General features: G+C 43.3%; 63 protein-coding genes (1 of these 63 running past the window's edge). 38 read left to right on the plus strand and 25 right to left on the minus strand.

Annotated features, from left to right (window positions below; all coding sequences use genetic code 11):
- Window positions 1–58 precede the first annotated feature (58 nt).
- Entirely contained in the window at window positions 59–1,012 is a 954-nt protein-coding gene (locus tag POW22_RS03770) for a hypothetical protein (protein WP_272831285.1), read from the plus strand.
- A 52-nt stretch (window positions 1,013–1,064) separates the two neighbouring features.
- Here the strand turns inward: POW22_RS03770 and POW22_RS03775 are convergent, their stop codons facing one another.
- Genes POW22_RS03775 through POW22_RS03800 form a run of 6 tightly spaced genes read right to left on the minus strand, consistent with a single transcriptional unit; the run spans window position 1,065 to window position 6,183 of the window.
- A complete protein-coding gene (locus tag POW22_RS03775; protein WP_272831286.1) occupies window positions 1,065–1,268 on the minus strand; it encodes a helix-turn-helix domain-containing protein in 204 nt (67 codons plus the stop codon).
- A gap of 2 nt (window positions 1,269–1,270) precedes the next feature.
- Window positions 1,271–1,795: a DUF2975 domain-containing protein gene (locus POW22_RS03780; protein WP_272831287.1), complete on the minus strand. Its 525-nt coding sequence runs from the start codon at window positions 1,793–1,795 to the stop codon at window positions 1,271–1,273.
- Window positions 1,796–1,800: 5 nt separating this feature from the next.
- The gene (locus POW22_RS03785) at window positions 1,801–2,301 is read right to left on the minus strand and encodes a DUF2975 domain-containing protein (RefSeq protein WP_272831288.1); all 501 of its coding nucleotides are present in this window, start codon (window positions 2,299–2,301) and stop codon (window positions 1,801–1,803) included.
- Between the two features lie 54 nt (window positions 2,302–2,355).
- A complete protein-coding gene (locus tag POW22_RS03790) occupies window positions 2,356–3,090 on the minus strand; it encodes an MIP/aquaporin family protein (protein ID WP_272831289.1) in 735 nt (244 codons plus the stop codon).
- Window positions 3,091–3,110: 20 nt separating this feature from the next.
- Entirely contained in the window at window positions 3,111–4,604 is a 1,494-nt protein-coding gene (gene glpK, locus POW22_RS03795) for a glycerol kinase GlpK (RefSeq protein ID WP_272831290.1), read from the minus strand.
- A gap of 10 nt (window positions 4,605–4,614) precedes the next feature.
- A complete protein-coding gene (locus tag POW22_RS03800) occupies window positions 4,615–6,183 on the minus strand; it encodes a glycerol-3-phosphate dehydrogenase/oxidase (protein WP_272831291.1) in 1,569 nt (522 codons plus the stop codon).
- Between the two features lie 160 nt (window positions 6,184–6,343).
- Between POW22_RS03800 and POW22_RS03805 the strand changes: the two genes are divergently transcribed.
- The 5 genes from POW22_RS03805 (at window position 6,344) to bioA (ending at window position 11,318) form a co-directional block, all read left to right on the plus strand.
- Entirely contained in the window at window positions 6,344–7,489 is a 1,146-nt protein-coding gene (locus POW22_RS03805; RefSeq protein ID WP_272831292.1) for an aminotransferase class I/II-fold pyridoxal phosphate-dependent enzyme, read from the plus strand.
- The gene (locus POW22_RS03810) at window positions 7,479–8,294 is read left to right on the plus strand and encodes a LytR/AlgR family response regulator transcription factor (protein ID WP_272831293.1); all 816 of its coding nucleotides are present in this window, start codon (window positions 7,479–7,481) and stop codon (window positions 8,292–8,294) included. The genes POW22_RS03805 and POW22_RS03810 overlap by 11 nt, the downstream gene beginning before the upstream one ends.
- Before the next feature lie 113 nt (window positions 8,295–8,407).
- On the plus strand, window positions 8,408–9,379 hold the full coding sequence (locus POW22_RS03815; RefSeq protein ID WP_272831294.1) for a S41 family peptidase: 972 nt from the start codon (window positions 8,408–8,410) through the stop codon (window positions 9,377–9,379).
- A gap of 56 nt (window positions 9,380–9,435) precedes the next feature.
- Window positions 9,436–10,053 (plus strand): dethiobiotin synthase, encoded by a 618-nt coding sequence (bioD, locus tag POW22_RS03820; protein ID WP_272831295.1) that lies wholly within the window; start codon window positions 9,436–9,438, stop codon window positions 10,051–10,053.
- Window positions 10,050–11,318 carry an adenosylmethionine--8-amino-7-oxononanoate transaminase gene (gene bioA, locus POW22_RS03825; RefSeq protein WP_272831296.1) on the plus strand — a complete coding sequence of 423 codons (1,269 nt, stop codon included), beginning with the start codon at window positions 10,050–10,052 and terminating at the stop codon, window positions 11,316–11,318. Before bioD ends, bioA begins: the two co-directional genes overlap by 4 nt.
- On the opposite strand, the gene POW22_RS03830 is transcribed toward bioA, so the two are convergent.
- Window positions 11,301–11,744: a cytochrome c oxidase assembly factor Coa1 family protein gene (locus POW22_RS03830; RefSeq protein WP_272831297.1), complete on the minus strand. Its 444-nt coding sequence runs from the start codon at window positions 11,742–11,744 to the stop codon at window positions 11,301–11,303. The two genes, bioA and POW22_RS03830, sit on opposite strands and share 18 nt — an antisense overlap.
- Window positions 11,745–11,806: 62 nt before the next feature.
- Here POW22_RS03830 and POW22_RS03835 point away from each other — a divergent pair, with 62 nt between their 5' ends.
- The 5 genes from POW22_RS03835 (at window position 11,807) to POW22_RS03855 (ending at window position 16,582) form a co-directional block, all read left to right on the plus strand.
- Window positions 11,807–12,952, plus strand: a complete 1,146-nt coding sequence (locus tag POW22_RS03835) for a beta-ketoacyl synthase N-terminal-like domain-containing protein (protein ID WP_336407701.1) — start codon at window positions 11,807–11,809, stop codon at window positions 12,950–12,952.
- Window positions 12,953–13,063: 111 nt separating this feature from the next.
- Entirely contained in the window at window positions 13,064–14,143 is a 1,080-nt protein-coding gene (gene bioB, locus POW22_RS03840; protein WP_272831299.1) for a biotin synthase BioB, read from the plus strand.
- Between the two features lie 16 nt (window positions 14,144–14,159).
- Complete coding sequence (locus tag POW22_RS03845; protein WP_272831300.1) at window positions 14,160–14,837, plus strand: fibronectin type III domain-containing protein; 678 nt, start codon at window positions 14,160–14,162, stop codon at window positions 14,835–14,837.
- Window positions 14,838–14,949: 112 nt separating this feature from the next.
- A complete protein-coding gene (locus POW22_RS03850) occupies window positions 14,950–15,579 on the plus strand; it encodes a fibronectin type III domain-containing protein (protein WP_272831301.1) in 630 nt (209 codons plus the stop codon).
- A 139-nt stretch (window positions 15,580–15,718) separates the two neighbouring features.
- Window positions 15,719–16,582 carry a cupin-like domain-containing protein gene (locus POW22_RS03855; RefSeq protein ID WP_272831302.1) on the plus strand — a complete coding sequence of 288 codons (864 nt, stop codon included), beginning with the start codon at window positions 15,719–15,721 and terminating at the stop codon, window positions 16,580–16,582.
- Between the two features lie 2 nt (window positions 16,583–16,584).
- Here the strand turns inward: POW22_RS03855 and POW22_RS03860 are convergent, their stop codons facing one another.
- Complete coding sequence (locus POW22_RS03860) at window positions 16,585–17,097, minus strand: regulatory protein RecX (protein WP_272831303.1); 513 nt, start codon at window positions 17,095–17,097, stop codon at window positions 16,585–16,587.
- 111 nt (window positions 17,098–17,208) lie between these two features.
- Between POW22_RS03860 and POW22_RS03865 the strand changes: the two genes are divergently transcribed.
- Window positions 17,209–17,691: a hypothetical protein gene (locus tag POW22_RS03865; protein ID WP_272831304.1), complete on the plus strand. Its 483-nt coding sequence runs from the start codon at window positions 17,209–17,211 to the stop codon at window positions 17,689–17,691.
- Window positions 17,681–17,884, plus strand: coding sequence for a helix-turn-helix transcriptional regulator (locus tag POW22_RS03870; RefSeq protein WP_272831305.1), 204 nt, complete (start codon window positions 17,681–17,683; stop codon window positions 17,882–17,884). Before POW22_RS03865 ends, POW22_RS03870 begins: the two co-directional genes overlap by 11 nt.
- Before the next feature lies 1 nt (window position 17,885).
- Here POW22_RS03870 and POW22_RS03875 read toward each other — a convergent pair whose 3' ends face one another.
- The 9 genes from POW22_RS03875 to POW22_RS03915 form a co-directional block, all read right to left on the minus strand.
- Window positions 17,886–18,485 (minus strand): hypothetical protein, encoded by a 600-nt coding sequence (locus POW22_RS03875; protein ID WP_272831306.1) that lies wholly within the window; start codon window positions 18,483–18,485, stop codon window positions 17,886–17,888.
- Window positions 18,486–18,487: 2 nt separating this feature from the next.
- On the minus strand, window positions 18,488–18,976 hold the full coding sequence (locus POW22_RS03880; RefSeq protein ID WP_272831307.1) for an RNA polymerase sigma factor: 489 nt from the start codon (window positions 18,974–18,976) through the stop codon (window positions 18,488–18,490).
- Between the two features lie 93 nt (window positions 18,977–19,069).
- Window positions 19,070–19,645, minus strand: coding sequence for a DinB family protein (locus tag POW22_RS03885; protein WP_272831308.1), 576 nt, complete (start codon window positions 19,643–19,645; stop codon window positions 19,070–19,072).
- A 56-nt stretch (window positions 19,646–19,701) separates the two neighbouring features.
- Complete coding sequence (locus POW22_RS03890) at window positions 19,702–20,238, minus strand: Crp/Fnr family transcriptional regulator (RefSeq protein ID WP_272831309.1); 537 nt, start codon at window positions 20,236–20,238, stop codon at window positions 19,702–19,704.
- A gap of 1 nt (window position 20,239) precedes the next feature.
- Entirely contained in the window at window positions 20,240–21,052 is an 813-nt protein-coding gene (locus POW22_RS03895) for a hypothetical protein (protein WP_272831310.1), read from the minus strand.
- 292 nt (window positions 21,053–21,344) lie between these two features.
- Entirely contained in the window at window positions 21,345–23,189 is a 1,845-nt protein-coding gene (locus POW22_RS03900; protein WP_272831311.1) for a hypothetical protein, read from the minus strand.
- Between the two features lie 139 nt (window positions 23,190–23,328).
- Window positions 23,329–23,808: a hypothetical protein gene (locus POW22_RS03905; protein ID WP_272831312.1), complete on the minus strand. Its 480-nt coding sequence runs from the start codon at window positions 23,806–23,808 to the stop codon at window positions 23,329–23,331.
- 710 nt (window positions 23,809–24,518) lie between these two features.
- Window positions 24,519–26,060: a ribonuclease E/G gene (locus POW22_RS03910; RefSeq protein ID WP_272831313.1), complete on the minus strand. Its 1,542-nt coding sequence runs from the start codon at window positions 26,058–26,060 to the stop codon at window positions 24,519–24,521.
- Window positions 26,061–26,353: 293 nt separating this feature from the next.
- A complete protein-coding gene (locus POW22_RS03915; RefSeq protein WP_272831314.1) occupies window positions 26,354–26,644 on the minus strand; it encodes an HU family DNA-binding protein in 291 nt (96 codons plus the stop codon).
- Between the two features lie 121 nt (window positions 26,645–26,765).
- On the opposite strand from POW22_RS03915, the gene mutY reads away from it, so the two are divergent.
- From mutY to rpmA, 7 genes are all read left to right on the plus strand, one after another.
- A complete protein-coding gene (gene mutY / locus POW22_RS03920) occupies window positions 26,766–27,824 on the plus strand; it encodes an A/G-specific adenine glycosylase (protein WP_272831315.1) in 1,059 nt (352 codons plus the stop codon).
- 41 nt (window positions 27,825–27,865) lie between these two features.
- Window positions 27,866–28,321: a single-stranded DNA-binding protein gene (locus POW22_RS03925; protein WP_272831316.1), complete on the plus strand. Its 456-nt coding sequence runs from the start codon at window positions 27,866–27,868 to the stop codon at window positions 28,319–28,321.
- 18 nt (window positions 28,322–28,339) lie between these two features.
- Complete coding sequence (locus POW22_RS03930; RefSeq protein WP_272831317.1) at window positions 28,340–29,650, plus strand: gliding motility-associated protein GldE; 1,311 nt, start codon at window positions 28,340–28,342, stop codon at window positions 29,648–29,650.
- Complete coding sequence (gene gldD / locus POW22_RS03935; RefSeq protein WP_272831318.1) at window positions 29,647–30,201, plus strand: gliding motility lipoprotein GldD; 555 nt, start codon at window positions 29,647–29,649, stop codon at window positions 30,199–30,201. Before POW22_RS03930 ends, gldD begins: the two co-directional genes overlap by 4 nt.
- A gap of 51 nt (window positions 30,202–30,252) precedes the next feature.
- The gene (locus tag POW22_RS03940) at window positions 30,253–31,140 is read left to right on the plus strand and encodes a DMT family transporter (RefSeq protein ID WP_272831319.1); all 888 of its coding nucleotides are present in this window, start codon (window positions 30,253–30,255) and stop codon (window positions 31,138–31,140) included.
- Between the two features lie 155 nt (window positions 31,141–31,295).
- Window positions 31,296–31,835 carry a 50S ribosomal protein L21 gene (rplU, locus tag POW22_RS03945; protein WP_272831320.1) on the plus strand — a complete coding sequence of 180 codons (540 nt, stop codon included), beginning with the start codon at window positions 31,296–31,298 and terminating at the stop codon, window positions 31,833–31,835.
- A gap of 20 nt (window positions 31,836–31,855) precedes the next feature.
- Window positions 31,856–32,119 carry a 50S ribosomal protein L27 gene (gene rpmA / locus POW22_RS03950; RefSeq protein ID WP_272831321.1) on the plus strand — a complete coding sequence of 88 codons (264 nt, stop codon included), beginning with the start codon at window positions 31,856–31,858 and terminating at the stop codon, window positions 32,117–32,119.
- A gap of 63 nt (window positions 32,120–32,182) precedes the next feature.
- On the opposite strand, the gene POW22_RS03955 is transcribed toward rpmA, so the two are convergent.
- Both POW22_RS03955 and POW22_RS03960 read right to left on the minus strand, forming a co-directional pair.
- The gene (locus tag POW22_RS03955; protein WP_272831322.1) at window positions 32,183–32,986 is read right to left on the minus strand and encodes an SDR family NAD(P)-dependent oxidoreductase; all 804 of its coding nucleotides are present in this window, start codon (window positions 32,984–32,986) and stop codon (window positions 32,183–32,185) included.
- Window positions 32,987–32,996: 10 nt separating this feature from the next.
- Window positions 32,997–35,378, minus strand: coding sequence for a TonB-dependent receptor (locus tag POW22_RS03960; protein WP_272831323.1), 2,382 nt, complete (start codon window positions 35,376–35,378; stop codon window positions 32,997–32,999).
- A gap of 235 nt (window positions 35,379–35,613) precedes the next feature.
- Between POW22_RS03960 and POW22_RS03965 the strand changes: the two genes are divergently transcribed.
- Window positions 35,614–36,678 carry a sensor histidine kinase gene (locus POW22_RS03965; protein WP_272831324.1) on the plus strand — a complete coding sequence of 355 codons (1,065 nt, stop codon included), beginning with the start codon at window positions 35,614–35,616 and terminating at the stop codon, window positions 36,676–36,678.
- Window positions 36,678–37,433 carry a LytR/AlgR family response regulator transcription factor gene (locus POW22_RS03970; protein WP_272831325.1) on the plus strand — a complete coding sequence of 252 codons (756 nt, stop codon included), beginning with the start codon at window positions 36,678–36,680 and terminating at the stop codon, window positions 37,431–37,433. Before POW22_RS03965 ends, POW22_RS03970 begins: the two co-directional genes overlap by 1 nt.
- A 33-nt stretch (window positions 37,434–37,466) precedes the next feature.
- On the opposite strand, the gene POW22_RS03975 is transcribed toward POW22_RS03970, so the two are convergent.
- Both POW22_RS03975 and POW22_RS03980 read right to left on the minus strand, forming a co-directional pair.
- Window positions 37,467–37,814: a hypothetical protein gene (locus tag POW22_RS03975; protein ID WP_272831326.1), complete on the minus strand. Its 348-nt coding sequence runs from the start codon at window positions 37,812–37,814 to the stop codon at window positions 37,467–37,469.
- Window positions 37,815–37,966: 152 nt separating this feature from the next.
- Window positions 37,967–38,326: a TM2 domain-containing protein gene (locus tag POW22_RS03980; RefSeq protein WP_272831327.1), complete on the minus strand. Its 360-nt coding sequence runs from the start codon at window positions 38,324–38,326 to the stop codon at window positions 37,967–37,969.
- Window positions 38,327–38,407: 81 nt separating this feature from the next.
- On the opposite strand from POW22_RS03980, the gene POW22_RS03985 reads away from it, so the two are divergent.
- Entirely contained in the window at window positions 38,408–39,250 is an 843-nt protein-coding gene (locus POW22_RS03985) for a hypothetical protein (RefSeq protein ID WP_272831328.1), read from the plus strand.
- 56 nt (window positions 39,251–39,306) lie between these two features.
- Here POW22_RS03985 and ahcY read toward each other — a convergent pair whose 3' ends face one another.
- On the minus strand, window positions 39,307–40,623 hold the full coding sequence (gene ahcY, locus POW22_RS03990) for an adenosylhomocysteinase (RefSeq protein WP_272831329.1): 1,317 nt from the start codon (window positions 40,621–40,623) through the stop codon (window positions 39,307–39,309).
- A 72-nt stretch (window positions 40,624–40,695) separates the two neighbouring features.
- Here ahcY and POW22_RS03995 point away from each other — a divergent pair, with 72 nt between their 5' ends.
- The 8 genes from POW22_RS03995 to POW22_RS04030 all read left to right on the plus strand — a co-directional run bounded on the left by POW22_RS03995 (window position 40,696) and on the right by POW22_RS04030 (window position 48,019).
- Window positions 40,696–41,334: a 4'-phosphopantetheinyl transferase family protein gene (locus POW22_RS03995; protein ID WP_272831330.1), complete on the plus strand. Its 639-nt coding sequence runs from the start codon at window positions 40,696–40,698 to the stop codon at window positions 41,332–41,334.
- Entirely contained in the window at window positions 41,312–42,022 is a 711-nt protein-coding gene (locus POW22_RS04000; protein WP_272831331.1) for a phosphoglycerol geranylgeranyltransferase, read from the plus strand. Before POW22_RS03995 ends, POW22_RS04000 begins: the two co-directional genes overlap by 23 nt.
- Window positions 42,022–42,282, plus strand: a complete 261-nt coding sequence (locus tag POW22_RS04005) for a thiamine-binding protein (RefSeq protein WP_272831332.1) — start codon at window positions 42,022–42,024, stop codon at window positions 42,280–42,282. The genes POW22_RS04000 and POW22_RS04005 overlap by 1 nt, the downstream gene beginning before the upstream one ends.
- A complete protein-coding gene (gene pnuC, locus POW22_RS04010; RefSeq protein WP_272831333.1) occupies window positions 42,266–42,895 on the plus strand; it encodes a nicotinamide riboside transporter PnuC in 630 nt (209 codons plus the stop codon). The genes POW22_RS04005 and pnuC overlap by 17 nt, the downstream gene beginning before the upstream one ends.
- The gene (locus POW22_RS04015) at window positions 42,868–43,431 is read left to right on the plus strand and encodes an ATP-binding protein (RefSeq protein ID WP_272831334.1); all 564 of its coding nucleotides are present in this window, start codon (window positions 42,868–42,870) and stop codon (window positions 43,429–43,431) included. The genes pnuC and POW22_RS04015 overlap by 28 nt, the downstream gene beginning before the upstream one ends.
- A complete protein-coding gene (locus POW22_RS04020) occupies window positions 43,421–44,953 on the plus strand; it encodes a DUF4301 family protein (RefSeq protein WP_272831335.1) in 1,533 nt (510 codons plus the stop codon). The genes POW22_RS04015 and POW22_RS04020 overlap by 11 nt, the downstream gene beginning before the upstream one ends.
- On the plus strand, window positions 44,953–45,354 hold the full coding sequence (gene arfB, locus POW22_RS04025) for an alternative ribosome rescue aminoacyl-tRNA hydrolase ArfB (protein WP_272831336.1): 402 nt from the start codon (window positions 44,953–44,955) through the stop codon (window positions 45,352–45,354). The genes POW22_RS04020 and arfB overlap by 1 nt, the downstream gene beginning before the upstream one ends.
- Before the next feature lie 490 nt (window positions 45,355–45,844).
- Window positions 45,845–48,019, plus strand: coding sequence for a TonB-dependent receptor (locus POW22_RS04030; protein ID WP_272831337.1), 2,175 nt, complete (start codon window positions 45,845–45,847; stop codon window positions 48,017–48,019).
- Here the strand turns inward: POW22_RS04030 and POW22_RS04035 are convergent.
- Window positions 48,016–48,462, minus strand: coding sequence for a Rieske (2Fe-2S) protein (locus tag POW22_RS04035; protein ID WP_272831338.1), 447 nt, complete (start codon window positions 48,460–48,462; stop codon window positions 48,016–48,018). The two genes, POW22_RS04030 and POW22_RS04035, sit on opposite strands and share 4 nt — an antisense overlap.
- 168 nt (window positions 48,463–48,630) lie before the next feature.
- Here POW22_RS04035 and greA point away from each other — a divergent pair, with 168 nt between their 5' ends.
- Window positions 48,631–49,110 (plus strand): transcription elongation factor GreA, encoded by a 480-nt coding sequence (gene greA / locus POW22_RS04040; protein ID WP_272831339.1) that lies wholly within the window; start codon window positions 48,631–48,633, stop codon window positions 49,108–49,110.
- 83 nt (window positions 49,111–49,193) lie between these two features.
- The gene (locus POW22_RS04045; protein ID WP_272831340.1) at window positions 49,194–49,586 is read left to right on the plus strand and encodes an HIT family protein; all 393 of its coding nucleotides are present in this window, start codon (window positions 49,194–49,196) and stop codon (window positions 49,584–49,586) included.
- Here POW22_RS04045 and POW22_RS04050 read toward each other — a convergent pair.
- Window positions 49,574–49,924, minus strand: a complete 351-nt coding sequence (locus POW22_RS04050; RefSeq protein WP_272831341.1) for a hypothetical protein — start codon at window positions 49,922–49,924, stop codon at window positions 49,574–49,576. The two genes, POW22_RS04045 and POW22_RS04050, sit on opposite strands and share 13 nt — an antisense overlap.
- A gap of 11 nt (window positions 49,925–49,935) precedes the next feature.
- Complete coding sequence (locus POW22_RS04055) at window positions 49,936–51,090, minus strand: sensor histidine kinase (RefSeq protein WP_272831342.1); 1,155 nt, start codon at window positions 51,088–51,090, stop codon at window positions 49,936–49,938.
- A 108-nt stretch (window positions 51,091–51,198) separates the two neighbouring features.
- Here POW22_RS04055 and POW22_RS04060 point away from each other — a divergent pair, with 108 nt between their 5' ends.
- From POW22_RS04060 to POW22_RS04080, 5 genes are all read left to right on the plus strand, one after another.
- Window positions 51,199–52,065 (plus strand): flavin reductase family protein, encoded by an 867-nt coding sequence (locus POW22_RS04060; protein WP_272831343.1) that lies wholly within the window; start codon window positions 51,199–51,201, stop codon window positions 52,063–52,065.
- A 4-nt stretch (window positions 52,066–52,069) separates the two neighbouring features.
- Window positions 52,070–52,444, plus strand: a complete 375-nt coding sequence (locus POW22_RS04065) for a DUF3127 domain-containing protein (RefSeq protein WP_272831344.1) — start codon at window positions 52,070–52,072, stop codon at window positions 52,442–52,444.
- A 16-nt stretch (window positions 52,445–52,460) separates the two neighbouring features.
- Entirely contained in the window at window positions 52,461–53,837 is a 1,377-nt protein-coding gene (locus POW22_RS04070) for a short-chain fatty acid transporter (RefSeq protein WP_272831345.1), read from the plus strand.
- 154 nt (window positions 53,838–53,991) lie between these two features.
- Window positions 53,992–54,639 carry a leucyl/phenylalanyl-tRNA--protein transferase gene (gene aat / locus POW22_RS04075; protein ID WP_272831346.1) on the plus strand — a complete coding sequence of 216 codons (648 nt, stop codon included), beginning with the start codon at window positions 53,992–53,994 and terminating at the stop codon, window positions 54,637–54,639.
- Between the two features lie 55 nt (window positions 54,640–54,694).
- On the plus strand, window positions 54,695–55,915 hold the 5' portion of the coding sequence (locus tag POW22_RS04080; RefSeq protein ID WP_272831347.1) for an agmatine deiminase family protein. Its footprint extends 522 nt past the window's final position; only the first 1,221 of its 1,743 coding nucleotides appear in the window; its start codon is at window positions 54,695–54,697; its stop codon lies off the right edge, out of view.

The raw sequence follows: 55,915 nt of genomic DNA on the forward strand, positions 1-55,915 counted from the left end.
TGATAAGAATCTCACGAAAACTACTGCACAAGTCTTTGACTTGTGAAAAACTAAAGGAATGAAAAAACTACTTTACGCAGCTGCGCTGATCGTTTTGGCAGGCTGTACCTCGGACAACACCAATGAAAGTGAACAAGTATTGACAACGGCAGATAAAGTGGCTATTGTCATGGAAATGGAGCCCGACCCTGCTTTTGATACCTCAAATAGCGGATTGTTTAAAGGAATTATTGCCAGTTATGATCTTAAAACTAAAGGCACTTTAGCTATCAACACCACCGAGAAAGGTGGATATCTGGCGGCTGCCAAATTCCACAAGGTCACCGATGGGATGGAAAGCGTAGTGCTTTTTGAAGGAAACCAAGATATTAGTGATCCCGATCGAATCTATTTTACCTCAGAGCGCGGTTCTTTCGAGGTCCTCCTCAATGATGAAAAACGCTTAGTTGTTGAGCATTTTGAGTTTGATGAGACCGACACGTATTTAGTCGCTTACAAACGTAGCCGTGGTACGGATGTCTCTTTGGCCATGGGAACCTTTGATAACGATTACGCAACACCAGGTGGATTTGAAGGAAATTGGGATGCCATTCACCGCGGAAGTATCTACACTTCCCCAGCAGGAGAACATTCTACCTTTACAACCAACTTGCTCATGATTGATGAAATTGTGATCTCACAAGGTGGGAATATGTACATAAACCAAGACGGAGTGCAGAATGACGATCCTTTTGATGAGCCTTGCTTTTACGAAGCATCTCCAGGAGTTCCAGAGAACTTTCCACACGTTTGGTTCTACGACACCTCTGGTTACCGTGAATTCATTGGATACAACCAGACCACGACTTTCGCATCACGCGTAGCAACTTGGTCTTTAGCATATTATTTCTTTGGAGGCGAGTTTATCTATGACACGCCTACCTGTGGAACACCAGCAGCTTCTGGTTTCGGAACTTTTAGCTGGGATGGAAACAACGGACAACTCCGTGTAGACACCTTAGCTGATCTTTAGTAATTTCAAACTGTTCTAATTTTAAAAGCCCCTAGTAGCTTGGGGGCTTTTTTTATTTTTCATAGTGGAGCAGATCGCCCGGTTGGCATTCCAATTCTTCGCAAATGGCCATAAGCGTAGAGAAGCGAATGGCCTTGGCCTTCCCAGAACGAAGTATGGACAAGTTCGCCTGGGTGATTCCCACGCGTTCAGCGAGCTCTTTACTGGTCATGTTTCGCTCCGCTAATAATTTGTCTAAAGCAATAATTATCGGCACGCTTATATGGTTAAATCGTTCTCTTCCTTCAAAGCTTTGGCTTGTTTGAAAAGCTCTGCAAGTATAAAGAATCCTAGGGCTGCGGGAATCAAATAGGTCAGTTCTGTTTTAAACAATTGTATAAAGGTGAAGTCGTTCTTCAAAGTAAAAGCGCTTATGGTTTGTACCACTACTAAACCAATAGTGTAGCTTATAAAAGCATTTCCCACTTTTTTAAAACTCTCGGTAACCTTGGTACCGTAGTAGTTTCCTTTTTCAATCTCCTTGAGAATGGTTAGAAAGTGTGTAAAGGCATAGATCAATAAGCCGCGAATAACGAACATTGCTACAGTAAGGGAATAATAGGCCCACTCCATAAAGTTCTCCTTAAAGCTGATGGGCTTGTCGGGGTTAGCCGTCGCAGCCCAGTCTTGAAATTCTGTAAATCGGTTCAGCCGGAATTCATTGATGTCGTTCAATAATATACTCGCCGCACTTATTATGAGTACCCAGGTTATTACTTGCAGGGTTTGGACGTTAGATTTCATAGTGCTTAGACGGTTAATTCGTTTTCCTCTTTGAGCAATCTAGCCCGATCAAATACTTCACTTAAAACCAAGAAGAATGCGCCTATGCCGCCGTAGATCAAAAGATCGTTTGGACTTAGACTCAACGTGATCTGATTGAAGCTCCAATAATTGGTAAGAAATTTAGAGATGAACATTAAGATTCCCGAAGCAATTACCAACTTTCCGATACGCAGTAAAAGTGCTATCACAACTTGATTGAATAATTGCAGTTGTTTAAACTCTTGCAGTACTTTCCGAAACAGGAAAAGACTAAAGACCAGAAGTCCATAGGTGATAAAATTCAAACAGAGTACTACCACTAGTTTAAATCCGCTCAGTGTGATCATACTCCCGTAGAGTGTTTTTGTGAATGATTGACCGGTCCAACTCATGTAGAGCACAAATCCTACAAAGATGAAAAGGGTAGGAATGGAGAGATACCAAATGATATCTACTATGGTCTTAAGAAGGTTTAATCGCTTCATAATTATTGTTTTTCGATAACAAAGATATAAAAATTATCGAAAAACAATAATAATCTACAACATCGCCATATATAAAAAGGCAGCAAGTGCTCCTCCAACCAGCGGTCCAACTACAGGAATCCAAGCATAGTTCCAACCAGAATCGGTTTTTCCTTTTAGCGGTAAAATAGCATGCATAATTCGCGGTCCGAGATCTCTTGCCGGGTTGATGGCATAGCCCGTAGGACCTCCTAAGCTAATACCGACAGCCCATACAATGAAGGCGACAGGAATGGCCCCTAAGGATCCCAGTCCAATAATACCTTCTTGTTCTCCAACAGATAGCTCTGGTCCTACAATGTAAAAGACAGAGAACACTAAAACAAAGGTGCCTAAGATCTCCGTCATTAGGTTTCTGAAGGTGTTGGCTATGGCCGGAGTATTACAAAATGTTGCGCGAATTCCTAAGGCATCATCTGTAGCGTCGTAATGATCTTTATGAGTAACCCAAAGGGCAACCATCGCTGCCATAGCACCAATGAACTGCGCCCCGATATACATCGGAACCTGCGACCATTCAAAGAGTCCTGCAATGGCCAATGAAATGGTTACTGCCGGATTGATGTGGGCCCCGCTGTAAGGTCCTGCAATGAGTACGGCTACATAAACGGCCATGGCCCATCCTGTGGTGATCACGATCCAGCCGGAATCATGTCCTTTGGTGCCTTTGAGCACCACATTACAAACCACACCATTACCGAGGACCATTAAAATAAAGGTGCCAATGATTTCTGCAATAAACGGAGTCATATTTTATAGTTGTTAGTTGGTTATTCTATCCAGTTTGCAGCGCGTTTCACTGCTTTGTGCCAAGTTTCTAAATAGCCGGCAGCCCGCTCTGGATCCATGGCAGGTTCAAAGTTACGATCCACCTTCCATTGTGATTTAAGCGATTCCAGATCTGGCCAGAATTCTACCGCTAATCCGGCCAAGTAAGCTGCGCCTAGCGCGGTGATCTCTAAAAGTTTTGGTCGAACTACAGGGAATCCAAAAATATCGGCTTGGAACTGCATCATCAAATTATTGGCTGTGGCCCCTCCGTCTACACGAAGTTCGGCTCCAGCTACTCCAGAATCAGCTTCCATCGCCTTTACTATATCATAGACTTGATAAGCAATTCCCTCAAGAGTTGCGCGCGCAATATGCGCTTGGGTACTTCCTCTAGTAAGTCCTACAATAGCTCCACGAGCGTAAGGATCCCAATGCGGAGCTCCAAGCCCCGTTAAGGCCGGCACAAAATAAACACCGCCATTGTCATCTACGGTGCTGGCCAGGGATTCTACTTCTTTGGCGTCGTCTATTATTTTAAGGCCATCTCTTATCCATTGCACAGCGGCACCTCCCACAAAAATACTTCCTTCTAAGGCGTAGGAGACTTGATCGTCGATCTGCCAAGCAATGGTGGTTAAAAGATTGTTCTTGGAATAAACAGGCTTGTCCCCGGTATTCATCAGCAGGAAACAACCGGTACCGTAAGTGTTCTTTACCATTCCCTCTTCTGTACACAATTGACCAAAAAGCGCTGCTTGTTGGTCTCCCGCAATACCCGCAATCGGCACAGTGCCACCCAAGATATCGCTTGCGGTAACGCCATAGACCTCACTGCTTGATTTAACCTGAGGCAAAACAGTCCGCGGAATGTCTAATAACTTCAAGAGTTCTTTGTCCCAGTCCAAGGTATGAATGTTGAACAGCATGGTTCTGCTGGCATTACTCACATCGGTAACAAAACTTTTTCCGTTAGTGAGTTTCCAAATGAGCCAGGTGTCAATAGTGCCAAAGCAAAGGTTACCCTGCTTGGCCTTTTCACGAGCCCCTTCCACATGGTCCAATATCCACTTGAGTTTAGTCCCAGAAAAGTAGGCGTCAATGATCAAACCTGTCTTTTCCTTAATATTTTCCACATGACCTTCTGCTTTGAGCTGGTCACAGTATTTGGCGGTTCGGCGATCTTGCCAAACAATTGCATTGTAAATAGGTACACCGGTTTCTCGATCCCAGACTACCGTAGTTTCGCGCTGATTGGTAATGCCGATTCCCGCAACAGCTTCTGAGGTCACTTGCGCAGATTTGAATGCCTGACGTACGGCATAGAGCTGAGATTCCCAGATCTCCATTGGATCGTGCTCCACCCAACCTGGTTCTGGAAAGATCTGCTCAAAATCCTTTTGTCCCACACCGGCATTGTTTCCGGAATGGTCAAAAAGAATAGCTCTTGAAGAGGTGGTTCCTTGGTCAAGGGATAGGATGTATTTCTTACTCATGCTCTGCGATTTAGTTTAGCAAATACTGATTTGCCAATTTATTGAAAGATTCTAGCTGTGATTTTTCCCATTCCGAGTCTTTTTGCAGCTCTTTTGCCAATATTTCCGCCACTTTTGGAGCCGCTTCAATAGCTGCTCGGGCATCTAAAAATAATAAACGGACGCGTCTGGCCAAAACGTCCTCCACACTGCGCGCCATTTCCTCACGAACAGCCCAGGCAACTTGTCCTTGGGTATACGGATAATTGGCATGCAGTACTTCATTATATGCACTGTCACCGGTTTGAAAGCTCAGAAAGGCCTCCAGGTCACCGCCGTACATGCGCAAATGGGCGGGGGTGTTGTTTTGGTTAGAGTCAATATTCCCTCGAATAGGAAGCGTTTTTGTTTGGGATGGAGTCTGCTCAAAGCCGTAGTCTGCAATGATGGTGTCAATGACATCCTGCGCCATTTTTCTATAGGTGGTCCATTTACCACCTACAATAGTGACCACGCCTTGTTCACTGAGAATTTTATGAGAACGCGACACCTCTTTAGTGTTGGTCTCATCTTTTTTGGGTTTGGCCAAAGGTCTCAATCCAACAAACACAGATCTTACTTCATCCCGATTGGGGACTCTGGTGAGGTATTGCCCAATAGTATTTAAGATGAATTCAATCTCTGATTCAAGCGCCACAGGCTCTATTTTAGGCTTTTTGATCAAGGTATCTGTAGTTCCTGCAAGCACTTTTCCATTCCAAGGAATGATAAAGAGTACACGCCCGTCTGAGGTTTTAGGGATCATAAGCGCGGTCTCACTTTGGAGGAATTCCTCGTCGAGAACCAAATGCACCCCTTGGCTGGGAACGACAGTTTTTTTGTGGCTGGCATCCTTCAGCTTTAAAACTTTGTCTGTAAAGATTCCTGCAGCGTTGACCACCACCTTGGCGTGGACGGTGTATTCCGCCTCGGTTTCCATGTCTTTTACAACTACTCCGGTCGCATTTCCTTCCGCATCGCTTAATAAATTCACAACCCGCATATGGTTCATGACCAAAGCACCTTGATCTCTGGCTGTTTGCGCCAGATTCACCGCGAGGCGAGCGTCATCAAATTGGCCATCGTAATAGGAGACCCCTTTTTGCAGGCCTTCGGTTTTTAATGTGGGCAGGGCCGCAATGGTCTTCTTTTTAGAGATCAAAGTAGATCTTCCCAGACTGAATTTTTGCGCTAACAGATCGTAAAGTTTAAGACCGATTGTATAATAGTAGCCTCCCCACCAGGTGTAATTGGGGATGATGAATTCTTGGCGTTTAAAGAGATGGCCAGCGTTTTTTTCTAAAAGACCTCGTTCTAAAAGGGCTTCTTTTACCATTTTGACATCGCCTTGCTGTAAATAGCGAACTCCCCCGTGTACCAATTTGGTGCTTTTGCTGGAAGTGCCTTTGGCAAAATCATGCCATTCAAACAGGACGCTGTCAAGACCTCTACTAGCGGCATCCACGGCTATTCCTAGCCCGCTGGCGCCCCCACCAACAATAATTATATCAAATACTTTGTCGCTAGCCAGAGCGGCTAATTGTGTTTTTCTGGTCTTCAATGGATGGATTCGTTGTTCTTTCTAAAAATACCAAATTATATCAGCAATAGAAAGTGAGCTAAGCCTAGAGATTAAAAAATTGTTAGTAATTCACCGCTTTGGCATTAAACGGGGAGCCAAATAATTTTAAGCCCTTAAAATCTCTTGTATTTTTGTGCTGATGAGCAACTTGCCAGAAAAACTTAAAAAACGATTATTAGCACGACAGACCAATAGTTCTTTGCGCTCGTTAAAGAATTATACCGCAGCGTTTGATTTTTCGTCCAATGACTATTTGGGGATGGGCCGATTGCCCTTTGATCCTAAACCGGAGGAGATTTATCCTTCCGGTTCTGGTGGTTCGCGCTTGCTCACGGGGAATCATGAGGCGTATACTGCCTTTGAGGAGCGTCTCTGTAGTTTTCATCAGCAAGAATCAGCTCTGGTCTTCAACAGCGGTTATGATGCTAATCTCGGTTTGATAGCGGCCCTGGGTTTAAGAGGTGATCTTATCCTCTATGACGCCTTGGCGCATGCTTCCATTCGTGATGGGATACAGCTCGCTCAGGCCAGATCAATTAAATTTCGTCATAATGATCTGGATCACTTGGAACAACTTCTGCTCGCTCATAAGCCCGAGGACGGCAGTTGTTATGTGATAACAGAATCTGTGTTTTCTATGGATGGAGATAGCCCAGATTTAAAGGCTATGGCAGATCTCTGTGATTCACACCATGCTTATTTAATTGTTGATGAGGCCCATGCTGTGGGTGTTTTTGGGCCACGCGGTGTTGGTTTGGTACAAGCGCTTGAACTGCAGGATAGGCTGCTTGCACGGGTAGTGACTTTTGGCAAAGCCTTAGGCTATCACGGAGCGGCTGTATTGGGAAGTGAGGAGCTCAAGTCCTATTTAGTCAATTTTGCACGACCGCTGATCTATTCTACGGCATTGGCCCCAAAAGAGCTTATTTCCCTGAATGAGAGATACCAATGGTTGGCAGGGTCTGATGCGAGTCTTGAAGAAATTCAAAAACTACATCGTAATATAGCATTATTACGATCATATATTGAAAAATATAGGCTTTCGGATCATTTTATTGCTTCGGAGTCCGCAATTCACACTGTAGTAATTCGAGGGAATTCAAAAGTGAAAGCCACAGCAGAGCAGCTATCAGAACTCGGTTTTGGTGTACTGCCAATTTTGGCGCCAACGGTGCCGGAAGGTTCTGAACGTATCCGAATTTGTTTGCACAGTTATAATCAGCAGGAATCCATTAAATTGCTGATTGAAAAATTAGCCGAGATCATTCACAAAGATGCTCAATAGAAAAGTCGCATATACTTCCAGTTGGTCCAAAACCCTAATTGTTGGATTGATTTTGGGCTTGATACTGCCATTGATCATCATCCTTTTAAAGCCATTTGACTCAGAACAGTATTCGGCCTCATTTAAATACCTGAGAATATTTGGCTACGCGGGTGTTGTAGCTGTTTGTGTATTAATCGTCCACGCGATAGAGAACTTCTTTTATCTCAAAAGTAGTAGACAGTGGAAGTTCTGGCAGGAGTTGGTCGTTTTGTTAGTGGCAGCTCCAATAATGGTTTGCCTTAGCGGCGTGTATAATTTTTACGTGATCAATTCGGAGTCTAATTTGAGTTGGTCGTGGCTGGCTGATTTCTTGGTGAACTTCGGATTGCCCTTTGCCCCGTTATTGATTCCAGCTTGGGCTGCCTTGAGGCGTCATTTCGGAAAGATCAGCTTGGAGACAACTACTCCCGCCAAATCAGAGCGCTACTCCATACAAGGAGTCAATAAGACAGATCAACTCACCCTAGATTGGAATGGATTTCTCTACGCGCAAGCTCAACAGAATTATGTCAAGTTTGTCTGCCTTAAGGACGGTCAATTAGAATCAACTATGATCCGATCTACTTTAGCAGCGGTTTCTGCACAGCTTCCTTCGGCGCTGCAAGTCCATCGGTCTTATTTGGTCAATGCTGATTTTGTCACTCAGGTGGCAGGTAATTCCAGAAATAGACACATCCTTCTTAAAAGCGTGGAAGAACCTATTCCGGTGTCCAAGAAATACTACGAAGCCTTTAGTGAAAGGCTTTCAAATTCGTCCCAATAACTACAGAATCAGCCCTAAAACTGGGCATTGGTCACAAAATTTGCAACTTGGTCACACTAATTTTTTAGCTCAAAAATTTCATCTTCTATTTGTCTCATCAAAACAAATAAATCATGAAATCAAAAGTTATTTTTCTAGTGTTATTCGCTTTAAGTTCATTAACCGTTTTAGCAGCTCCTCCTTCTAAACGAGAGGCTCAAATTGAAACTATTCTTGAGCTTACCCAGGCCAACATTTGTAATCCATATTTTTTAGAGACACCACAGTGGCAGGAATTTGTCACTACGCTTGAGCAGGCAAAAACGCTCAAATTGAACGATGAAGAATTTGCTCGTCTGTTTAATCAAGCGAGCAAAAAATTACCCTTTTCTCACTATTATTTGAATTATACCAAAGGAGGGTCATCAACTTCAATGAAGAACTTCTCTTTAGAAGAGATTGATGGAAACACCGCCCTTATGAACGTTAGATCTTGGTCAAGAGATCCTCAAGCCATGATTCAGGTTATTGGGCAAATTGAATCCAAGGGCTACTCCAAATTGATCATTGATCTTAGAGATAATACAGGAGGAACCTTAGACGCTGCTGTAATTCTGGGACAGTATTTGACCAATCAAACTATTGATGCTGGAACCTACATTACCCGCTCCTGGTTTGAAAAAACGGAAGCTTATCCCACACAGTCAGAAATTGGACAATTGGATTATATGAAGGAGTTGAGTTATGACGCATTTGGTCAAATGTTGCAACAACCGGCTTTTAGAATGATCATTCCTGGTCACAACAACAGTGTTTTTAAAGGAGAGGTTGTGGTTTTGGTTAACGAGCATACGGCGAGTACCAATGAACCGTTGGTACATCTGATCCAACAGTACGGTTTAGGTACTTTGGTGGGAACCAAGACAGCGGGAAATATGATGAGCGGGAAGTTCTTTAAGGTCTCTAAGAAGTTACGCCTATTCTTACCCGTAGCAGATTATGTTACTGCGGAGGGTATTCGTTTGGATCAGGTTGGAGTTACCCCAGATGTTCAAGTCAGCAGTGCGCAAGCATTAAATAAGGCAAAAGAATTACTCGGTTTATAGCAATTTTATGAGCCCGGCATAGAAATGTTCTAAGGCCGGGTTCGTATTTTTGTTCCATGCAAAGGATTTTTGTCAGTGGTATTGGAACCGATGTTGGAAAGACAGTGGTCGCTGCGGTGCTCACAGAAGCATTACAAGCGGATTATTGGAAACCTGTGCAAGCAGGAGATCTTCACAATTCAGACACTCATAAAGTACAGCGACTCATCAGCAATGCTATAACAGTTTTTCATCCTTCTGCGTATGCATTGCAGACGCCAATGAGTCCGCACGGCGCTGCGGCCATAGATGGTATTGAGATCGACTTGAAAGAGATCATCCGTCCAAAAACTAAAAACCACTTGGTCATTGAAGGGGCTGGAGGCTTGTTGGTTCCGCTTAATAATAAGGATACGGTTATTGATATTGCTCAGACAGATGACCACGTAGTCCTGGTCTCTCGACACTATTTGGGCAGCATCAACCACAGTTTGCTGAGCTTAGAATTACTCAAAGCTCGTGGTTTTAAAAAGGTCAGTTTGATCTTTAGCGGAGATGAGCACCCTACTACAGAAAACATTATTACGACCATGCATCCGGAGGTGCCCGTTATTGGTCGCATTGATGACGAGCCTTATATAGATCAGCGCGTGGTTGCTTACTATGCAGATAAGTTTAAATCTGAACTGAAATGAGCCTTTCCAAACGCGATGCAAAACACCTTTGGCACCCGCTAACGCAGCATAAAGTTGCAGGTGAGGCCTTTCCAATTGCACGCGCAAATGGAGTTTATCTTTGGGATGAACAGGGCAATTCTTATATCGATGCGATCTCCAGTTGGTACATCAGTATGTACGGGCATTGCAACCCGATGATCACTTCTCGAGTTGCGGAGCAAATGCTGCGCATGGATCAGATTGTCTTTAGCGGCTTCACGCATGAAACTGCGGTGGAGATGTCTGAAAAACTCATGGAGCTTCTCCCAGAAAATCAGCAAAAGATCTTCTTTTCAGACAACGGTTCAACGAGCATCGAAGTTGCCGTGAAGATGGCTTTGCAATATCATTTCAATCGCGCTGAAAAGCGTGATTTGCTAATTGCTTTTGAAAACGGATTTCACGGAGATACCTTCGGGGCCATGTCTGTTTCTGGCTTGGATGTATACAACGGTCCTTTTAGTGATTTTTCGTTGGAGGTGATCCGTATTCCCGTGCCTAATGGAGCAAACAACAAACAAGTTCTCGAACTGCTTGAAACGCAATTGGCTACAGGTCGAGTGGCTGCTTTTGTCTTTGAACCTTTGGTCCAAGGAGCTGCTGCCATGCAGCTTAACGATCCAGCAGGTCTGTCTGCTTTAATTGAAGCTTGCCATAAAGCGGGTGCCTTGTGTATAGCGGATGAGGTCATGACCGGCTTTGGAAAGACAGGAACTCACTTCGCTAGTCAGCAGCTCAGTCATTTGCCAGACATCATGTGTTTGAGTAAAGCGTTAACGGCGGGACTCCTACCCATGGGACTCACCACTTGCTCCCAAGAGATTTACGACGCCTTTTACAGTGATCAATTAGCCGATGGCTTCTTCCACGGACATACCTATTCTGCCAATCCTTTGGCCTGTGCTGCAGCAATCGCGGCTATGGAACTGTTGGTTTCTGAGGAGATCCAACAAAATATTCAAAAGGTCATTGCGTCTCATACTGAATTTGATCAACGCATTCGAGAGCACGAAGCCGTCTCTCAAACACGTCAATGCGGAGTGATCTACGCTTTAGATCTTAACAAAGAGATTCCGCGTTATGGCCCCGAGCGCGATGCGGTGCTGAAGTACTTTATGGATCGCGGGATTTACTTAAGACCTCTGGGCAATACGATATACCTAGTGCCGCCTTTCGTGATCAAAAAAGAGGAACTCGATAAGATCTATGCGGTGATCGAAGAGGCTTTAGTTGTCTTCGGCTAAGAGCAAACGGTTATTGATCAGATCATAGACCTCTTCAGATCCTGTTACTTTAAAACGGATGTAGGTATAGGTCCAAGAATCTCCAGACTTTTTACCCCACACCAAGATCTCTCCGCTGTCTTTAGGTCCTTTTACAGGAATTTTTAAGTCTGCCGTACCTTCATTGTTTTGAATGCTGATGTTGCCTTGAGCCATGCCAGTGGTCTCTATCGGCTCACCTAATTTGTCAATGACCCACTCACTTTCTTGTGCTTTGGTCAAGGCTGTTTGATATGGTTGTGACTCTTTGAACAAGGCAGATACGCCCGTAACGAGAGAGAAAACAAAAACAACGATCAAAATGACTACAATAAGACAGCCACCCGTAGGCAATGCCCATTTCCAATTGCGTTGCCACCAATTTTTTTCAGGTAGTTGTTGTTCCATAGTTGTTGATGCTTACTGTGAAGTTTTAAAGGCCTATTTTTGCAGAAATTTACAAAATTTTGATGGACCGTATCAGCGTTTTAGGCATGTCTTCTGTCTCTGCTTTGGGAAGTAACCCAAAAGCTGTTTGGAGCAGTTATGCCGATGAAAAACCCTGCTTTTCTGTAATTCAATCTAATCAAGCTGAAGTTGCCGTTGCTGGGGTCAGTAAGACCATTGATGCTGCCTTGAAGCAGATCGCGCAGCAAAACAGTAATTACAAACGCTTGGATCGTACGGTACTAATGGCCATTAAAGCGGCTCGTGGAAGTCTTCAAAATCTAGCCCTTGACGGGAAATGGGGAGTCAACATTGGTTCCTCCCGCGGCGCTACCGATCTTTTTGAACGTTACTATGCGGACTTTCTTAAAAACGGATCGGCACATACCTTAGCCAGTCCAACCACTACCTTAGGAAACGTATCTACTTGGGTGGCGCAAGATCTGCAATTAAAGGCCATGAGCTTGGCACATTCGGTGACCTGTGCTTCTGCTATGCATGCGGTGCTTAATGGAATAGCTTGGCTAGGTTCCGGTATGGCTGATTTTATGTTGGTCGGAGGAACTGAAGCTCCGCTAACCCCATTTACCATTGCGCAGATGCAAGCGTTGAATTTGTATGCTAAGCAAACAGCAGGTTATGCCTGCAGAGCCTTAGATCTGGATAAGAAGAGCAATACTATGGTTTTGGGTGAGGCTGCTGCTACAGCAATATTGGCCAAAGGCACACACAAAAATGCCCAAGGATATATCATTGGCTGCGGATGGGGCACAGAGCCTTTGGATCACCACACTTCATTGAGCAAACAAGCCCATTGCTTTCAAGACTCCATGAAAATGGCCCTCGATTCTGCTGGTCTCAACCGAGTTGATGCAGTGGTCATGCATGCTCCTGGGACCATTTTGGGAGATCGTGCAGAAGTGCATGCCATTCAAGCCGTTTTTGAAGAGTCGCCTTATTTGATCTCCAACAAACACCTTATTGGACATACTTTGGGTACTTCTGGAATGATGAGTATGGAATTGGCATTAATGATGCTTGAGCATCAGCAGGTCTTTGAAAATCCTTTCTACAATCAAGAGTCAGATAAGCCTGCTTCTTTAGAGACTGTTTTGGTCAATGCGGTTGGATTTGGTGGGAATGCCGTGAGTATTATTCTCTGTAGATAAGCCGTGAAAAACTAAGCCTGGAGAGCATTAATAATCTGCAGACGAATCTTATATTTGCATATCTAACCCTGCCTCCCAATTTACGTTGAGGGGAGCGAGAATTGCTAAACTATGCGACACGACTGGACTCGAGAGGAGATCATGGAAATTTACAACACTCCATTGATGGAGTTGCTTTACCGCGCTGCAACCGTGCATCGTGAGCATCACGATCCGAACACAGTTCAAGTTTCTACCTTGTTGTCCATCAAAACTGGAGGTTGCCCGGAAGATTGTGGCTATTGCCCGCAAGCCGCGCGTTACCACACCGATATTGAAGGAAACGATCTAATGACCGTGCAACATGTAAAGGCGCAGGCCTTGCGTGCCAAAGCTTCTGGTAGCTCTCGCGTTTGTATGGGTGCCGCGTGGAGAAATGTAAAGGACGGCCCTGAGTTTGATCAGGTGTTAGAAATGGTTCGTACCATCAACAAATTGGATATGGAAGTGTGCTGTACCTTGGGTATGGTTACTGAAAACCAAGCCAAGCGTTTGGCAGAAGCCGGTTTGTACGCCTACAACCACAACTTAGATACTTCAGAGGATTATTACAAAGACGTGATCTCTACACGTGCTTATCAAGATCGATTGGACACCATCTCAAACGTTCGTAAGACCAATGTTACGGTTTGTAGTGGAGGAATTATTGGAATGGGAGAGAACTTGGATGACAGAGCAGGAATGCTTGTTGCCTTGGCTACTTTAGATCCACAGCCAGAATCTGTGCCTATCAATGCCTTGGTAGCCGTAGAAGGAACACCTATGGAAGACATTGAGCCGATCTCTATCTGGGAAATGATCCGTATGGTGGCCACCACGCGTATTGTAATGCCAAAGACCCAAGTGCGTCTTTCAGCAGGGCGTACGGAGATGAGCAGAGAAGGGCAGGCCATGTGTTTCTTTGCAGGAGCTAATTCCATTTTCGCTGGAGATAAACTGCTAACGACTCCAAATCCTGATGTGAATGAGGATATGGAGATGTTTAAGCTGCTCGGATTAACTCCGCAGAAAGCCTTTGTAAAGAAAGCACAACCAGAAACCGTAGAAGCAGAAGACTCTGCTTACCAAGATATGGGTGAGAAACCAAAATGGACACGCCCAGGTCACACCATTGAACGCAACCAATTAGCTAAAATGAAGTCTAAGGAGTAAAAACTGCTTAGAAATCATGCGCTACATTTTTACCTTCCTCGTTTTTACAGGATTATTAACGGCTTGTTCTACAGATGATGATGCCACGGCTTGTGACACACAAATGCCTGTGGAGATCAATCAAGGGGAAGGCCGCATTGCTGTGAGTTGGCAAGACTTCACAGAAGAGCAGATCATTGAAGCTTATGAATTTGGCTTTGTAGCACGAGGAGACGAGGCTCCTGAGAACTTGGGAGTAACGACCAACCAAGTCACGGTTTCTTCAGATCCCTTTAATAAATTTCATATTAAAACCGTGGAATCGCTGCCTTATGATACAGAGCTTGATCTGTATTATCGTGCTAAGTGTGATACGGACAGCGGGGAGATTCTTGGACCCATTGCGGTAAACAGCTTGGCCTTTGGAGCGGGTTGTACTCCACCTGCTGATTTTGAGGTTACGGAGATTACGACCACTACCATCAGCATTCAGTGGGAAGGTTTTGATGAAAATCTTTGGCGTGTTGCTTGGGGCTCTGCCGATGGAATAAACGGCGGTGATGTTGACGTGACTGAGCCCAATTATACCATCACAGGACTGGAGCCTAACACCCTCTATACCATAGGAGTTGTGACGCGTTGTACTACCGGTGACTTCTCCATTAGCGAGTTGGGACTATCCCCAACGGAGAACATAACTACCCTTGAGGAATAGCAGTTTCAAGTAGCCTAAAAAAGGCTAAAATTTCAATTTTATTACAATTTAAATCTGTCACTGGCGTTTTACAGACTGGAAACACCATTACCCAATCTTAATTCGAACACCTATGAGAAAGTTGCTACTGTTAGCAATGGTTGGGCTGTGTTTAGTTTCCTGTAGTAATGACGACGACGCGCCGAACAATTGCAAACAACCCGGAAGTATAATTATTGAACAACTCAACTCGACCTCCATTTTGTTTTCTTGGGGGATCGATACAGAGACCGCTTGGGAAGTAGAGTACGGCCCAGTGGACTTCGCCTTGGGAACCGGAACAGTTCGTCAAACCTCACAAGAGAGTTTTTTCATTGAAAATCTAGAGCCTGCCACCGAGTACCGCATTTACCTGCGCACCAATTGTGGTTCTGACGGTTTTAGTGAATACATCTCTGTGGATGTGGTAACGGCTGAGCCGACGATTACCTGTAATCCACCGTCCAATTTACAGCTGGTAAGTCTTACTGATACGAGTATTGAGCTGTCTTGGGACGAGAACAATGAGACGGCTTGGGAGATCGAGTACGGCCCTTCTGGCTTTGCCTTAGGGACGGGATCGACCGCGAATACCTCACAAAATTCATTTAACATAGAAGGGCTGGATCCATCGACCACGTATGAAATCTATGTGCGTGCCAATTGTGGTTCGGACGGATTTAGCACCTACTCGGATGCTCTGGTCATTACGACCGATGGTTAAGTAGAGTATCTTTTGGGGGCAAAAGGGCGGGAACATCCCGCCCTTTTGTTTTTTACTAAAGTATAGTGACTGCCTAAGAATCATACATAATAGGTTATGTAAATGTTTTGTAATTTTAACCTGATTTTTAAGTAAACCCATGCAGTTAAGTCCAATAGAAGTTCGCGAGACCATTACCAAGGAGGAGTTTAAAAGAGATTTTTTAAAGCCTCAAAAGCCGGTAGTGATCAAGCGTTTTATAGAGGACTGGCCGGCTTTTGAAAAGTGGAATCTGGATTATATGGCCGAGGTGGCTGGAGATATAGAGGTTCCTTTGTATGATGACCGCCCAGTTGATTATAAAGATGGATTTAACGAGCCGCATGCCAAGATGCAGATGCATGAGTATATTGACCTACTCAAGCGAGAGCCAACCAAGTTCCGGATCTTTCTTTGGAACATTTTAAAAGAGGTTCCCGAGCTGCAAAAAGACTTTTCATATCCTGATTTTGGGATAAAACTCATGAAAGGTTTGCCCATGCTTTTCTTTGGAGGGGAGGATTCCTACACCTTCATGCATTACGATATTGACTTGGCCAACATCTTCCATTTTCACTTTCACGGGAAAAAGCAGGTGATACTCTTTGACCAAGAGCAGAACGATTATCTCTATAAGATTCCGCATTCGCTCATTACGCGGGAAGACATCAACTTTGCCGATCCAGACTACAACAAATGGCCTGCCTTAAAGCAAGCTAAAGGCTATATCGCAGACTTGGAGCACGGTAATGTGCTTTATATGCCAGAGGGTTATTGGCACTATATGCGTTATATCACTCCAGGTTTTAGCATGAGTCTGCGCGCTATAGCTCGTAATCCGAAGAATCTCGGGAAGGCTCTATACAACATCTTTGTCATGCGACACTTTGATAATGCCATGCGCCGCATGAAAGGACAGGCGTGGATAGACGGCAAGAATGAAAAGGCCATTATTAAGACCCATCGTAAGTTGGGGATCTCCTAATTCTACGAATTCATCAATTCATTGATCTTCTCATAGATCAAATGCGTTTCCCAGCCTCTGTAAAGCAGGTAATCTGCTAGTTTCTTTCTCTTTTTCTGCGGATTTGATTCAGTAATTGCTGCAAAACGTTTTTCTGCTAGGGTGTGGAAGGTGCTGTAGTATTCTGAATCTGAGATCTCCTTTAAGGCTAGTTTTAGGTTGTAGGCGGAGATGCCTCGGGCTTTGAGTTCTCTGGTGATGCGCTGTTTTCCCCACTTTTTATTGCGAAACTTTCCGCGGGCAAAACTCTGAGCAAAACGGCTTTCGTTGAGGTAGTCGTGTTGCATTAAATGCAAGATGATCTGCTCTTTGGCAGCCGGAATCATGCGCATCTCGGTCAACTTTTTCTCTACTTCCTTATGGCAGCGATCTTGATAGGCGCAATAGCGCTCCAGCCGAGCCTGAGCCTCTTCTACAGTATAGGTTTTGCGGTGTGGTACACGATTCATCAGCTTCAAAAATACACATTCAGCCATGAAAAAACGAGCTTCAAAATGTCATAAATAAATGACAAAAAGTAAAATAAACTTTACATAATGGAAAATATTCTATACTTTTGAAACATCAATCATTAAAATCGAATAGTTATGAACGCGAATTATTTATTTCCGCATCGCTACAAAAAGTGGGGGCTACTGGTTTTCATTCCTTCCCTCATTATTGGGTTTCTAGCGGCCCGAGATTCCATGGGCTTTTCTCCAGACTGGTTAGACGTAACCGTCTTTACCATTTACCAGCAAGACTTTCTGGGAGAAGAGGTAATTTTTGGTTTGATCCCAAACAACATTTTAGACGAGATCATGGGAATTTTGATCATCATCAGTGGTTTGGTTTTGGCCTTTTCTAAAGAGAAGGTAGAGGATGAGCTCATCAGCAACATTCGGCTAAAGAGTTTGGTTTGGGCTACTTATGTGAACTACGGAATCCTCTTTCTGGCCATAGTTTTTGTGCACGACCTTTCCTTTTATTGGATCATGATGTTTAACCTCTTTACCATTTTGATCTTCTTTATCATTCGGTTTAACTGGCAGCTCTACAAGTTGCGTAAAACGGTGAGCGATGAAGAATAATATCAAAGTAGAACGCGCGCGTCACAATATGACCCAGGCGGCTTTGGCAGAAGCTGCCAAGGTAAGCCGCCAGACCATCAATGCCATGGAGTTGGGCAAATACGTCCCTTCAACGGTTTTGGCCTTACGCTTGGCGGAGATCTTCTCCACTACCGTTGACAAACTTTTTGAACTAGAGGATACGGATTGGTAGCTTATTGCTGATCCAATTCCTCCAAAGTCTTTGCTGCCGAGGCATTGATGCTTCGGTAGCATTTAAAGACCCAGCCAAACATCAAAAACAAGGCAATGGCGCCAATAGGTAGGTACCAAAACATCACAGAACTCTCTGTAAAGACATCTATATTTTTAAAGAGCTTGGAAAATATGGGCAGTATGCTCACCATCAGTAGTGGGGTCATACCCACATTGATCTTTTGAAACAGCAGAAAACGTCTTTTGCGGGCTGTAAAATCACGCATCAACTCTTTTTGAGTGCCAGAGGTAATGGGCAGGTTCTGTAAATCCCGAATTGCGCTTAGCGAGAATATTGGCAGTATGGTCAAAACGGCAATGGCTACTACAGCGCAGAGGCGCAAGTACCAGATATCCATCTTGCCAAAATTCATCAAAATATAAGTTGCAAATACATAGCAGATCACTCCTCCAACGGTTTCAAAGGTGTTGAGTTTTTGGTATTTGGCGCGGTATTTTTGTGTGGTCATTTCCATAATTAATTGATCCGTTAACTGTTGTTGTTTTTCGATTTTCTGATTCATTTGCTGCCATGCAGCTTGCATTTCCTGTAGTTCCATAACTAGTGCTGCGGTTTGTTGGCACGCATTTGTGCTTTGATTCTGTTTAAACGGGTGCCGATATTACTCGGAGAGTAACCCGTGATCTGTCCAATTTCTTCGTACGATTTTCCATCTAAATACAACAGAACTATCGCCCGATTCACTTCTTTAAGTTTCCTGATCTGCGCGTACAAAAACTGTGTACGCTCATCCATCAAAGCGTCTTGCTCTTCCATGATGCGGTACAACTCGGGTAAGAGCTGCTGCTTGTCTGGCTTGCGCTTGTAAAGCTTTAAATGTCTGATCGCGGTATTGAGCGCAACCCGATACATCCAAGTAGACCAACTGGAATTGCCTTTATAGGAATCAAAAGATTTCCAAAGCTGATACACCATTTCCTGATAGAGGTCCTGGCGCTCTTCTCGCCGGTCTGCATAAGCATTGCTGAGCTTAAAGAGGATGCCTTCGTGTTTTTTGATCAGGCTTGTAAATTCGGCCGAATTACTCATTGATTAATTAAGAGACTCATTGCGTTAGTACTCCCTTAAGGTAAAAAATCACACTCAGGCATAAAAAAAAGAGGCCATTGCCTCTTTTTATAATTATCCTTGTGCCAATCGAGTTTGGTTTACATAGCCCTCAAAGCTGCGCTGGGCCTGCTGCAAATGCCTTTGGTTGTGATAAACGATGATTCTAAAAGCATCGCCCAATTTTACCTTGGCCCAAGCGCCGAGATCTGTGGGAACCTTGACGCGAGCCAAGTTTTTGCTGCGAGCAATTTGTAATAACGCCAAACTCTTTTCTTGATCCTGAATATAGGTGTCAATCACACTGACGGGAAGTTTTTTACCGTTGGGATCCTTGCTTTTAAAGGTTTTCATTTTGGTGCCGGCATCACCGGGAGACATGAGCTTAGCGAACCAATTTCCCAAACCACCAGATTTGAATTCCTCTTGCGGTTTCTTGTTACTTTTGGTCATGCCTTCCATGATCCGCATGAGGTAGACATCACTGTATTGATTCATGTGCTCAAAGCATTCCAAAGCGCTCCACACTTTGGGGCCTGCCTTCCAGTTCAAGGCTTCTTCTGCCTCTTGTTTCAGGGCTTGAGCTCCGTTTAAATTCTCTTGTACGCGCGCGATCAGATCGGTAATTAAAGCTTCACTAGTGGTTTTCATGTCCTTGATTTTAAGACAAATATCTAACCTAGAAACTTCTTAAACCTTGATCTGGATTAAGATTTCTTGATTCTAGATAGCGTCTCTGGAGTCATACGCAGGTAAGAGGCAATGTATTTGTCTGGGATCTCTTGGAATACCTGCGGACTGCGTTTAAGCACGCGTTTATATCGCTCTAAAGGCGAACTGGTCAAGATGTCTTGCTCGCGTTCCATTTGCTGGCAAATTCCCAGTTCCAGAAAGCGTGACCAAGCTTGAATTCGCTCAGGATCTGCATTGATAAACTCCATCAAACGGGCTTTGCTCATTACCTTAAGCTGGGTCTTTTTGAGTGTCTGCAAGTAGAGGTTAGTGGGTTGTTCGGTAATGAAAGATACCATGGCAGCTACTAAATTGTCTTTATAACCCAAGCGAATGGTGTGTTCCTCAAACTCGTCGATGATGTAAGCGCGTAAGCTCCCAGAGATCACATAGTAGAGGTTGGTGTTGGCCGCGCCCTGAACCTTGAGGTATTCGTAACGCTTTAGGGTGATCTCATCTTCCCAAAGCTCGTACTGGTCAAACAGGTTTTTGAAGTGTTCTAGCAGGTTCATATCATTCAAAGATATAGAACAATACGGGTAAAGCGCTAATTCCAAAAATTAAAAGTGCCACCCAAATGGAATTGACAAAATGCTTTTTCTCGATCCCAAAAAACTCCCGAACCGAATTATTCATCACCAGTACTAGTAGCAGCACATTATACGCTAGAAAGAACATTGCGCGTAGCAGTTGGGTTGCGAAACCCGTTGCCGAGGTTTCTTCTAGTTCAAGAAAATCGAAATCTGGACCTCCCATCGCGTACATCTCTATGATCTGGATAATGTTCAAAAACTCAAAGACCAGATTCAAATAAAGGATTGCCGCCAAGGTGATCCAGCCCTTCCTTAAAATCCGGTATAGCCAAACCAAGCAAAGCACGCAAATCAAAGGACTAATTGCACTAGAAAGGAAAATGACCACAGCATCCATTTCTAAATACTCTAAGCTGTAATACTGCAAGCCTGAAATGAAAATGTAGACCGTATTGGCAGTCAGAATAGCCCACAATAAAAGGACAAATTTGTACTTCTGTTCTGCTGCAGGGATTCCTGGGTGCCAAGGTGAGATCTTGTCCCAAAAGGTCTTGAGACTCTTGTTGGATCTTACTACGTGTTGGTTTTTCCGTAGCGTATTTTGTTGCTTATTGGTTTCGTATTGTCTCGCCGCTTCTCGCGCTGCTGCGGTCTGCGCTGCGGTGAGATTGCGTTTTTCTAACTCAGCGATCGCAGCATCTAAGGCCTCTGGTACGTACTGATCAGAGAACTCCAAAACGTGGAGTAAGGCTTGATCTGAGGTGTTGGCAAAGTTTTCGGCGAAGTTGGTCATTAAATGTAAAACTACATTTTTCTTTTTTAGTCACTTTTCCCATTGCCGCATTATTGAAGCGTAAATGTCCAGTGGACATTTATGAGGAAATACCACCAAAAGGTCTAGCGACGCTTACAAAGCTTTGAAAACTACGCCAACCACCGCCACAGATGCTTGAAGTGCTCTCTGCGCTTCGCTCCGAAACCGCTTTCCAAGCATCTCAAGCCCTAGCGCTGCTGGCTTGTATTCGTGCAGCTTTGTAAGGAGTCGCGAAGCGAGTTCAGGATATTTTGCCGTAAACTATCGTAAGTTATTTGGAAATAGCTTTTAGGATTCTGTCTTCATTTAATACTATATCTCGGAATAGTACATGAGGAAAAGACTCATATTTTGAATCTTTAAACGCTTCATTTATTTTTCCTAAGGTTGAAGCTGTGACTAAGGATAAATTCATTTCAGTATCCATTTCACAATCAGTCACAAAATCGTCACTAAACTCCGGCGCAACCAAAAGTATCTTTGCAATTCTTAAATTATTATCCTCCGCTAATTTTTGATAAGCCTTTAATTGTCTTGACACTGAACTAAACTTATTATAACCACGTTCTTTTGAAGTTTTACATTCAACAATTATAATTTCATCATTTTCAAGATTAAGGACGATATCCATAATGTCTTTTCTCGTACTTAGGTTCTTTTTCAAATTATCATCAACGTTAAACCCTAAACTTTTAAAAATGATCTTTGTTAATTCTTCGAACTTAATCCCAAGCTCACTTTCTTTAATAATTAGACCATTTTCTTTTAAAGAATTGAGATTTCGGTAAGCTACATTCTCATAGTTTTCAATGTACATATTCTCAACATCCTTATAATGTTCAAGTACATTCAATATGTCATCTCCTCTTTGCTTGATTCCATTTGACTTTATAAATTTTGATAGATCTGATTTATCGAGTAAGTCAAGGATATCTCGAGGTTTAATATTATGGTCTAATAAATATTCAGCTTTAAGTACGACTTCATCTTGAAATTGAAACTGACCCCTTATCTGTTCATTTAGTTTAGGAAGCGTTTCGTCAAGTTCAAGAAGTAATTTTTCATAACCATCGAAGGATATACCTACTCGCTCATCCTTCTCTACTTCATCAAAATGATTAATTAATGAGTCAATTTTATCTTCTAAGGTGGCTCCTTTTAAATTATTGATCAGAAGTCCTTTTTCACACAGCGTGTTTAGAGATTTTTTACGTTCTGTTAAAGTGTCGGAGTCTTTGTGAATCTCAGTTAATAACATGTTCCGAAAAGGAACTCCGTTTTGAATTATTCCTTCAATTTTTTGTGCCTTGTTCAAGTTTCTGTCAATATTGTGAGACCGTGCTATTTTATTTATAACTGGTTCTCTTAATAGTTTTAACGTCCTGCGATAGAACTTTTCCGCTACTTCCTTGTTCCTGATGCTTCGTAGTAAGCGAACCATTTCATCTACAACATATATGGTATTCTCTTTATTTGAATAAAAGAGAACACCCAGGATTCGAAGGTTTTTAATTACTTCTTGAATATCAACTTTATTGATCTTCAATATTGAATAATTAATAAGTTTAATTTCCTCCTGTGATAACCCAAGTTTATCAGATAAGGTGAGAAGGATCGAGGTTTCGTCATCGGTAATTTTTGCTTCCCGATTGTTTGCAATGTCGTTATAGTAAGCTGTTTTTAAGCAAGCGCTGTAAATCGAATAATCTCTTTTCCGAGATTCACTTATATCAGATTTCGGGTTAATTATTTCTGAACTTAAAAGTTTGGTTTTTTTTTGAAGGTTTTTGATCTCGTTGTCGTAAAGTCTTGAAAACCAATCTTGCTTCATTATACAATTTCCATCGCGTATGATTATATCTATTAAAATATCTAATTGTGAACTAATGTTTTGAAATTCAGCTTTGATATGAGCTCCAAACTCATCATATGTTAACTCAAAAATTTCTGCAATGTTTCTGCTGTCAACAGACTTCAGTCCTTTATCTGAGGAACTCAGAATCTTTTCAATTTTCTTTATGTTTTTTGGTTGTTTAGAAATGATATTGTCTATCACTTTAATGAATGCGTTTTTGTCTAACGACCCTAGTCTGTCTAAGATTTTTTCGAGTTTCATGAAAATTTGATTAAATAAAATACCCCAACTACTCCTAGAATATTCATTCCAAGAGCAATTGGGGAGTATGTTCAATAAATATATGAATTTATAGATACTCTAGGCCTACGGGATTCCGTAATTAATATTGAGCCATTTACTATTCAGGAATTGAGTCTGTCATTGGTGCCACAAAGCGATAAACCTTATCATTTACTGTTAGAGTGATTTTATCTCCTTTTACCGCTGCTTTGGCCTCTTCAGCCGTTTGGAAATTGGTTGGGATAAAGAAAGTGACCGTTGGGAATTTATTTGAATTTTCAACGATTGGAAGAGCGCCAAAATTCTTAGATACGGCTGTTAAGTTGTAATCCGTGGCGTTGAAATTGTGAACAGGAAGGGTACGAATATCAACATAGATTCCTTGGCTAAATTTAGAAAGGCGGGTAGAGAATCCTGCGCCCAGATTCAGTTGCATTTCTAGGCTGTATTTTACGTTGTAAAAGTCCCCTTTGATGGTATTGAACTCATTATCTACAATTGAATAATCGTATCCTATGAGCAGGTCAAAAGGAGCTTTTGGAACACTTGCACAACTGAATAAAAGCAATAGTGGAATACAAAGAAGTAATTTTTTCACAAGTCTGGTTTTAAACAAAACTCCCCAAGATACTAATGAACAAAACATTCAAAAGCACTTGGGGAGTAAGTGTGTACTAATTTATGAATTTAGGGTTTAATACATAAATCTAAACCTTAGACCCGCCCCTTCCTGCGAAGCGTCTGTAATGAGCAAAGATCGGTTCGATGTCGCGCAAGAAGCTGCTGCGCAGCGCGCGACTCAGATTTTGCGAGTGGTTTTGCGCGACTTTGTAATTTAATTTCTACAAGAAGGAGCGCAAAAACAGACTTTGAAGAGGCTAGACCTTTTGGTCACTTTTACGGCAATGGTAAAAGTGACAATAGGAAATAAAAAATGTCTAGTAGACATTTTTTAAGAGGCAGCCGCGTAAGCGGAAGGCAATCTCTTAAATGTCATCTCAATACATTTTGACTTTCGGCCAAAACACTCGATGACCTTGGCGAACGATGTTTTCAATGAAAACCAAACATCCGGGGGATGTTTGAGTGAGGCACCCGCGTTAGCGGCAGGCAATTGAGTTGTCATCTCGATACTATTTGCTTCGCAAATCACTCGATGTCCGTAACTGCTCTAATCGCATGAGGGATTGCAGCAAAGTACCGTGTACTGCGAAAAGCCCGACCCGAACAAAGAGAGGGCATGCCCAAAAATGAAAAGAGAATAAAACAAAAAACCCCCACCGCAAAAGCGATGAGGGTTTCTTAGGGTTAATTTACTTTCTTACCATTTTTATCTTTAAAATGATATTCCAGATACGTGTAAGCATCTCTAGGTTGGATTTTTACCCATTTTTTGTGCTCCATGAACCATTTGGTTCGCACAGATGGAAAGCCTTTGGTTAAGAAGGCCGCTATAAAAGGATGCGTATTTAACGTCAGATTTTTATAGTCTTTTTTACTTAAGCGCTTTAGGTCTTCGGTAATCCTATGTACCACACTAATTGGAGCTTCAATCTCACCCGGTTGCCCGTTAGGGTTTTCTTCGCGAGTTTTGATGTTCATCTCCGGACGTACGCGTTGTCTTGTAATTTGGATGAGTCCAAATTTACTCGGCGGCAAAATCTTGTGTTTTGCTCGGTCGTCTTCCATTTCTTTACGTAAATGGTTGTAGAGTTCGCGTCGGTGTGGTGCTTTACTCATATCGATAAAGTCAATCACGATAATACCACCCATATCACGAAGACGCAGTTGTCGCGCTACCTCAGTAGCCGCAATTAAATTCACTTCTAAGGCTGTGTCTTCTTGCGATTTGGATTTGTTGGATCGGTTTCCAGAGTTCACGTCAATAACGTGGAGGGCCTCGGTGTGCTCAATTACCAAATAGGCGCCTTTGCTCGTCGATACCGTTCGACCAAAGGAGGTCTTGATCTGTCTTTCAATTCCAAACTTCTCGTAAATCGGAACTTTAGAATCGTAGTATTTTACAATGCTCTCCTTCTTGGGTGCAATTTCTTGCACGTAATCTTTAATTTGATAGTAGAGTTGCTCGTCATCGCAATGAATGGCACTAAAATTGTCATTCATCAAGTCGCGAATCATGGAGGTTCCCCTACTCATCTCACTTAACACCTTTGAGGGGAGGTGTGCCCCTTGTAGCTTCTTGCAGATGGCCGTCCAGCGGTCCATTAAATTCTGCAGGTCTTTGTCCAGTTCAGCTACTTTCTTTCCTTCTGCCACGGTGCGTACTATGATCCCAAAACCTTTGGGTTGAATACTGGTCACCAGGCGCTTTAGTCTGTCTTTTTCTTCTTTGGTGCCGATCTTTTGAGAGATCGAGATCCGATTGGAAAAAGGAACCAATACAATATATCTACCGGCAATGGACAGTTCCGAAGAAATTCGGGGTCCCTTGGTAGAGATTGGCTCTTTTACAACCTGAACCAAAATCGATTGATTGTTTTTAAGCGCGTCATTAATTTTTCCGTGCTTATCAATCTCTTTTTCAAAAGGAAAGTTCTTTAGAGAATACTCTTTAAGTTTACCTGTGCTTACACGTTTTATGAACTTCATTAAAGAAGGCACGTTAGGCCCCAGATCGTGATAGTGCAAAAAGGCATCCTTTTCGTAACCCACATTCACGAATGCTGCATTTAGGCCAGGCACGGTCTTTCTGATCTTGGCAATGAAAACATCACCTACAGAAAATTTGTTACCGTCTTCTTCTTTATGCAGTTCAATTAGTTTTCCATCTTTTAAAAGGGCAAAATCAACTTCAGAGGAACCGGATCTAATAAATAATTCGTAGTTCACTCGATGTAATTTTATATCCATGAAGCCCTAAGGCCATCACAGATGGATTAAACATATTATTTTACAGGTTTTACTTCTAAAACCAGTGAATAAGCCAGCCTTTTCGCTCAGCTAAGCGGGCGGCAAATTCAGTATCAAAGAACGATTTGTTAATGCTGAATACGAAAAAAGTAGTGTTACACTACTTTTTCTTGTGACGATTAGCGCGTCTTCTTTTCTTACGCTTGTGCGTCGCTACCTTATGTCTTTTTCTTTTCTTACCACTTGGCATAGGTCAGGATCTATTAGTGTTATTATTTAACCTCCACGTTAGACTTCACGCTCTCTACAAATACTTTTGCAGGCTTGAACGCTGGAATATTGTGTGCAGGAATCTTGATTGTTGTATTCTTAGAAATGTTTCTTCCGGTTTTCTCCGCGCGAGTTTTGATGATAAAACTTCCGAATCCTCTTAGGTAAACATTGTCACCACTTTCCAAAGAATTCTTAACCTCGCTCATAAATGATTCAACAGTAGCTTGAACATCTCCTTTTTCCATTCCTAGCTTCTCTGAAATTCTCGCTACGATATCTGCTTTCGTCATTATTAATATATTTTTTTGTTTAAGGGATAATTTTACAAGAGCGCAAATATAAACATTTTAAATTCAATTAATAAAGCTTAATTGCTTAAAAAATAACGAGATATCGGCTACCTTCGTCTGTATGAACCTACCCAATGCTTCATTTTCTAAACCACTAATTGCGTGGTACTTACAAAATAAGCGCAGCCTGCCTTGGCGACAGACCAAGGACCCCTATAAAATTTGGTTGTCAGAAATCATGTTACAGCAAACCAGAGTTGAACAAGGTTTGCCGTATTACGAGAAGTTTTTGCTTCATTTCCCCAAGGTGGAAGACCTGGCCAATGCTAGTGAGCAAGAGGTTTTAAAGTTGTGGCAAGGCTTAGGATACTATTCCAGGGCGAGAAATCTCCACGCCACGGCTAAATATGTTGCTTTTGAGTGCAGCGGGGTTTTCCCTAATAACTATAAGGACTTAAAAAAGCTCAAAGGGGTTGGGGATTATACGGCTTCTGCAATTGCCTCCATTTGTTTTGATGAAGCTGCTGCTGTAGTTGATGGAAATGTATACCGGGCGCTTTCACGTAGCTTCGGAATTGATACTCCCATTGATAGTAGTGCTGGCCAAAAAGAGTTTAAAGCCTTGGCGCAAGAACTCATTGATCCAAGCCAGCCTGGAACCTTTAATCAAGCCATGATGGAATTTGGAGCGCGGCTTTGCAAACCCAGAAACCCGGATTGTCCAGATTGTTTTTTTAAAGACCGATGTATTGCTCTAGCTACAGACAAAATCGGTTCCTTGCCCGTAAAGAAAGGCAAGACCAAAGTGCGCAAGCGCTACTTTAATTATATAGTGCCCCAAGGTCCTGAAGGGCAAACCCTACTGATCCAAAAAGAGACTAAAGGAATTTGGCACAAACTCTTTGAATTTCCCAATCTAGAAACAGCAGCTCCGGCAACCGCAGAGGAGGTCACAGGGTCCACAGTGTTCAAGGAAATCTTTAAAGCGGGTCATTCACCCGAATTGCTGCGTTATAACGATGAACCTGTAAGACATAAATTATCGCATCAACATTTAGAGATTACCTTCTGGATCGCCAGCTATCAAACTGCTTTGGAAGGGGCTATTTCTCAGGATCAATTGCAGGATTTTCCTGTTCCTGTAGTTTTGGAACGATTTATAAACAGCTACAACTTTTAAGTGGAAAAATTAGGTATATTTGATTTCAAGATGACAGAACTATGAGCGGGACGATCAACAAAGTGATCCTTATTGGACATACCGGAGACGCGGTGAAAATGCACTATTTTGAAGGTGGAGGAGCCATTGGGCGATTTCCTTTGGCCACCAATGAAACCTATACCAACAGAACCACTGGAGAAAAGGTTTCGAATACCGAGTGGCACAATATTGTGGTAAGAAATAAGGCAGCTGAGATCTGTGAAAAATACCTCAATAAAGGAGATAAGGTTTATATAGAAGGTCGCCTAAAGACCCGCAAGTGGCAAGACGAGCAAGGAAATGACCGTTATTCCACAGAGATCCAATGTACGGATTTCACATTCTTGACCCCGAAAACAGAAGGAGGCGCTCCTGGAGGGATGGCTGCACCAGCAGCAGCTCCACAAGCCGCTCCTGCTGCAAAACCAGCTGCTCCGGCACCTGTAGAAGAGGACGACGACGATCTTCCTTTTTAGTAACTAAACGATTCGCCCTTGGACCTGGAACCTCCGAGTATACTGTTAACTCTAGCTTATTCCAACGCCATAAGTTTGGCAGTAATACTGCTGCTTTTACTCTGCTCAGCGCTGATCTCAGCCTCTGAGGTGGCTTTCTTTTCCCTTTCCTCTACGGATTTGGAATCAGAAGGGGAAAAGCCTTCCAAAAAACTAGAGATCGTTGGGGAACTTTTGTCCAAACCCAAGAAGCTTTTGGCCACTATTTTGGTCTCGAACAACTTCATTAATATTGCAATCATTCTCTTGTTTGATTCTGTTGCAGAGGTTTTCTTTAGCGGTCTCACTACTGATTTTCTAGGCATTCCCGTACGCTTCATCGTTGAAGTAGGCGTAGTGACCTTTTTCATTTTGCTTTTTGGAGAGATCTTACCCAAGATCTATGCTTCCCGAAACAATATGTCCTTTGCACTTTTTATGGCTTATCCCTTAAAGGTCTTGGAGGTATTGCTTTCACCGCTCTCCCTACCCATGCGTTCCATTACGCGTTTTATTGAGGGTCGATTTGGGCGTAAAAAATCTAATTTCAGTGTAGATCAACTGTCTCAAGCTTTGGAGCTCACCTCAGAAGACGACACCACCCAAGAAGAACAAAAGATCCTGCAAGGAATTGTGACCTTCGGAAACACCGATGCCAAGCAGGTAATGAAACCGCGTATGGATCTGTTTGCCTTGAGCAACGATCAGGAATTTGAAGCTATTTTGCCAGAGATCGTGAGCAATGGATACTCGAGAATCCCGGTCTATCAAGACAATATTGACAAGATTACTGGCGTGCTTTATGTGAAGGATCTGCTGCCGTTCTTAGGTGAGAAGAAATTGGATTGGGTCTCTTTGCAACGCGAGGCTTACTTTGTTCCGGAGAATAAAAAGTTAGATGACCTCTTGGCGGAATTCAAGGAGATGAAGATGCACTTGGCCATAGTGGTTGATGAGTACGGAGGCACTAGCGGCTTACTTTCTTTAGAAGATATTTTGGAGGAGATCGTTGGTGAGATCTCCGACGAGTTTGACGATGACGACATCATTTACTCCAAACTGGATGACACCACTTACGTCTTTGAAGGCAAAACTCCTCTAAAAGATGTTTACAAGGTCATCGGCTTGGAAGATCCAACCGCTTTTGAAGAAAATAAGGGAGAAGCTGAATCTCTGGCAGGTTTTCTTTTAGAGATCGCTAAAGGATTCCCGAAGAAGAATGAGGTACTAAAGTTTGAACACTATACGTTTACCATAGAGGCCTTTGAGAACAAAAGGATCAAACAAATCAAATTGACCATTAAGGAATGAGATACCTGTTTGCGTGTTTAATATCGATAGTGCTTTTAGCGAGTTGCCAAGATCGTGTAGTGGTTAAACCTGCTGCACAATTGCGCTTGGAATATCCGGAGGCAACTTATGCCCAGGCAGAGTTTGACTGCAACTACTCTTTTAGTGTGAATCAGATTGCAGAGCTTCAACAGCGCAATAATTGTTGGGTCAATGTGCATTATCCGGCTATTGATGCAACCATTTATTTGACCTATCGCCCGGTGGAGAACAACTTGGATTCGCTCTTGTTTGATGCCCAGAAGTTGACCTATGATCACACCGTTAAGGCCAATAAGATCTTAGAACAACCTCGAATCGATCCTATAAATAAGGTCTACGGAATGTTCTATATGATCGATGGTGACGCGGCTACCCAATCGCAATTCTACGTAACGGATTCCATCAATCACTTTGTGACAGGATCTGTTTATTTCAACGCCAAGCCCAATTTTGATTCTATCTTACCTGCAGTGGAATACCTGCGTAATGACGTGCGTCGTATGATGGAATCAATGAGCTGGGAAGAATAAGCATTAATTTAAATAGTCTACTCCCTGAATTTTTAAGACCTTTGCAACTTCATGCAACAGGCCAATCTAAAATGGGTGTTTTTGGTGCTTTTAGCACTGATTTGGGGTAGCTCTTTTATCCTTATTAAAAAAGCGCTTATCGGTCTGAGTCCAATTCAACTCGGAGCCTTACGCGTTCTGATTTCTGGTGCATTTCTGCTGATTGCGGGTTGGAGCAAGCTCCGAAAGATTCCAAAGAAAAGCCTCCTGTGGATCACTATCTCTGGGTTTTTAGGAACCTTCTTTCCCGCCTTTCTCTTTGCTTTTGCTGAAACGGAGATTGACAGCGCCATTGCCTCCATTTTAAACTCTTTAGTTCCTTTAAATACCATCATTATTGGTGTTAGCCTATTTGGTATAGGCACTTCCAGACAACAAGTAATTGGTGTGGTTATAGGATTTGTCGGAACCGTATTGCTGATCTTGGGTGGAGCGGCCCTTAAACCAGATCAGAATTACTTCTATGCGCTTTTTGTAGTGGTAGCCTCTGTGATGTATGCGACCAATTCTAACATCATAAAAAAGCACTTACAGGAAGTTCCTCCATTAGCTATTGCCGCAGGAAACTTTGCTGCCATTATGATACCCGCCTTTTTGGTATTGGTCTGGGATGGTTTCCTCAAAACCAACCCGCTAGAGAATGAAGCTGTAGTTTCCTCTTTGGGTTATTTGGTGGTGCTCTGTTTGTTCGGAACGGCCATGGCCAAGGTGTTGTACAATAAACTGGTGCAGATGGCAACGCCTGTATTTGCAGCCTCTGTGACTTATTTGATGCCCATAGTTGCTGTGCTTTGGGGTATTTTAGATGGAGAGCGTTTTACCGTTCAAGAAGCACTAGCATCCTTACTCATTCTCTTTGGGTTTATTGGGCGAATCGAGGTCGGACTTCCAAGAAGCTAAAAAGCTAGAATTTACACGCCCTTATTCTGTATTTAAATTTAAAGCAAACCGTTTGTGTTTTTGGTATTTAGCCCTATATTTGCACCCCTCTTAGGCAATATTGTTTTTGCTGATCTGAGGAAAGTTTAAAAAACAAATTAATCAAACGTTACGCCATGTACGCAATTGTAGAGATAGCAGGGCAGCAATTTAAAGTTGCGAAAGACCAAAAAGTCTTTGTACACCGTTTGGCCACTGAAGAAGGTAAGCAAGTTGCATTTGACAACGTACTTCTAATTGGTGACGGAGACAAAGTTACTGTTGGCGCCCCGGTTATAGAAGGTGCCCAAGTAGGTGCCAAGGTGCTTAAGCACTTAAAAGGTGACAAAGTGATCGTATTCAAAAAGAAACGTCGCAAAGGTTACAAAGTAAAGAACGGACACAGACAACACTTGTCTGAGATCGTAATTGAGAGCATTGTTGCTTCTGGAGCTAAGAAAGCTGCTCCTAAAGCTGAAAAGGCTGCTCCAAAAGCTGAGAAATCAGCGCCTAAAAAAGAAACTAAAGCTGCAGCTCCTAAAGCTGAGGCCGCTCCTGCAACAGACGATCTTTCTAAAAAGACCGTTGCTGAATTGAAAGAGATGGCTAAAGAAGCTGGGATCACCGGAATTTCTTCAATGAAGAAAGCTGATCTAATCACTGCATTAAGCAAATAATCACTTAAAACCGAGAAAAGATGGCTCACAAAAAAGGAGTTGGTAGTTCGAAGAACGGTAGAGAATCAGAATCGAAACGCTTAGGTGTAAAGATTTTTGGTGGACAGGCTGCTGTTGCTGGGAACATCATCGTACGTCAACGCGGTACTGCTCACAATCCAGGTGAGAATGTATACGCCGGAAAAGATCATACCTTACATGCCAAAGTAGACGGTATTGTGAAGTTTGAGAAAAAACGCAACAACAAGTCTTACGTTTCAATTGTTCCTCACGGAGAAGCTTAAGAAAGACGTTGTACAGAATTAGAAAGCCCTTGCGAATGCAGGGGCTTTTTTTATGCTGCGGTGTTATGCTGCTTTTTGACGGTGCTCCGTCATGGATCTTATGACCTTTTTCATGATCAAAACTTTGCCCCAACGCGGTACAGAACGCAATCCAAAGATCAGCATTTTGGATACCCTTCCTGGGAAGGTGGTATTGCGTTTGCCCAGACTACTCAAGATATCCCGAGCCACTATAGAAGGGGATTGCCCTTCCATTTGCATATTAGCTCGCGCAGCAAAACCTGTTTCTACTGGTCCCGGAGCTGCACTAAGCACATCTACATTAAATGGTTTTAGTTCGTGATACAGCCCTTCACTCAAGTTTTGAACATAGGCTTTGGATGCTGCATAATTTGCGGCTCCCGGAGTGCCTTGAAAGGCGACAATAGAACTCAGCATAATTAAGCCACCGCGACCTTGCTCAGCAAAACGACGCCCAAAATAATGCGCCAAAGCAGCAACGGAAATGCAATTCAAGGAGAGCATGTTGAGTTCGGTATCTAGGTCTGAGTTAATATAGTCTCCAGAGGTGCCAAAACCAGCATTCAGCACCACGAGCCCCAATTCAAAGGATTTGACCTCTTCACAAAGTTGATGCACCTGCTCTAATACGGACAGGTCTTTGGTGATTACCTCTGTAGAGACTGGATATTGAAAAACGATCTTTCTTGCCATCTTGTCCAGCTTCTTTTGGTTTCTGGCGCAAAGAATAATGTTGAAGCCCTTTTCTGCCAGCTGATAGGCAATAGCCGCACCAATTCCTGAGGAGGCTCCGGTAACCAGAGCCCATTGCCCGTATTTATTTTTGAACTTACAATTCTTGTCCATGGGGGTAGGTTTAAAATTCAAAGCGATAACCGAAGTCTGGGAACAGACCGATTTGATTCACTTGATCAATATTATTAGTTAAACGATTATAACGTTGTACAAAAACGTTCTCATTGTTGGTGAGGTTCTGTATATCTAAATAGAACGAATGAGCCGTCTTATTGCTACGGCTGTTGAGCTTAATTCCCACTTTTACATCCCAACGGAAGTAATCGTCATACTGTTGGCTAAAAGCCAGTTCGTCCTGAGTGATCTCAAATCCTGCTGCCTGTGAAGCTGCCAGGTCTACTGGAGTGAAGTAGCGTCCGCCAGCAAAGGTGACGCGGGTATCAGCAAAGATTACATCTTTCTTTTGCTTCCCAATTGGGAATTCACGACCAGTTAAAAAGTTCAATACATAACCATTGTTGAAAGGCGTGTTGCGTTCAATGCCATCGCTGCCTTCATACTTGCTTTCAAAGATGGATGCCGTAAGCAAGCCGTAGTATCCTTCACTGAAGAACTTTTCTACAGTCAATTCAAGGCCTTGATTAAAACCAGTTCCGGCATTGACCAAACCAGTTACATCATTATTGAATCCAAAGTCAGCCCCTTCTGTAAGGCCAGAATAACTCGATGGAGTAGATTCTACAGCGGCATTGGTCAAATCTTGATAGTACACTTCTAATTTGGCACGCCAATCTTTAGCGATCTTTAGATCATATCCTAAGACATAGTGATCACTGCGGACAAAATCCAGGCCTAGATTGGGCTGTATCTGTTGCCCGTCTACGGTTTGATTCAGAAACAGAATTGGTAAGGGCTGGTTCTGATGATGGACTCCAAACCCAAAACTCAGTTGATGAGCTGGAGCAACTTTGTATTGCAATCCCAGTCGCGGTTCAATAACAAATTGTTCGTTAAGATCACTGTATTGTCCATGGACTCCTGCATTTAGGGTAAGGCTTTTAGACAAACGAAACTGCGTTTGTACATAAGGCTGTATTAGCGCGAGTCGATCATCAATACTTCTAAATATCGTCAAGTCTGGGTCGCCATCACCGTCCAAATCGGGTTGTTCGGTGCGGTCTTTAAAGTTGGTGTCAATTCCAAAAGATTCAAACAGTACTCCAGTACGAAGCGTCAATCTGTTGTTGATCTTGGTGTTGAAGAAGCTCGATACACTGAGGCGGTTTTCGGTGTCGTCGGCTTCGGTGAATCGAATCACGCGCTCTTGATCTGTGTCTTTATCTATGAAACGATCTACAGTGAATTCATTTCCGTTGGTAGAGGTGGCAATCACAGATCGGATGAACGAGTTCTCAGAAAGCGCGATCTGATGCTTGAGCCCAATGACTCCGAAGTTTGAGTCGGCAAAAGCGTTTTCATCCTCCGCTGCAAAAAGATCATCTTCATCAATATCATCACCTAAAAAGTCAATACTTGAAGTACCCAGGATTCCAAAGAGTGAGAAGTTTCCGGCTTTACCTTTTCCAAAATCAATATTGAAAGAGAGGTCGCTGTAATCTGGAGTTGCTGAGGTTCCTCCAGCACCAACACCTAAAAGACTTACTAATGAATAACGCGCGGCCACTAGAAACGAGCCACGCTTGTTACCCAATGGGCCCTCTGCCATGGCCTCAACTCCTGTGAATATACCCACTTGGCCGGTGTATTCGTAATCGTCTTTATTACCCGTTCTAAAACCTAAATCAAAGACGCCGCCAACGGCGTTTCCATATTCTGATGGAAAGGCAGAGGTTAAAAAGTCTGAATTCTTCAAAAGGTTTGGATTCAATGCAGATACTGGCCCACCCGTTGTTCCCAAGGTAGAGTAGTGATTTGGACTTGGAATCGGGATGCCTTCTAGACGCCACAACAATCCGGTTGGGGAGTTTCCGCGTACTACAATGTCGTTTCTACTGTCATCAGGTGCTGAAACACCTGCATAGTTTGCAGCTAAACGACCAACATCAGATCGGCCCCCTGAGAAGCGAGTGACTTCTTCCATCCCGAATTGTCTGGCGGAAACCGTGGCGAGGGTATTGATGGGTCTTCTTTTGCTTGCTTTAGAGGTGAGTATTACTTCATCCAATTGATCAAAGGATTCGATCAGTGAAACGTTCACAACTGCCGCTTTTCCGGAGGTTACCACCACATTATTTATGGTGCGAGTTTCATATCCGATATAGGAGATTTCTAAGTTTTGACGCCCTACAGGCACATCTTCCAAAGTGAAATAACCGTCAAAATCTGTTATGGCTCCAACGCCTTCAACTTCTAAAAGTACTACAGAAGCGCCCGCCAAGGGGAGTTCGGATTGTTCATCGATGATTACGCCTGAAATTTGGTTGGTTTGAGCACTAAGCCAAGCTGATGTCAACAGAAGAACGAGCAAAATTTTTGTTTTCATGGTATCTATTTTTCTGCGAATTTCTGTGCAACACCCTAACGCTACAATTAAAAAAAGAGCGAATGTCGATCGCTCCGTTAAAGCAGCAAAATCACTTAATGAACCGTTTTGATTATGGCATTTATAGGAAAATACAGTTCAATTCGGAATATGACAATTCAGCCGTTTTATTGTCAATTCGTTTGGCTGCGACTGGTACGCTTTAGAAATAAGAGTACCTTTGATTGTTATGAGTATGCAGCGTATCAAGACATTAGTGTTTCGCTTTTTGGTAGTCAATGTGGTTTTTTTCTCCGTTAAATTGACCATTGCGAAAGATGATGAGGATTGGTTTTTCAATCCCACTTCCCTGTTTTATTATTCCACGGCTTTCTTTATGATCATGTTCACCTGGGAGGTTAATGATTGGTTTATTAGAAAGGCGCAGCAGCGATCCATTCATGGAAGTATGAAAATGAGTGAGGCCTGGATCATTCTGCTTAAAAGTATTTCAATTATGCTTCCAATGGCAGGCCTGATCTACTATGTGGGTCTTTTTCATTTTGGGTTTTGCGATGATAATGTCGATCCGTGGTTACAATGGAGAACCGATTTCTTGCGGGCGTTCCTAATTGGATCAACGGTTTTGGTGTTCAATATGATGTATCACATCAGCAAACAAAAGCAGCATATAGAACAACGTTTGGCGCAACTCAGCCAAGAGGTCACCCAGAGTAAGTATGATTCACTTAAGAGTCAGATCAGTCCGCACTTCTTGTTTAACAGTTTGAATATCTTGACTTCTTTGATGTATCAGGATCGGGATTTGGCTTCTGATTTTGTTAGCCGATTGGCCTCTTGCTATCGCTACATTTTAGACAATCGAGATCAGGATCTGATCAGCTTAGATAAAGAAATCGCCTTTTTGGATTCATTTATGTTTATGATGCGGGTACGTCATAATGATGCTCTAGATATCACCTTGGAGATTGATGTAGATACCTCGCAATATATGATACCAACCTTGAGTTTACAGATGCTTGTAGAAAATGCCCTCAAGCACAACAAGTATTCTCCCGAGGAGAAACTCCATATTTTATTATACACTAAAGGTTCTCAGCGATTGGTGGTGCGCAACAATTTACAAGAGCGCATCAAGAAAGAACCTTCAACAGGAGTTGGTTTAACGAACATTCAAAATCGATATAAATTCTACACCCGACAAGAAGTGATCATTGAACAGCGCGATGGTAATTTTACCGTAGAGCTTCCCTTGCTCAAGGCAAGTGCTATTGAACCTGTAAAACTTTCTGTTTCCTAATGCGAGCCGTAATCATTGAAGATGAGAGTATAGCAGCCAATCGCTTGCAAGATCTAGTGGGACAATTGGCTCCGGAAATGGAAATCAAAGCCCAACTGCATTCTGTAGCACAAGCAACTGCATGGCTTGAGCAAAACCCAATGCCCGAACTCATTTTTCTAGACATTCAACTCAATGACGGCTATGGCTTTGATATTTTGGACGGTTTGCAGGAGCATCCGCCGGTAATATTTACCACTGCTTATAACGAATATGCAATTCGAGGTTTTAAGTACAACGGATTGGATTATTTGCTTAAACCCATAGATAAACGCGACTTAGAACAGGCCTTAAAAAAGTTTAGAAAATTTGACGTTCAACCCCCTCGTGAAGATTGGACTGCGGTTCAGAACTTAAAGCAAATGATGACCAAGACCTACAAAAAGCGATTCATGATCAAAGTAGGTAATCAGTACAGTAGCTTTAAGGTTGGTGATATTGCTTATTTCAAATCAGAAGATGGATTGATCTTTCTCTACACCCAGGCAGGGCAGCGGCATCCCGTGGAGTATACCTTAGATCAATTGGAAGAGATCTTAGATCCTGTGGACTTTTTTCGGATCAACAGAAAGTTTATCGTCACTGTTGATTCCGTAGCAGAGATCCATACCTATTTTAATAGCCGATTGCTACTTAGATTAGATCCCAATCAAACAGAGCAAGTGATTGTTTCTAGAGAACGAACCACTAATTTTAAACGTTGGTTAGACCTGTAGCGAACCCTTAATGATTCGCTACAAGTCTTTTGGCTAATTCAAAAATACTTCGACACATTCGGCGTCTGCCGTTACGGTTCCGCTTCCCACCTGTTCTCCGTCTAAAGCGCGAACGGTATAAGATTTAGTGGCTCCAGATACAAAGAGGAAAGTAGCGATACCCACATAATTTCCGCCGTCACAAGGATCTAAAGAGCCTGTGCCCGGTACTACAGTTTTGGTCAGTCCGTCTACTTCAACTTCTACAATTTCTCCATAACTCTCGGCTAAGGTGAAATGTACATCTGCTGTTCCAAGAACGGCTGCTGCTAAAGCTTCTTCGTCGCAACTAAGGTTTATGGCGCTAAGGGCTAGTAGACCTAATACAAATAATTTTTTCATCTAAGTGATACTTTACATTTTCAAGACAAAAGTGCAGTATCTAGGCGCAGAAGAACATACCCAGTGCAGGGTATTTAGAAGCTTTTGATGGAAGGAATAAAAAAAACCCCCGCATTCAGCGAGGGTTCTTTGTGCTTTTTGGCGTCAAGATCCTACCAGAATTCAGACTTAAATCCACCTTTAGCCGGATAATTACCGGTTATGATGTCAATTAAATCGATAATGGCCCAAACTAACAAACCTCCAGCAGTGATGATGAAAAGTAGGTTCCAATACCATGGACTACCTAAATACCATCTGTGTGCTGCAAGTCCACCGAGGAACAACCAAAGCAATAAAGCTACACCTTGACTTTTCTGTCCCGCTGCTGCAGGAGAGTAAAGTACTTCAGCATTTTCATCGCTTTGTGCCTCAACAGACACGGTCGCAGTTCGCTGCACCGGGAAAGAAGCTTGCGCTACCGGAGCGGCTAGGATCAATGCAAAAAATAAAAGTAGAAACTTCAATTTCATAATTTGTATTGATTAAGTTTACACCAAGATACAGAACATCATTTGAATTCAATGCGCCTTTTAACAATAATTTTAGCTGTTTTGCTCAGCTCGAGCGCGGTTACGGCTCAAAAAACTCATGAATATATTGGAGTGATCACCCTAACAGATTCCTCTTTTATCTCCTATAAACTAAGCTTTGAAGAGACCAACGGATTCATCAAAGGATACTCTGTTACAGACCTTTCTGGGCCTCATGAGACCAAGTCTATGATCACTGGGACCTATGATGATAAAGAGAAGCAACTCAAGTTTCGCGAGTCAGGAATTGTATATACGAAATCTCCCATAACACAGAACGATTTTTGTTATATCCACTTTGAGGGTCGATTGGCTAAATTGAATGATCGTCGAAAGCTCTCGGGAACTTTTGTCGGGAAATTTGATGATGGGGTCTCCTGTATTGATGGAGAGATTGAGATGAAATCTCTGGTCAAAGTTGAAAAGAAGGCCAGACGTTTAGACAATACGGTTGATAAGAGCATTTTAGTGAGTCAAGAAAAGAAAGATGCCGTAAATCTGGTAAGAACTTTGGATTCGCTCAACACCAACTTCTTAAATGCCAACGAGCGCCTGCAGGTGTTCTCCAGAGATGATGTAGTCACTTTGACTGTGGTGGATGTGGGTCAAGAAGACGGCGATAAGATCACCATCTATGCAGATGATAAGGTTTTGCTGCGCGATGCAGCTATCGGTCTCAAACCGCAATCGTTCAAAATAAAACTATCCAGTCAGCCTGTGGAGTTAAGAGTTGAGGCGACCAGTGCCGGAACCATTGGTGCCAATACCATTCAGCTCAACCTAACCGATTCCATAAATCAGATTGAGGCCATCACCAATATGAAGAAAGGTGAAAAAGCCACCCTGCTGCTGATCAAACAATAAAGCATAAAAAAACCCTCGTTAAGTACGAGGGTTTTTTATATCAGGATACTTTTAGTTTAGTATCTGTAGTATTCTGGTTTGAATGGCCCTTGTTGTTGAACCCCGATATAATCGGCTTGCTCTTTTCTAAGCTCCGTAAGCTCAACACCAATCTTAGCCAAGTGTAATTTTGCTACTTTCTCATCTAAGTGTTTAGGCAGCATATATACTTGATTCTCGTATTTGTCGCTGTGGTTCCAAAGCTCAATCTGCGCTAAAGTCTGGTTGGTAAAGCTATTACTCATTACAAAACTCGGGTGCCCTGTAGCTACTCCAAGGTTTACCAAACGCCCTTCTGCAAGGATGATCACATCTTTGCCATTAAGGGTGTATTTATCCACTTGAGGCTTGATCTCTACCTTAGTGCTTCCGTGGTTGTTATTCAACCAAGCCATGTCGATCTCATTATCAAAGTGTCCAATATTGCAAACAATAGCCTTGTCCTTTAAAGCTTCAAAATGCTTTCCTTGAACGATGTCTTTGTTCCCTGTAGCCGTGATCACGATATCGGCATTACCAATAACGGTCTCTAGTTTCTTCACTTCATAACCGTCCATAGCAGCTTGCAAAGCACAGATCGGATCGATCTCCGTCACTGTTACAATACTTCCAGCTCCGCGGAAGGAAGCCGCAGTTCCTTTACCAACATCTCCGTAACCACAAACTACAACGCGTTTTCCAGCCAACATGATGTCTGTTCCTCTACGGATCGCATCAACAGCACTTTCTTTACAACCGTATTTGTTGTCAAACTTAGATTTGGTCACTGAGTCGTTTACGTTGATCGCAGGCATCGGTAAAGTACCGTTGGTCATACGCTCATACAAACGGTGAACTCCAGTGGTTGTTTCTTCTGATAGCCCTTTGATCCCATCAACCAATTCTGGGTATTTATCCAATACCATATTGGTCAAATCTCCTCCATCATCAAGGATCATATTTAAAGGCTGACGATCTTCTCCGAAGAAAAGTGTCTGCTCAATACACCAGTCAAATTCCTGTTCGTTCATGCCTTTCCAAGCGTAAACAGGCACTCCAGCAGCAGCGATAGCAGCAGCAGCTTGATCTTGAGTTGAGAAGATGTTACAAGAGCTCCAAGTTACTTCAGCACCAAGGGCTACAAGTGTTTCAATCAATACCGCCGTTTGAATGGTCATGTGTAGGCATCCAGCGATACGAGCTCCTTTTAAAGGTTGCTCATCTTTGTACTCTTCACGCAAGGACATAAGTCCAGGCATTTCAGCTTCCGCTAATTCAATTTCTTTTCTTCCCCAATCGGCCAAGCTAATGTCCTTAACTTTGTAGGGCGTATATGCAGTTGTATTCGTAGACATATATGTATATTTGATTTTAATACTGCGCCGTCTAAAGCGCTTGGCAAAATTAAGCATTATCCAGTAATTCCTGTGCCTCTTTACAAAACAATAACAGCTCATAATCAGACCACTGTTTATCTGTGGAAGATCGAAGAATCATTTGATGATCTACAAAATGGCATTGATCTGCAGGAGGCTCATGCCGCTCGGGTGGAAGGAATGAAATCAGACATTCACCGCAGAGGGTTTTTGAGCATCCGCCACTTACTGGCTTTAGCTGGCTACATCGACCACGATCTGTACTACAATGATTTTGGCAAACCACACCTCAAAGACGGCACAGAGATCAGTATTACGCACTCCTTTGAATTTACGGGTATCATTGTGGGAAAGCAGCCGGTGGGCATCGATATAGAACGCGGAAGGGCTAAGATCTTGAGAATAGCCCATAAGTTCACCCCGCTGGAAGAGTACAGAACCTTAGCCAATGAAGAGGCCTTGATACGCAAACTGAGTCTGGTTTGGTGCGCCAAAGAGACCTTGTACAAAATGTACGGGCAACCGGGTTTAAGTTTTTTAAAGCATATTGACGTACACGATTTTGATCTGGGGGAGGCCAATGAAACCCTCGCTACGATCAATTACAATGGCATGAAGAGCTTGTATCGTGTTTTCTTTTTAGAGTTTGATGGATTTAGTTGTGCCTATGGATACCCAGAAGAGCAGTAGTATCTACTCCAGTTTGGTCCAAAGTAAGGCCGAGGGCAAGAAACTCCTAGCCATTTTGGTGGATCCGGATAAGTTTCAACCCCAACATGCCACTGATTTTCTAAAAACAATTCCCGACCAGACCACGCATCTTTTTGTTGGAGGAAGTGAGGTCCCGCAAGGAGCTACAGAGCTCACGGTAAAGAGTCTAAAACCCTCAGGCTTGCCCATTGTTTTATTTCCTGGGAGTCATACGCAGTTGACGGAAGCTGCAGATGGCTTGCTTTTTTTGTCGCTCTATTCTGGAGATAATCCGGAGTATTTAATTGGTCAGCAACGCAAAGCGGCACGCTATTTAAAGGAATCTCGTTTAGAAGTGATCCCGACGGCTTATTTGCTCATAGACGGCGGAAATCAATCTGCAGTGGCCCGCGTGACCCAAACCCAAGCTTTGCCACAAGACAATATTGAAGACATAGTAGATGTGGCGCTAGCTGCGCAATATTGCGGCGCGCGTTGTTTGTATCTAGAAGCTGGAAGCGGAGCCTTGGTGCCAGTATCGGCAGCTATTATTCAAGCTGTGCGAAAAGCCATAAATTTGCCTTTAATTGTTGGCGGAGGAATCCGAAGCTCAGCACAAATGCAAGCGGCCTATGCGGCTGGAGCGGACATGCTGGTCATGGGAACCGCCTTTGAAAATCAAGACTGATGAACGTATCCGTAGAACTTACCCTGAGTCCATTGCAAGACGAATTTGAGGCACCCATAATTGCCTTTATAAAAACCTTGAGAGCTTCTGGACTCACCGTTTTGGAGAATCCGCTAAGCACACAGGTGTACGGGCCTTATGATGAGGTCATGGAGCTTTTAAATGGCGCTATTAAGGATGCTTTTGTAGATCTGAATCAGGTGGTGCTTTATTTAAAAATGGTAAAAACGGATCGCAGCGATTATGAACCCCATTTTTGATTTTTTCCTTTCGCCTTACTACGAGCGGGAACCCTATTTGATCGTTTTAGAGGCCATTGCCTTTGTTTTTGGGATCGCGAGTGTGGTCTACGCAAAGCGGCGTGATATTCTGGTCTATCCAACCGGATTGGTCGCTACCGTCATCACCGTCTACATCTTTTTGCAAGATGAGCTCTTAGGGGATATGATGATGAATTTCTATTATTCTGCCATGAGTATTTATGGCTGGTGGAACTGGTCGCGTCGTAAGGACGATACGCTGGTGGTGCAAGTAAGCAGAACCAATGCCCGAGAAAAATGGATCGGTGTTGGGCTTTGTATACTGACTATGGGAATTACCTATGGGGTCTACACCTTATCGGGTACGGCAATAGGTACGTCTAACTATATAGACATTTTTACCTCTGGACTCTTTTTTACCGCCATGTGGTATATGGCTACTAAGAAAATTGAGAATTGGACCCTTTGGATCATTGCCGATGTCATTAGTGTTCCTTTATACGCTTACCGCGGATGGGGAATGTTGGCATTACAGTATTTAATCTTTACCTTCTTGGCTATTCAAGGCTATAACGCGTGGAAAAAATGTTTAAACAAGAGCACAGCCAACTGATCAAAATTGCTGTTGTTGGGCCGGAGTCCACAGGTAAGACTACTTTGGTGAAGGCTTTGGCGAGTCATTTTGAGACAACTTATGTGCCGGAATTCATGCGTACTTATTATGAGGAACTCGTGGTCCGGGATCCTTTTTATTCAGAAATTGAGGATATCTTACCCATAGCCCAAGGGCAAATTGAAGCGGAGAACACCGCTCTTAAAACCGCTTCAGAATTATTGATATGTGATACCAATCTCTTAGAGATCGCTTGTTATTCTAAGTATTATTTTGATGAAATCCCCCCGCTTTTAGAAGCCAGTTTACCCCATATGCAGTACGACCTGTGTTTTTTGACCTACATCGATGTGCCTTGGGAAAACGACCCCTTAAGGGACCGACCTTTCGATAGACAAAAAGTATTTTCTATTTTTGAAGAACGATTGAAAGCACAGGCATATCCCCATCTTGTGCTCAAAGGTGATGAACAGGTGAGGTTGCAAACTGCGATCCGAGCCATTGAAAAATACCGGGAAGGACTACATGGAATTTAACCAGCAAGACGAAACTCAAATACAGGAACACGGCCTAACTACAGCACAAGTGCTGGGTCAAATAGAGATGTTCAAGAGGGGATTTCCACCCACTAAGATCAACACCCCAGCGGTGATTGGTAATGGGATCAGCAACTTTAGCGCTGATGAACGGAAGAAATACATCCAGTACTTTGACAGTCATAAGAACAAATCAGATATTGTAAAGTTCGTGCCAGCTTCTGGAGCGGCAACGCGCATGTTTCAGAGTCTAAACAGCTTACTTACGCATTACGATCCGCAGCGAGAAAAGCTCAAAGATTTTATTGCGCATCACCGCCTGAACAACTTAGATGAATTCCTGAACTCGTTTTCTGACTTTGCTTTTGCGAACCATTTGCGCAAAGCGGTACGCGAGCAATACCCAGACTATAAATTTAAAACTCGTGGAGAACGCGCACTCATTGTCGCTGAGGTATTATTATCACCAGAAGGCTTGAACTTTGCTCGTTTACCTAAGGGGCTAATACCTTTCCACAAATACAATAAGCATTACACCACTGCCTTTGAAGAGCAGCTCTTTGAAGGTTGTTTTTATGCAGCCAACAGAGATGAGGTCTTTGTGCATTTCACTTTTGCCCCCGTGCATGTGGAGTATTTCAAAGCAGCCTTTGAGAGCATTAAAAACCGGGTGCAGAAAAAGACCAAAAAAGAAGTTCACGTATCCTACTCTTTCCAGAAAAGTGCTTCAGACACCATTGCTGTAAACAGTGATAATGAACCAGTACGTGACAAGGAGGGCAAATTGGTGTTTCGCCCAGCAGGTCACGGGGCCCTTTTGGAAAACCTCAATGAGATCGATGCCGATGTGGTCTTCATTAAAAACATTGACAACGTAATTGCAGAAGAGTACGTAGAGGAGATCTCCGCTTACAAGAAAATGCTCGGTGGGAAGTTGCTGTGGCTACAGCACAAGATCCATCATTACGTAAAAGAACTCAGACAGGAAGAGATAGACCCAGAATTGGTCACGGAAGTAAAGTCCTTTATGTGGAACGAACTCAACATTAAAGATGTTAGCAACAGCATCCTTCACTTATTGAGCCTTTTGAATCGGCCAACGCGTGTTTGCGGGATGGTTAAAAATACGGGAGCCCCTGGCGGCGGACCTTTTTGGGTTGTTGATGCTGACGGAACGCAGTCGCTTCAAATAGTGGAATCGGCCCAGATCAATCTTAAGGACCCTTCACAACGCAATGTCTTTAGCGAGTCTACACACTTTAACCCCGTAGATCTGGTTTGTGGAGTGCGTGACTACAAAGGCGATAAATTTGATTTGAGCGCCTTTACCGATCCCAACACGGGCTTTATCACCCAAAAAGACAAGGACGGGAACATCGTAAAAGCTTTAGAGCTTCCCGGTCTTTGGAACGGATCTATGGCGCAGTGGAACACCGTTTTTGTAGAAGTGCCACTCATCACCTTCAACCCCGTGAAAACGGTCAACGATCTTTTGCAGCGCGAGCATCGCCCAAATATGTAATGGACAGACCTCAGCTACTTAGTGAATTGCAGTTTAAAATGGCCCGATCTAGCGGGTCTGGAGGGCAGCACGTCAATAAGGTAGCAACCAAGGTGGTCCTCAGTTTTAATCTGCGAGATTCTCAAGGTTTATCTGATCAGCAGAAGGAATTACTCAGCCAGCGTTTGGCTAGCCGTTTGACCAGTAGCGGTTATCTGCAATTGCATTGCGGCGAGACTCGGAGCCAATTGCGCAATAAACGCTTGGTGATTCAACGGTTCTTTGCACTGTTGGAACAAGGCCTCCGAGAGGAAAAACCGCGTAAGCCTACCAAGATCCCTAAGGGAGTTTTGAAAAAACGTCGGGAAGACAAAAGACGGCAATCTCAAAAAAAAGCCAATCGCAAGCCTCCTCAGTTCTAGAATTTAGTCCTTATCTTTGCACCAATCTCAACAAAGGGGTGCTTTGTATTATTACAAGGCTGAGATTATACCCATTGAACCTGGAACGGGTAATGCCGTTTAGGAAAGCAAGCGTCAAAATTTGTCCAGTGGACTAATTTAGCGCGCTTTAGGCCTGCCGCGCTGGAAGTTTCAGCTCGATTAAAATTAAATGGTCTAAAGTGTTGACTTGCGCAGATTATACCTGCTGCCCAATAAGTAAAAGGAAAGAAAGATAGTTCTGGAGTACTTTTAGTTTGGGAGCCTTAGTCTGCGGCACGTGACATGATCTGCTAATTGGTCTTAATTAAGACGGTCTGTTGATCATTAATGCTCTTGTTGAAGCTCACTGTGCTTTTTTGCCAGTGTCAACTTCTACTTCAATGGACTGCATCCGCAGTAAAAACTTTTAACCAACATAGAATAATTACCTCTTTTTATTCCTCTAAAACGGATAGATATCCACAGACGAATGAAACGTTTAATTCTCGTGCTAGTTGCAGGAATGACTACCTGGATGGCACAAGCGCAAACAGTAATTGACACAACCAAAGTAGAAGCTCTTGATGAGGTTCTTGTAAAATCTGTACGTGTAGAGGCAGACTCTCCGATCACGCACAGTAATGTCACCAAAGAGGAACTTGCTCCGAGGAATTTAGGGCAAGACATCCCAATTTTATTGAATTATTTGCCGGGTGTAGTAACCAACAGTGATGCCGGAGCCGGAGTCGGTTATACAGGTATTCGCGTGCGTGGGAGCGATGCATCCCGAGTGAATGTTACGCTCAATGGTATTCCTTTTAACGATGCGGAGAGTCAAGGAACCTTTTGGGTGAACCTCCCTGATTTTGCATCTTCCGTAGAAAACCTACAGTTGCAACGTGGAGTAGGAACTTCTACGAATGGTTCAGGAGCTTTTGGAGCGAGTTTGAACATTTTGACCGATGCAGTCTCTGAGAAGGCCAACGGAGAATTTGCAAACTCTTTTGGGTCTTTCAATACCCGCAAACACACTTTGAAATTCTCAACCGGCTTGCTCAATGGCAAGTGGGAGATCGCAGGACGTTTGTCCAATATCACCTCAGACGGATATATTGATCGCGCCACTTCTGATCTCAAATCTTACTTCCTTCAAGCGGCATACGTTGGAGACAATACCTTGGTGAAAGCCATTGCTTTTGGGGGGCGTGAATTGACCTATCAAGCGTACTTTGGAATTGACAGAGAAACTTTGGAAACAGACAGAACCTTCAACCCTGTTGGTCAATTCACTGATGCAGACGGAAACATTCAGTTCTATGACAATGAAGTTGATGACTACGCTCAAGATCACTATCAATTGCACTGGAACCAGCGTTTTGACAACAACTGGTCTGCCAATGTTGGTTTAAACTACACTTACGGTCGCGGTTTCTTTGAGCAGTATCGCGAAGACGAAGATTTTGAGACTTACGGATTCACGCCAATCGAATTGGGTGGTGAGGTGATTAATACTACAGATCTGGTACGTCGCCGCTGGTTGGATAATGACTACTATGTGGTCAATACTTCTGTGAATTACAAGGACAATTCCGTAGATGTTATTGGAGGGTTTTTCTACAGTTACTACGGAGGAGATCACTTTGGAGAAGTGATCTGGGCGCAGAATGCCGGAGGCTCTCAAATTCGTGATCGTTATTACTTCGGAACCGGAACCAAGAATGAGTTCACCACTTTTGCTAAAGCAACTTACCGTGTGAATGATCAATGGACTGTATTCGCGGATCTTCAAGGTCGATTCATCAATTACGAGGCAGATGGGACCACTTCAGACTTAATTGAGCTGAATGTCAACGACAGTTTTAACTTCTTCAACCCAAAAGCGGGAGCGACTTATAAGGTCAACAGTAATAACCAGCTTTATGCATCTTACGGGCGTGCGAATCGTGAGCCACGTCGCGCAGATTATGAAAACGGAGTGACCACTGCAGAGACCCTTGATGACTTTGAATTGGGATGGCGTCATACAGCAACTAAGAACAGTTTTAGCGCCAATGCGTATTTCATGAATTACCGCAATCAATTGGTGCTTACTGGGGCTTTGGATGATGTAGGGCAGCCTATTCGTGCAACCAGTGGTAAGAGTTATCGATTAGGTTTGGAAGTGGAAGCCAATTTGCAAATTGCGCCTAAACTGAACTGGCGTCCAAACATTGCCTTGAGTAGCAATAAGAACCAAGACTTCACAACTTCTAGAGATGGAGAATTGGTAAACCTAGGTACTACTAATATTTCTTTCTCACCAGAATTGATCGCGGGAAGTATTTTGACCTATATGCCACAAGAAGACCTGCAGATCAGTTTCTTGTCTAAATACGTGAGTGAACAGTATATGGGGAATATTGACAGTGAAGCCTCTTTGTTAGATTCCTTCTTTGTGAACGACCTAAACATCAGCTACAGCTGGGAAACAGCTCCGCTTGTGGAGCGCATTGTTTTCAGCGGTTTGGTGAACAATATATTCAACGTGGAGTACGTGTCTAACGGATACTTCTTCACCTTTGATGATGACTTTAGTAATCCCGGAACCGTGACAACCATTGAAGGGGCTGGATTTTTCCCCCAAGCGACCATTAATTTCTTAGTGGGCGCGAGTATTCAGTTCTAATTATTGATGGTGAGTTGATCTCCGGATCTAGTAATACGGTAGGCGAGCATAGGGTACTGCCCTTCGCCTGCCGTTATTTGACCTGTAATGATGTTGTACTGATTCCCGTTGCACGGGCATGTTGCAGTAATCCCTTCTACAGTCATTGAAGAACAATCACTCACAGGAGTGTTAGGACAAGCAATCTCAAAGGCGGTATACTGACTGTTGTCAATATTGTAGATCACAATGCCTCGAACACCTTGGAGTTGGGTCACAAAGGCGTTACCCGGAAAATTCAGCGGGTTGTATTGCGGTAAATTCAAGTCTAAAGTTAGGTTGATGTTGAGGTTTGGAAGGTTTGGATTCGCGCGAATTGGTCCGTCATCGCCACTGCATCCAGCACTAATCAATCCAACAACCATAATATATAAAGCAAGTCGTAATACCTTCATTTTCTTCATAACAATTAATCGAGCTCTATTAATTAACTCTAGGGAGCGCAAATTAGTGTATTCTGAGTGAAAATTTAAAAATTTAGTATCTTTACCACAGAAATCCCGTGCTGCATGGGATTTTTTGTGTTTTTTGAACAGGCGCCCTCATTTACAGGGCGTTAAAAGAATGAAGTTATGAGTAATGTATCCTATTACACCGCAGAAGGATTAAAGAAATTACGCGAGGAGCTCAATCAGCTTAAAGATGTAGAGCGTCCTAAAGCCTCTCAGGCTATTGCAGAAGCCCGAGATAAAGGAGATCTTTCGGAGAATGCCGAATACGACGCGGCCAAAGAAGCCCAAGGCTTGTTAGAGATGCGCATCTCCAAATTGGAAGAAACTCTTGCCGGAGCTCGTCTCATTGATGAGTCTCAGCTAGACACCTCAAAGGTTTTGGTCCATTCTACAGTCACGATAAAGAATACCGCCAATAACGCAAAAATGACCTATAAATTGGTAGCTCAAAGTGAAGCCGATCTCAAATCTGGAAAGATCTCTGTAGACTCTCCAATTGGAAAAGGTTTACTTGGAAAAGAAGTTGGTGACCTTGCAGAGGTACAGGTGCCAAATGGCGTGGTGAAGTTCGAGATTATGGAGATCACCCGCGGCGAATAGCATTGATTTAAAGAATTTACGAGCCCTGCTTATTCAGCGGGGCTTTTTTATTTCTTATTTTTAGTACTTATAAACGATTCCCTATGGCCAGTATTTTCACCAAGATCATCAACGGAGAGATCCCTTCTTATAAAGTTGCAGAGACCGATGATTTCTATGCCTTCTTAGACATCAACCCCAACGCCAAAGGGCATACATTGTGTATCCCTAAAAAAGAGGTGAATCGATTGTTTGACTTGGATAAAGAGACCTATGATGGCCTCATGGAATTCTCTAGAACCGTTGCTCTGGGACTGCGCGAAGCAATTCCTTGTAAACGGGTTGGAATGTCTGTTATTGGGCTGGAAGTACCGCACGTTCATGTGCATTTGATTCCGTTAAATCACATGGGAGAAATGACTTTTCAAGAGAAGGTGAGCCTAAGTCCAGAAGAATTTGAAGCTACTGCAGCGGCAATTCGGGCTCAACTCAAATAATTAAAACCAAAGATCGCAGCAGCTGCGATCACTGCAATCGCCACTAACATCAGAACTAAAGCCAAAGGCTTCCAATGTCTTTTGGAGGATCGCATATTGGTACTTTTACGGTGATAATCGTAGACCCTTTCAATGTCTGGAGTCCAAGAGACCGGGAAGATCTCCGTTCCGCATTTGGTACAATGCATCTTGGAACTGAGTTCTGCTAAAAAGCGCTTATACCAACGGCCATTGACATAGGGTTGGTAGAATTCTACCTGCAAGCCATCTGTGGTATAACACTCCGGACAATTGGTCTTGAGTTCTGCTTTTCTGATCAGTTTTGGTGTCGTTGTCATGGGGCGATTGATTAAAGGCGTTTGAGTTGGATCTCCATAGTAGTGCCAACATTAGGGGCGCTTTTAAGCACTTTAATGTTGCCTTCATGATACTCTTCAATAATGCGTTTGGCCAAAGACAGTCCCAAGCCCCAGCCGCGTTTCTTAGTCGTAAAACCTGGGGTGAATATCTTTTTAAAATCGCGCTTGGGAATTCCTTTTCCCGTATCGGTGACATGGATGGTAACTGTTTTAGGTTGTTCCGTGATCTTTATGCTGATCTTACCCTTACCTTTCATGGCGTCAATACCGTTCTTTACCAGATTTTCAACGGTCCAACCAAAGAGTTGCTCGTTGAGCATAACAGGGATCTTCTTCTGGGGCAACTCCAATTCAAATTGGATCAGCTTTGAGGTTCTTGCTTTGAGGTAATCATAGGCCAATTGCGTTTCGCGGACCACATCGCGCTCTTCCAATTTGGGTTTGGAACCAACCTTAGAAAAACGCTCCGTAATGGTTTGTAATCTGGAAATATCTTTTTCTATCTCGGCAATGTAGGCCGGATTGGTGTTCTCTGACTTCAAAATTTCTGTCCATCCCACAAGAGAAGAAAGCGGAGTCCCAATTTGATGCGCGGTCTCTTTAGCCATACCCGCCCAGAGTTTGTTTTGTTCTGCGGATTTGGTCGTCTGATAGAAGAAATAAATAAAGCCTACAAACAGCATGATGACCAACAGTATGGCTGCGGGATAGTACTTGACCTTCGTGATAATAGGGGCGTTTCCGTAGTAAATGATGTTGAGTACATCGCCTTCATAACGCGTTTCAATAGGCGGATTTGTTTGCTTGAAGGCCTCCACCATATCTTCAATTTCTGCTCTGCTGAGTTGATCTGCATTGGGAATATTACTCAGATCATAAGAATCCCCTTTAAGGGTATGTAAGATCAACGGCGTAGTGGTATTGCTGCGGATCACTTCAATAATGAGCGGACTCTCATCCAAGCCCAATTCACTGTTGCTGGTCTCTGCCATCTCGCCAAGTGCCTTGGAAAAGATCTCCATTTTATCGCGTTCGTTCTCTTTGAGCTGATTGTAGAACAAGTAGGTGTTGTAGCCCACAAGTCCAATTATGAACATGCTAAAGACAATGATTAGTGTGCGTGTTAAACGAGTGTTGATCTCCATATAAAAGGCAGTCGCTGCGCTAAATATAATGCAATTAAGTGAATATTATTGTGCGGATTATGCCCCCTTTTTTATGATTCCCTTGGTAGAATAATTACCTTTGTGGCTATGCTCACAATACATCCGGAAAACACTTCTACAGGCAAATTGCACAGCTATTTATTGGCTTCGGTTTCGCCGCGACCAATCGCCTTTGCAAGCACTGTAAATAAAGAAGGTCAGGTCAATTTATCGCCTTACAGTTTTTTCAATGTGTTCAGTGCAAACCCACCGGTGGTGATCTTCTCTCCGGCGAGACGTGTACGTGACAATACGGTGAAGCATACCCTAGAGAATGTGCTTGAAGTGCCCGAGGTAGTGATCAATATTGTGAATTACAATATGGTGCAGCAAATGTCGCTCTCCTCTACAGAGTACCCTAAGGGTGTCAACGAGTTTGTGAAAGCTGGCTTGACGGAGTTGCCTTCGGAAGCGGTGACCCCACCACGTGTGGCTGAAGCTCCTGTGCAACTGGAATGCAAAGTGCTCAATGTAGTAGCACTTGGTGAGGAAGGCGGAGCAGGAAATCTGGTGATTGCGCAAGTGGTTCGTATGCACATTCAAGAAGAAATCTTGGATGATGACGGACGTATCGACGCCGCCAAGATCGACACTGTAGCACGTATGGGAGGTAATTGGTACAGCCGTGCCAAGACGGGCATGTTTGAGGTTCCGAAACCCTTGAGTACTTTAGGTATTGGAGTGGATCAAATTCCGGAACCGATCAAACTAAGCACAGTACTCACTGGGAATGATCTGGGACAATTGGGCAATGTAGAAAGCCTACCCTCGGAAGTTGAATGCGCCAGTTTCATGGAGGCCTTTCATCCGGAGGTGCTTCTGCAAGGAGATCAACAACAAAAACATCAACTAGCAAAAAATTATATCGCCAAAGGAGCCGTTTCAGATGCCTGGAAGGTGCTCTTATCAAAGTAATCTTATGGAAGTACAAGGAACTTTAAAACTCATAGACGAAACTAAAACTTACGGCTCAAACGGCTTTAGAAAGCGTGAAGTAGTGGTCACTACAGAAGAGCAATATCCACAACACATCATGATCGAGTTCATTCAGGACAAGACCGATCTGTTAAACAACTTCAAGGTTGGAGAATCGGTAAAGATCAGCATCAACCTAAGAGGACGTGAGTGGGTGAATCCACAAGGTGAAACCAAGTATTTCAATTCCATTCAAGGATGGAGAATAGAGCGTATGGATGCAGATCTACCTGCAGATATGCCACCAATTCCTCCTGCGGACGCTTTTGAGCCGACCAGCGAGTTCAGTGAAGAAGATCACGACGACCTGCCGTTCTAGGACGCCTAAAAGTTAAATGGGCTTTACCCGAACCATAGAGGTAGTTTTTAAGCGATTTTTGCCAGCACCTTTTACCATTGCCGTGCTGCTAACGCTTTTGACGCTGGTTTTAGCCTTACTGACAACAAACCCTCCTGCAGAGGGCTCTCATATTTTACAACTGCTTTCCCATTGGGAGAACGGAATTTGGAATAAGGATCTGCTCGTATTTGGTTACCAAATGATGCTTATTCTGGTTTTAGGACATATTCTGGTACTGAGCAGCCCTATGAATCGATTGATTCAACGCCTTACCGGTTTGGTCAATAATACGGGGCAAGCGGTGGTTTTGGTTAGTGTCAGCACATTGATGGTTTCCTTCTTCAATTGGGGATTGGGACTCATCTTTGGAGCTATTATGGCCCGCAAGGTGGCAGAGGCTTCTCAAGAGCGCGGCTTTAGTATAAATTATCCGCTTGTCGGAGCTGCAGGTTACTGCGGATTGATGATCTGGCATGGCGGGATAAGCGGTTCTGCTCCCTTGAAAGTAGCAGAGTCTGGTCACTTACAGCAGATCATGGCTGGGATCTCAGATCCTGGGTTGTTGGCCCAATTACCCGATACCATTCCAGGAAGTGCTACTATTTTTAGTTGGTGGAATTTGCTGCTGTTCGGGATCCTCTTAATCTTGATTCCTTGGGTATTTTATCGCTTGTCCAAAAAGGCACAAATCACACCAGTCAATTTAAGTCCTTATGCTCCAAATTCAAGTGCTGCCGCTCCGGATGGCGCTGCAGAACGCTTGGACGATTCGCCTTGGTTTGGGCGCGGCGTGGGCCTTTTAATACTCATAACGTTCGTCGTGCAATACGGCGAACAACTTTTGGGCTTGACCCTGACGCCAAACATGCTCAATTTCTTTATGTTGGGTATGGCGCTGCTTTTACACGGTTCTTTCCGTTCTTTCCTGGCGGCCGTTGAAGAAGCCATCAAAGGGGCTGCAGGGATTTTGATACAATTCCCCTTGTATTTTGGGATCATGGGAATCATGGCAGAGAGCGGGATGGTACAGCAAATTGCAGATTTCTTTGTATCCATTGCCAACGAGACCACTTTGCCGATCTATACCTTTTTCAGTGCGGGTCTGGTAAATATTTTTGTGCCGAGCGGTGGCGGACAATGGGCAGTACAAGGTCCAATTGTCATTGAATCGGCCATGCAATTAGGAGTTCCTTTACCCAAGGCTGTCATGGCTTTATCCTATGGCGATCAGATCACCAATATGCTACAACCATTTTGGGCCTTGCCGCTTTTGGGGATTACCAAATTGAAGGCTAAAGAGATATTGCCTTACACTTTGATCATTATGTTGGTGGGTAGTGCAATTTTCATTGGCGGCTTGCTCCTGCTGTAAAATAAAACAACCCCGCTAGGAGCAGGGTTAGTTTTGTTGGTTTTAGGTTACTAAAATGGCAAACTCAAATAAATTAAAAAACCCACCACTTTAGCTTTGGTAAAGGTCAGAAAAAATTATAACATTCGCAATATCCGTGAGTTAGAACTAAAAAATGCTCCATTTTCTTGACGACATCTTTGGTTTCCCTCATCCCGACGAAGCCCGTTCAGACGGCTTATTGGCCGTCGGGGGAGACTTGTCTACAGCTCGTTTAATGCTGGCCTATCGCTCTGGAATCTTTCCTTGGTTTTCTGATGGCGACCCCATTCTTTGGTGGAGTCCAGATCCGCGAATGGTGTTGTTTCCTTCTGAATTTAAACGTTCCAAAAGCTTGCGGAAATCCATCCGCACTAAAGGCTTTACAATTACCCAAAACACCCAGTTTGAAGAGGTCATGCGGGCTTGTGCTTCTGCGCCAAGACCGGATCAGTTAGGAACTTGGATCACTGAAGAAATGATTCAGGCTTATTTGCAGTTGAATCAGCTGGGGCATGCTCGAAGCGTTGAGGTATGGTTGGAGGATGAGCTCGTCGGAGGGCTATATGGAATTGACCTGCCAGAGTATAAAGTCTTCTGTGGTGAAAGCATGTTTTCTAAGGTTTCTGATGCTTCTAAGGTTTGTTTCAGTTTTTTGGTGGATCAACTAAGCACTGAGAATTATAAGCTCATTGATTGTCAAATGTATACAGATCATTTGGCCAGTTTGGGTGCTAAGGAAATAGCGCGAAAGGACTTTTTAGACTATTTGAAGCCAGCCTAATTCTCAATTTTCCGCTGAAAATCAGTATATTCGAGTCCTACTAAAACCAAAAGCTATGACCCCAATCAAAAAAAGCCTGGCCTTTTTGGCCTTCGGTTTGATGCCATTTCTAGGTCTTTCTCAGTCTGATGGACCGATTCCCAATTACACTACAGAATCAGAATCTCTACTAGTAAGTGAGATGACCTTTACCAGTGCGATTCCTACGCCGCCGCCAACAAGTTCGGTTAGAACGATGGCCGAATGGGAGGAAGTGGAATACTTAGTGGTTACTTGGGAGCCCGCATTTCCAAATATCTTAAGACAGATCGTCGCCGCTGCTGTAGAAGAAGCCAAAGTGATCATCGTCACTCAAAATGAGGCTTCAGTTTCATCCTATTTATCGTCTAATGGAGTTCCTCTAGACAATGTGGTTTTCTTGGACGAACCTTGGAACTCTATTTGGATCCGTGATTACGCCGGGAACACTGTTTACACCGATGATGTTGGAGAACGCGCCCTTGTAGATTGGATCTACAACAGACCGCGTCCACTAGATAATGTGATCCCATCTGCGCATGCCAGTTATATTGGGAGCCCTATTTACATCACCGACTCAGGGACCAATGACCTAGTAAATACCGGAGGTAACTTCATGAGTGATGGTTTAGGAAACGGTTTTGCTTCTGATTTGATCTTGGAAGAGAACGAGCCAGGGAATCCCTATGGAGTAAGCGCCAAAACTGAAGCGCAGATTGATGAGATCATGTTAGACTATATGGGAATCTCCAACTACATCAAAATGGAGAAGCTACAATATGATCTGATCCACCACATTGATATGCACATGAAGCTGCTTGATGAAGAAACCCTGTTGGTGAGCAAATATCCAGAAGGCGTGGCAGACGGACCACAGATTGAAGAAAATATTGAATACGTTTTGAGCAATTTCAATTCGCCCTTTGGCACCCCTTACAAGGTAGAGTGGATAGACGCTCCGCCAAGCGTTGGTGGGAGTTATCCAGACACAGGAGGTTATTACAGAACCTTCTCCAACTCTGTATTTGTGAACGGAACTGTGTTGGTGCCAACCTACCGCCCAGAGGTAGATGGACCGGCTTTGGCTAAATACCAAGAATTACTTCCGGGTTATAATATAGTTGGAATTGATGTAGATAACGGAGGAGAGAATTTGATCGCTCTTTTTGGAGCTATTCACTGTATTACCCATTCTATTGGTGTTTCTGATCCGTTGTGGATCGTTCACCAGCCTGTTGCAGAAGCCTCAGAAGGTCTT

It is taken from the genome of Gilvibacter sediminis (genome assembly GCF_028561565.1).
In the GTDB taxonomy this organism is placed as follows: domain Bacteria; phylum Bacteroidota; class Bacteroidia; order Flavobacteriales; family Flavobacteriaceae; genus Gilvibacter; species Gilvibacter sediminis.

Excerpts from the sequence above, each read along its gene's own strand:
- POW22_RS04050 (WP_272831341.1), bottom strand. The coding sequence starts at position 49,924 with ATGACAACGACACCAAAACTGATCAGAAAAGCAGAACTCAAGACCAAT.
- POW22_RS03810 (WP_272831293.1), top strand. The coding sequence starts at position 7,479 with ATGCTCAATAGAAAAGTCGCATATACTTCCAGTTGGTCCAAAACCCTA.
- pnuC (WP_272831333.1), top strand. The coding sequence starts at position 42,266 with ATGAACCCCATTTTTGATTTTTTCCTTTCGCCTTACTACGAGCGGGAA.
- bioD (WP_272831295.1), top strand. The coding sequence starts at position 9,436 with ATGCAAAGGATTTTTGTCAGTGGTATTGGAACCGATGTTGGAAAGACA.
- POW22_RS03890 (WP_272831309.1), bottom strand. The coding sequence starts at position 20,238 with ATGAACCTGCTAGAACACTTCAAAAACCTGTTTGACCAGTACGAGCTT.
- POW22_RS04045 (WP_272831340.1), top strand. The coding sequence starts at position 49,194 with ATGGCCAGTATTTTCACCAAGATCATCAACGGAGAGATCCCTTCTTAT.
- POW22_RS03900 (WP_272831311.1), bottom strand. The coding sequence starts at position 23,189 with ATGAAACTCGAAAAAATCTTAGACAGACTAGGGTCGTTAGACAAAAAC.
- POW22_RS03880 (WP_272831307.1), bottom strand. The coding sequence starts at position 18,976 with ATGAGTAATTCGGCCGAATTTACAAGCCTGATCAAAAAACACGAAGGC.
- POW22_RS03770 (WP_272831285.1), top strand. The coding sequence starts at position 59 with ATGAAAAAACTACTTTACGCAGCTGCGCTGATCGTTTTGGCAGGCTGT.
- POW22_RS03815 (WP_272831294.1), top strand. The coding sequence starts at position 8,408 with ATGAAATCAAAAGTTATTTTTCTAGTGTTATTCGCTTTAAGTTCATTA.
- POW22_RS04020 (WP_272831335.1), top strand. The coding sequence starts at position 43,421 with ATGGAATTTAACCAGCAAGACGAAACTCAAATACAGGAACACGGCCTA.
- POW22_RS03885 (WP_272831308.1), bottom strand. The coding sequence starts at position 19,645 with ATGAAAACCACTAGTGAAGCTTTAATTACCGATCTGATCGCGCGCGTA.
- POW22_RS03895 (WP_272831310.1), bottom strand. The coding sequence starts at position 21,052 with ATGACCAACTTCGCCGAAAACTTTGCCAACACCTCAGATCAAGCCTTA.
- POW22_RS03805 (WP_272831292.1), top strand. The coding sequence starts at position 6,344 with ATGAGCAACTTGCCAGAAAAACTTAAAAAACGATTATTAGCACGACAG.
- POW22_RS03845 (WP_272831300.1), top strand. The coding sequence starts at position 14,160 with ATGCGCTACATTTTTACCTTCCTCGTTTTTACAGGATTATTAACGGCT.
- POW22_RS03970 (WP_272831325.1), top strand. The coding sequence starts at position 36,678 with ATGCGAGCCGTAATCATTGAAGATGAGAGTATAGCAGCCAATCGCTTG.
- greA (WP_272831339.1), top strand. The coding sequence starts at position 48,631 with ATGAGTAATGTATCCTATTACACCGCAGAAGGATTAAAGAAATTACGC.
- POW22_RS04005 (WP_272831332.1), top strand. The coding sequence starts at position 42,022 with ATGAACGTATCCGTAGAACTTACCCTGAGTCCATTGCAAGACGAATTT.
- POW22_RS03870 (WP_272831305.1), top strand. The coding sequence starts at position 17,681 with ATGAAGAATAATATCAAAGTAGAACGCGCGCGTCACAATATGACCCAG.
- POW22_RS04015 (WP_272831334.1), top strand. The coding sequence starts at position 42,868 with ATGTTTAAACAAGAGCACAGCCAACTGATCAAAATTGCTGTTGTTGGG.
- aat (WP_272831346.1), top strand. The coding sequence starts at position 53,992 with ATGCTCCATTTTCTTGACGACATCTTTGGTTTCCCTCATCCCGACGAA.
- arfB (WP_272831336.1), top strand. The coding sequence starts at position 44,953 with ATGGACAGACCTCAGCTACTTAGTGAATTGCAGTTTAAAATGGCCCGA.
- POW22_RS03980 (WP_272831327.1), bottom strand. The coding sequence starts at position 38,326 with ATGAAATTGAAGTTTCTACTTTTATTTTTTGCATTGATCCTAGCCGCT.
- POW22_RS04035 (WP_272831338.1), bottom strand. The coding sequence starts at position 48,462 with ATGAAGAAAATGAAGGTATTACGACTTGCTTTATATATTATGGTTGTT.
- POW22_RS03925 (WP_272831316.1), top strand. The coding sequence starts at position 27,866 with ATGAGCGGGACGATCAACAAAGTGATCCTTATTGGACATACCGGAGAC.
- POW22_RS03975 (WP_272831326.1), bottom strand. The coding sequence starts at position 37,814 with ATGAAAAAATTATTTGTATTAGGTCTACTAGCCCTTAGCGCCATAAAC.
- POW22_RS04060 (WP_272831343.1), top strand. The coding sequence starts at position 51,199 with ATGCTCACAATACATCCGGAAAACACTTCTACAGGCAAATTGCACAGC.
- POW22_RS04000 (WP_272831331.1), top strand. The coding sequence starts at position 41,312 with ATGGATACCCAGAAGAGCAGTAGTATCTACTCCAGTTTGGTCCAAAGT.
- gldD (WP_272831318.1), top strand. The coding sequence starts at position 29,647 with ATGAGATACCTGTTTGCGTGTTTAATATCGATAGTGCTTTTAGCGAGT.
- POW22_RS03915 (WP_272831314.1), bottom strand. The coding sequence starts at position 26,644 with ATGACGAAAGCAGATATCGTAGCGAGAATTTCAGAGAAGCTAGGAATG.
- POW22_RS03860 (WP_272831303.1), bottom strand. The coding sequence starts at position 17,097 with ATGGCTGAATGTGTATTTTTGAAGCTGATGAATCGTGTACCACACCGC.
- POW22_RS03940 (WP_272831319.1), top strand. The coding sequence starts at position 30,253 with ATGCAACAGGCCAATCTAAAATGGGTGTTTTTGGTGCTTTTAGCACTG.
- POW22_RS04070 (WP_272831345.1), top strand. The coding sequence starts at position 52,461 with ATGGGCTTTACCCGAACCATAGAGGTAGTTTTTAAGCGATTTTTGCCA.
- POW22_RS03960 (WP_272831323.1), bottom strand. The coding sequence starts at position 35,378 with ATGAAAACAAAAATTTTGCTCGTTCTTCTGTTGACATCAGCTTGGCTT.
- bioA (WP_272831296.1), top strand. The coding sequence starts at position 10,050 with ATGAGCCTTTCCAAACGCGATGCAAAACACCTTTGGCACCCGCTAACG.
- POW22_RS03965 (WP_272831324.1), top strand. The coding sequence starts at position 35,614 with ATGCAGCGTATCAAGACATTAGTGTTTCGCTTTTTGGTAGTCAATGTG.
- ahcY (WP_272831329.1), bottom strand. The coding sequence starts at position 40,623 with ATGTCTACGAATACAACTGCATATACGCCCTACAAAGTTAAGGACATT.
- mutY (WP_272831315.1), top strand. The coding sequence starts at position 26,766 with ATGAACCTACCCAATGCTTCATTTTCTAAACCACTAATTGCGTGGTAC.
- POW22_RS03850 (WP_272831301.1), top strand. The coding sequence starts at position 14,950 with ATGAGAAAGTTGCTACTGTTAGCAATGGTTGGGCTGTGTTTAGTTTCC.
- bioB (WP_272831299.1), top strand. The coding sequence starts at position 13,064 with ATGCGACACGACTGGACTCGAGAGGAGATCATGGAAATTTACAACACT.
- POW22_RS03780 (WP_272831287.1), bottom strand. The coding sequence starts at position 1,795 with ATGAAATCTAACGTCCAAACCCTGCAAGTAATAACCTGGGTACTCATA.
- POW22_RS03955 (WP_272831322.1), bottom strand. The coding sequence starts at position 32,986 with ATGGACAAGAATTGTAAGTTCAAAAATAAATACGGGCAATGGGCTCTG.
- rplU (WP_272831320.1), top strand. The coding sequence starts at position 31,296 with ATGTACGCAATTGTAGAGATAGCAGGGCAGCAATTTAAAGTTGCGAAA.
- POW22_RS04030 (WP_272831337.1), top strand. The coding sequence starts at position 45,845 with ATGAAACGTTTAATTCTCGTGCTAGTTGCAGGAATGACTACCTGGATG.
- POW22_RS03835 (WP_336407701.1), top strand. The coding sequence starts at position 11,807 with ATGGACCGTATCAGCGTTTTAGGCATGTCTTCTGTCTCTGCTTTGGGA.
- glpK (WP_272831290.1), bottom strand. The coding sequence starts at position 4,604 with ATGAGTAAGAAATACATCCTATCCCTTGACCAAGGAACCACCTCTTCA.
- POW22_RS03785 (WP_272831288.1), bottom strand. The coding sequence starts at position 2,301 with ATGAAGCGATTAAACCTTCTTAAGACCATAGTAGATATCATTTGGTAT.
- POW22_RS03790 (WP_272831289.1), bottom strand. The coding sequence starts at position 3,090 with ATGACTCCGTTTATTGCAGAAATCATTGGCACCTTTATTTTAATGGTC.
- POW22_RS03875 (WP_272831306.1), bottom strand. The coding sequence starts at position 18,485 with ATGGAACTACAGGAAATGCAAGCTGCATGGCAGCAAATGAATCAGAAA.
- POW22_RS03830 (WP_272831297.1), bottom strand. The coding sequence starts at position 11,744 with ATGGAACAACAACTACCTGAAAAAAATTGGTGGCAACGCAATTGGAAA.
- POW22_RS03855 (WP_272831302.1), top strand. The coding sequence starts at position 15,719 with ATGCAGTTAAGTCCAATAGAAGTTCGCGAGACCATTACCAAGGAGGAG.
- POW22_RS04055 (WP_272831342.1), bottom strand. The coding sequence starts at position 51,090 with ATGGAGATCAACACTCGTTTAACACGCACACTAATCATTGTCTTTAGC.
- POW22_RS04065 (WP_272831344.1), top strand. The coding sequence starts at position 52,070 with ATGGAAGTACAAGGAACTTTAAAACTCATAGACGAAACTAAAACTTAC.
- rpmA (WP_272831321.1), top strand. The coding sequence starts at position 31,856 with ATGGCTCACAAAAAAGGAGTTGGTAGTTCGAAGAACGGTAGAGAATCA.
- POW22_RS03865 (WP_272831304.1), top strand. The coding sequence starts at position 17,209 with ATGAACGCGAATTATTTATTTCCGCATCGCTACAAAAAGTGGGGGCTA.